This is a genomic window from Flavobacterium sp. W21_SRS_FM6, assembly GCF_052119645.1.
Taxonomy (GTDB): Bacteria; Pseudomonadota; Gammaproteobacteria; order Enterobacterales; family Alteromonadaceae; genus Paraglaciecola.
The window spans coordinates 1-57,153 of the sequence record NZ_JBGQOM010000012.1; the positions used below are offsets into that span (position 1 = coordinate 1).

Consider the following 57,153-nt stretch of genomic DNA (forward strand, 5'->3'; position numbering starts at 1 on the left):
TCCTCAAATAGGTAAAGTAGTTAGGTTTAGGTTTGAAACAAGTTAGTGTGTTGGCCTGTCTCGATGGACCTATTAAAGCCCATTAAGGCTGTTTAAAAAATCTACAATGCGATACTTAGGTATAGGGTTTTATAACTGTTGTTTAAGCGCATTGTCATAGTTGAGTGATTCGCGTGGAGTGACTTTATTTGAAGAGTACTTGATAGTGGTGAGTGGCAAATAACGAGCTTTGAGTAGCCCTTATAAGTGAGCGTTACACAGTAAATTACACCACAAAGATTTTTAGCTTAACTACATCTTATGAGTAAAAGACACGCAATAAAAAAGACACTCATAGTCATTTGCTATGAGTGCCCTTGTATGTGTTAGCGCGAAACAGCTATTAAAACCCTAAGGTAATTTGACCGCGTAGTTCACCACTGGGATTTGCCGTAGTATGAAAGTTGGTGTACAAGCCGCCCGCTTGCATCAGGCCCATTGAGGCTGAATCTAAGGTGGTGTTAACCGTCCAAACACCATCACCGGCATCAACAAAGCCTACAGCGACAGCGCCATTTTCGCCTGCCTCTCCAATGTGGATATGGCCCATTGTAGGCGTGATATCAAAGAGGTTCATGGTGCCGTTAATTTCCATCGTTGTGGTATTCAAGGTAATGGCACCCACGGCGGTAGCGCTTGTTGTTACCGCAGGTACTTCTTGTGCTCCTGTGGCCACGACGCCGTAAACCTCAATATTGGCTGGCGTAATTTGCCCTCTTAATTCTCCGCTAGGATTTGCTGGGGTGTGAACGTTAACGTAATGTCCGCCTGACAGCAGTAGTTCAGCGGTCGTGTCATCTAGCTCAATTTCACCACCTGTGCTCCAAACATAGGCATCTGCTGCTAAGGCTGTTGCATCTAAACTGAGGGCTGCTAATACGGGGCCGTTAACGCCAGCAAAACCAGTATGAATGTGTGCCATAGTGGCATCGTTTACGCCGTTGGTTACTACGTTTAGGGTTACACCATTATTCAGGGTGTTGAACAGAGCATAGCCGTAGCCTATTGCTTCGCTAGTGACTTGCGGGATTTCTTGTAACCCACTTAGACCAAAGGTCACTACAGCAGTGGTATCAGGCACTATTTGACCGCGCACCTCACCACCTGGATTAGCCGGAGTGTGCACATTCAAATACCACTGACCACTTAATAGGGCATTAAGAGAGCCTGCAGTCAGCTGGCTTGTGTCTAGGGTAAACAAGCCATCATTATTACTAGTCAAGCCGAAGGCGACTGCACCATTCATGCCTATGCTGCCAGCATGGACGTGTGCTGCTGTTGCGCCCTCTACCATGCTTGCGTCTAGGGTTACTCTAAAGGCGGGTAGGCTTTCGTCTATTTCAATGGTGGCAGTTGCGCTTGAATCCGTCATAACCATTGGTACTTCTTGACTACCGCTTAATTGTACGGTGTAGGTTTTACTGGCAGTAAACGCGGGGGCTAGATTATCTGCCGTTAGTAACGTAGGCCCATTGTCAGAATCAATTGCGATCGCGGTATATACCTTGTTTACCTCAAGGCCAAGGATGCCTGTTTCAATTGCTACCGTTTTGGTTCCTGCGGCTGTTACCGTGACAATATAATCGCCTGCGGCTAGCTCAACATAGCCTGTTTCACTTAGCATGGGGGTGGTGAATGCAACCCCCGCAAAGGCTGGCTCAACATTAGCAATATCGCCGTCTGGCGTAACATAAATATCTACATTTCCTGCTGATGGAGCGGCGTGAAAGATACGTACTTTTGCGGCAGTAGCGATAGGGCGTGGCATGTCGGTGACTAAATCTAAGCCGATTGTAGCAAGCTCGCTATTAGCAAAAGCCGTGTAGAACATCCCCTTTTCTAAAGTGATCTGTGCATCATCAATTGCCACAATCGAATTGTCACTGTCGACTGCCACATCAATTAAGTAGGTGTTTGCATCAACTGAGATGTAAGCAGTCACATCAGGAAATGCAACGCCATCAAATAGGGTCAGTGCGTTATTAGCTATGACATCAACGGCAGGCGCGTCAGGCACCGCGTGCACCACGCGAATATCGGCTTTAGAATTAACGTCCCACAAGATAAACGAATCTGTGCCGTCGCTTGCTAATAAGCTAACTGGAGAAGAGCCTGTTCCAGTGTTTGTGGTGGCTATGACTAATAAATCGGCACCAGCGGCAAGCTCAACTTCACCGGAGTCATAGACGACGGTTTTGCTGCCAGCGGGCGTCAACCGGATTTGATAACTACCTGCCGGTACTTCAACTTGACCTGTGGCGTCTTTATACGCAGCGGTCGCGAGTGGCTGTTCAACTTCGATATCGGCCATTGGTGCAGTCACATACACATCTACGGTAGGCGCGGTCGATGCTGCATGCACCACTTGAACGCGGACATTGCCAGCAGTGACATCGGAAAGGGTGTTAGATACCACTAGAGGCTCAATGCTCGTGTCTGCTACCGAGCCTACTGCAAGCACGCTATAGGTCATGTCTTCATTTAACAATAGGGTTTCACTGATGACGTCTGCGTTGTCACCGGGTAAGTTCGCTTCGACGCTGACTGGGTATGATCCACTGTCTACTTCAATCCAAGCCGATGCTCCTTGATAATCAATATTGTCGAGAGTTTGATTGCCATAGGTGATGTTTACACGTGGTGCATCATAAGCCGCGTGAATAAATCTGAGGTGAGATTTTGCAACGGGCGTAATGGCATCATCTGAATCGCTATTACAAGCCGTTAAGCCAACCGCTAACGAAGCGACAATTAACCCTTTTGTAAGTATTGCTCTGAATCTGTTCATATTAATACCTTGTTAAAGAAATGATTGTTTTTTGTGCGGTTTTGTTACGGCCTGAAATTTTAGGAGGATCACAGAAATTTGCGCAAAGGCGTAAATGACTTAATTCATGCTTTGAAAATAAGGCGAAAATATTGTGAAAACAGTCGTTTAGCCTTAGTTGTACTCGCTGGTATAAATAGAAGCTAATTTTGTTGAGAAAATTGTCTATGTAAGCTTGTTGTAGTCGCTGACGTTAATTTTTTCTGCTTGTTGATCGTTTGCAGTTATTCTGCGGCATGTGATGGAGGCACGGTTTTATCAACATCGCCCTTATTCCTCACTATGTGGGCAAAGGGCGCTTGTAAGCCTGTTTAAATTAAACGCGATGTGCTCTTAAAGCGGTTAAATTCAGCCACTACTGCTCAGCAGCAGGCGGGGTAACATAAATAGCTACAGCGTGGCTGAGCTGGTTGGTGACTGGGAAACTGAGTCCGATACCTATGCCCACATTTCGGCCTGACATTCCGGTTCCAGAGCCTACTGAGCCAGTCACTTGTTCTTCAGTTTGTTGCAGCAGTACGCCATTGGCACCTAATGCCGCCGCTTCGGTTTTTAGGCGCGCAATAATCACTCGTTGCATAGCGTCATCACTAAAGGCTAACGCATTTTTGCTACTTGCTTGGATAAAAGCAATTTGCTCATACTGGGCTGGTGCCGTGTAATAAATCTCAACTTGCTCGGCGTTAATTGCGGGGCGTTTTTCACCTACTATTTGCCGAGAACTGGTCGAGCAGGCACTTATAAATAGGCTAGTGAGTACTAGCATGACTAATTTTATGTTCATACAAACCCTTGATAATGGTGGACGTAGATGCAGCAAATCATAACTCGCATTGCGAACGAGCAATAGCCCCCTTGAGGTAATACAAAAAAATAACAGTGCTTAGCGTGCTGATTAAGTTCACTTAATTTTCTTCACAAATTTTGTGGTATTTCACTATGTCGTTACCTTTTTTTTCGAATCGGCTGATATCGAGATTAAACCCGTTTCTTTACTTTATTTTTCGGTTTAGATATCACATTCTGCCAATGTAGAATTAACGTTTTGTTAACCCACTAGCAATATGGCGCTTAACAATGGTAAACGAGGTGAGTAATGAATAGACGGCAAATATTAAAGTATACTGCCATGCTAACGGGTGCTGCAATTTGTGCACCTTTAACAGGAGTGATGTTATCGGGGTGCACTGAACAGGTAAAAAACACCCCACCCGTGATTGCAAATTTACACTTTTTTTCATCAGAAGATTTTCACTTATTGAGCCAGTTGGTCGATGTCATTTTACCAAAAACTGACAGCCCATCAGCTTCTGAAGTGAAGGTGGACTACATCATCGACAATATGTTTGGGCAAGCCTATCCCGCTGATTATCAGCAAAAATTCATGACAAATTTTGCTGAGTTAAAAGCATTTTTTACTGAAAAAGGGTTTGCTTCACTCAATGCGAAAGAGCAAGAAGCTCTGCTGTTAGCGCTTGAAGGGCTGCCTGAAGCTGAGCGTACTAATGCCTATTGGGCCTATATCGATTTGAAGCAGCAAACAGTCGCCTTTTATTTATCTACTGAAGCAATCGCAGAACATTATCTTAACTATTTACCTATCCCTGGCGAGTTCAAACCTTGTGTACCGCTAGCAGAATTGGGTGGTAAAGCGTGGGCAATTTAAACATGAGTGAAAATAATACATTTGATGCCATTGTTATTGGTTCGGGCATTAGTGGTGGTTTTGCTGCCATGGAACTGTGCACTAAAGGTTATCGTACCTTAGTGTTAGAACGTGGACCGATGATTGAGCACGGTGATTACCCCACCGCCATGTTGGATAAGTGGGATATGCCCAATCAAGGCAAAGTATCACAACAAGAGATCAGTAAACATTACCCTAAACAAAATCGTTTAGCGTGGTGGGTGAATGAAGATAACAAACACTACATCAACAAAGACGATGAGTACCCCTATCACGAAGATGAACGGTTTGATTGGATAAGAGGCCATCACGTGGGCGGACGTTCTTTAATGTGGGGGCGTCAATGTTATCGCTGGAGTGATATTGATTTTGAAGCAAACCTGAAAGAGGGCGTTGCGGTTGATTGGCCGATTCGCTACGCAGACATCGCCCCTTGGTACGATTATGTCGAGACGTTTGTAGGAGTTAGCGGGCAAGCTGAAGGCCTCAAACAAGTGCCTGATGGAGTATTTTTAAAACCCTTTCCACTTAATTGCGTTGAGCAAAAATTTCGTGAAGTCGTGGCAGAAACTTACCCCGAGCGGGTGGTTACACCAGGGCGAATTGCGAATTTAACTGAGTATAAACCCGAGGTGCATAAGGGCCTTCGCGGGCAGTGTCAAAGTCGCGATCGTTGCTGGCGTGGTTGTCCTTTTGGCGCTTATTTTAGCAGTCAGGCAGCGACCTTACCTGTCGCCAAGGAAACCGGTAATTTAACCATTCGTCCCGACAGCATAGTTATGGAAATTTTGTATGATGCACAAGCAGGTAAAGCGTCAGGCGTTAGGGTAAAAGACGCGGTAACAGGTGATGTGACTGATTATCATGCGCGTATTATCTTTTGTAACGCCAGTACGGTAGGTACAACAGCTATTTTGCTAAACAGTCGTTCAGAAACCTTTCCAAATGGCTTGGGGAACAGCAGTGGTGAGTTGGGACACAATATTATGGACCACCATTATGGTATGGGCGCTTCTGGATTGTGGTCGGGTAACGAAGATGATTATTATCAAGGGCGCAAACCCACTGGGTTTTACATCCCACGTTTTACTAACATAGACGAACAAACTGAGCAAAAAGAGTATAAACGTGGCTTTGGTTATCAAGGCGGGGCAAGGCGCATTGAGAATATACCTGAGGGCAAAGTGGGCCTTGCACTTAAGGACGAGATATTTAAACCAGGGGCGTATCATATTGGCATGACATGTTTTGGCGAAATGCTGCCACATCATGACAATCGTATGTACCTTAATTTTGATGAGCGTGATCAGCATGGGATGCCGATTATTACCTTTGATGCGAAGTTGCGTGAAAACGAATTAGCCCTACGTGAACACGGGGTTAAATGTGCAGTTGAGATGCTTGAAGCAGCAGGTTGTACTAACATAACCAGTTACAACAGCGTGACGGCTCCCGGTGCGTGTATCCACGAAATGGGTACTGCAAGAATGGGCCGCGACCCCAAAACCAGCGTGTTAAATCAGTGGAACCAAATGCATGATGTACCAAATGTATTTGTTACTGATGGGGCCTGTATGACTAGCTCTGGCACACAAAACCCCAGTATCACCTATATGGCGTTAACGGCACGAGCTGTGGATTATGCGCATAAACAAATCGAGGCGGGTAAACTTTAGTTTGACTGCTGATTAGCGGCAAAACGAGCTTTCCATTGTAGACGAGCGGCGGCTAAGGTTTGCTCCTTAGTGTGTTGCTCAGAGGAAAGTTCTGCCGCAATTTGCTCAATTATTTCATCTCGTTGGGCAATCAGTTGGTCAGCTTTAGCAAACAAATCTTGCGCTTCTGGATATTGAATTTTCAGAGGCTCAATGTCGTACAATGCATAATAAGCTTGCTCGACGGCATCATTAAATAAACTGCGTTTTGCATGAAATTCAAGGTAGTTAATCGCCATATCTGACTGCAAATAATGAATGTCATCTTCTGGTAAGCCCGCTTCTTTTGCAAGATCCGTGGCTTTAACCAACCACGATTTTACCGTGGCTTTATCATTTTGTTTAACCGCTTGTTTTACTCCGGCCACAAGATCGCTGGCTTGAAGGATCTGTTGGCGAGTGATCACCGGCAGTACTTGATTAACATCATCCGCTGTCGTGTCTTCACTAGATTGGGAGTACCAAAATCCTAAACCCGCTAACACAATAATCATCGCAGCCAACAATACTTTCATATACTTACCTCTACTCAAAAACGGGCGCAAAGCCTAGCACACTCTCCTTGGACTCAACAAAACTAAAATGCTTTAATATCTGACCATAAAGTGAGATTAACCACAGGATAGCTGCCATTTGTTAGCGTTTGAAAAGATCAGCCAATATTACCAACATCGTTGCGTATTTCATGATTTTTCGCTGGAAATTTCTGAACCAAGAGTGCTTATCAGCGGCCCTAACGGCAGCGGTAAAACAACCTTGCTGATGTTAGCTGCGGGCCTAATTACCCCTGACAGCGGTAGGGTCACGATGACGCAACAATCGGTTTTAAGGCCTGACAGTAAACAGTATATTGGTATTAGTGCCGCAAAAGTGGCCTTACCCAGTTTTTTAACGGTGGCAGAACTGCTGGATTTTCATGCGAAGCAATTTGTCTGTGACATCAGTGAGTATTGGCTAACGCAATTCGGCTTAACGCCTTACTGGCATACTAAGGTGGCTAATTTGTCGCTGGGTAACTACAAAAAACTCAGTTTACTCACGGCAGTCATGCATCAACCTCGCCTCCTGTTACTAGATGAGCCCGCCAACGGTTTAGATGAAAAAGCCCGTTTGGCACTGAATTTATTGATCAGCGAGTATGAGGGGCAGGTGATTATTGCCAGTCACGAGGCCATGGCGGCGGAACATCAGCATGTCAGGCACATTCAGTTGCAGCGCAATGAGCCTGAATCAGTATGAGTTATTGGCAATTTAGACTCAGGTTGTATAACGAGTCACTTAAGCAGTGGTTGGAGAGTGTAAAACAGATCAGTTATGGCTTAGTGGCCTTGTTTCCTTTGGCAGTGCCCGCACTGATATTTTTGCCTTTTGTTGCGTGGGGGATCCTAGCTGACCCTGGTTCTGAACAAACTCGCTATGTGAATACCCTATGGGGATATTTACTCTTTGTCTACGCGTGGATGCATCTCCAGCATCACGGTATTGTCGCGACTCAGCATCAGTACTATGTTGCCAGTTTGCCCACAACGGACAGTAAAAAACAGTGGGTCGAACTCGGTTTGATTGTATACGGCGCCAATATATTACTGCTTGGTCCGCTGTATTTACTGCTATCGATGTTATACCAACAAGCTAATACCTTATGGCAGTTGCCACTGGCTTTTGTTATTGAACAACTCACGCCTATTTTGGGTTTGATTGCTTTGGTCAGTTATTACTGTGTTGCAGCGGTGCGAGTGAGCACACTACCTTGGCTAAGTTTGTTGCTTATGCCTTTATTCGTCTTGCCATGGGTAACTGAATTGGCAAAAGGACAGTGCTTAGTGCTCTGGTGTGCTGCCATTTTAGTCGAACGGCAACTGTCCCTTCCTCGCTTCAAATTGGGTAGTTGGCCAACAGGGTTTTACCGATTGCAGCTTCAAGCAGACATTTATAGCCCGCGCTCTGAGAGTTTGCGATTTGTCGGGGTACTGCTGGTGAGCATTTTACTCGGTCTTATGTTTCACGGAGTAAAACCAGAGGCGCAAAGCTATGTAGCGGGCTTTTTAAGTTTCTGCGCTGCCTTGATCATGGCGAGCAGTTTATTTGATGCGCTCTCTTTGATAGAGCGCTATCAGGGCTACTTCAACAGCTTGCCAGTATCGACGGTAAAACGGCTGTCTCAGTGCGTTTGTTATGTTTTGTGTAAAGCCATTCCTGGCTTGTTACTGCTGGCTTATATTGGAGTGTTCACGGCTATACATTGGGGATTGTGGTTGGTCTTTTACGTCACGAGCTTGATGGGGATTATGCATCGACCTAAGTGGTTTTTTATCTGGCCTGTTATCAGTGCGATTGTGTTGTATTTGCTGGTGGCTTAGGCAAGCTAAACGAGCGGTGGAGCCGCTCGTTAACCGTTATCGTCTATTTTTTATGGCGCTGGCGTAGTACTTGTACTACGTCACTTAAACTTAATTCGCTGGCTTGCAGTAAAACAATTAAATGGTAAAGCAAGTCTGCAGATTCGTTTTTGAGTTCTTCTAAGTCTTTCACCGTAGCCGCCAGTGCTGTTTCAACGCCTTCTTCACCGACTTTTTGCGCAATTCGCTTAATGCCTTTGCTGTATAAGTGTGCGGTGTAACTAGACTCGGGATCTGCACCTTTACGTGAGGCAATTAACTGCTCGAGCTCACCGATAAAACTCAAATCCGCCGATTCACTATCAAACCAGCACGTTTCAGTGCCTGTGTGACAGGTAGGGCCGTTTGGATGGGCTAGCACCAATATCGAGTCTTGATCACAATCAGCACTGATTTCGACTAAATCAAGGGTGTTGTTTGAGGTTTCGCCTTTGGTCCACAAACGCTGCTTTGAGCGGCTAAAAAAAGTTACTTTGCCGCTTTCTAAGGTATGGGCTAGGGCATCTTGGTTCATATAACCCTGCATTAGCACCTTACCACTTACGGCATTTTGCACGATGCATGGCAACAGGTTATCCATTTTTTGCCAAGCCAGCTCTGCAATGTTTTGTTTATTAATTTTCATGTCAATCTCGAATTTGGATGTTTTGCGCTCTTAAGTAAGCCTTTAAGTCTTGAATAGGGATAATGCCTTTGTGAAAAACCGATGCCGCTAATGCGCCATCTACATCGGCTTGCTCAAATACATGACTAAAATGCACCAACTCGCCAGCACCGCCAGAGGCGATTAAGGGCACTTTACAGCTTTGACGAATTGCGGCTAATTGTGCAATGTCATAGCCTTGGCGCACGCCGTCTTGATTCATACAATTCAGTACGATTTCGCCCGCGCCGCGTTGTTGTACTTCTTTGACCCAATCAGCGGTTTGCCACGTCGTTACTTGTGTGCGGCTCTCGTCGCCTGTGTATTGGTGCACTTGATACACACCGGTATCTTCGTTGTAGTAACTGTCGATACCAACCACCACACATTGCTGGCCATAGGTATCATGTAATCGTGTAATCAGTTCAGGATCGGCCAAAGCAGGGGAGTTAACTGATATTTTATCGGCTCCCATTTCAAGAATATGGCCTGCTTGCTCAACGGTTTTAATTCCGCCGGCCACACAAAAAGGGATGTCTATTACTTGGGCAATGCGAGTTACCCAGCTTTTGTCGACTACTCGTTGGTCACTTGAGGCCGTGATGTCATAAAACACCAATTCGTCAGCACCTTCTTGGGCATAACGCTGGGCGAGGGGCACAATATCACCAATTATTTCGTGGTTGCGGAATTTTACCCCCTTTACCACTTTGCCATCTTTTACATCCAAACAGGGGATAATGCGTCTTGCGAGCATAATATTTCCTTCAGGGCAGTTTCGAGTTACTAGCAACGAGTTTCGAGCTGCAAAATTTAAATCAACATCAAGTCGTGAGCAACGAGCGACAAAAATACTAACAAGCGGCTTACCGATATAAACCCCAAACAACCGCTATAACTAAGCTCGCTTAGCCGGTTCTTTTGCTGGTAACTCGCTGCTCCTCGTCGATATTTGTTAAACGACTTGGCTCAACCAACCATGGGTATCAGGTGCTTTGCCCCATTGAATATCATTCAATGCTTGTCGTAATTTTTGCGTGGTTGGGCCTGCTTCACCGGTGCCAACCTTGTGTTCTTTGCCGTTATGGATAAAGGTACCAATTGGCGTTAATACTGCTGCCGTACCAGATAAGGCGGCTTCTACTAAGGGTTTCGCGGCACGTTCGAGCAATTCATCTACGGTGATATTGCGCTCACTTACCGTCATACCTAAATCAGCGGCAAGCGTTAAAATAGTAGAGCGTGTGACACCGTGTAAAAAGCTGCTGTCTAAGCCTTTGGTGATGATTTCGTTACCATCGATCAGTAAAAAGTTTGCGGCACCGGTTTCTTGCACGTCACCGCCTGGACAAAACAATATTTGGTCGGCTTGTACTTCTGCTTTGGCTCTTAAAATAGGACCTAAGGCGCTGGCGTAGTTACCGCCGCTTTTAATCATCCCCATGTGCGGTGCGCAGCGCATGCCTGTCTCATCTAACAAAATACGCAGAGCTTTAGCGCCAGCAGTAAAATAATCACCAACAGGTGATAACAATACATATAACATGGACGTTGCTGTTGGGGCGGCGGCCTTACCAATCGCACCTTCAGTACCAATATGGGTAGGGCGAATGTACATTGAACCGGGAGGCTCCGGTACATCAGCCGCATATTGTGCCACGATATCTAAAATCATCTGTGATACTTGGCTTTCATCAATCGCCGGCAATGATAAGAAACGACTACTTTGAGCAAAGCGTTTCACGTTTTGGTCCATTCGAAAAACGTGCACACTGCCATCAGAATGGCGAAAGGCTTTCAAGCCCTCAAAGCATGTACTGGAGTAATGCAATACGTGGGCACCTGGATGCAATTGAATGCTGTCTGCTGCAACTGTTGCTGCAGGGCTCCACTGATTGTTTTCGAAGGTGGTTAATGCCATCTTGGGCATAAACACGGTACCAAACGCCGCCATTGTCGATTCCTATTAAGTTGTTTGTTTTCTAAGCACAGATCTTTTGCTCTATGCTGCTTTAATACTGATGCGCTGAATTATTCAGTAAGCCTCTTTGCATGGCAATTAACAAGCGCCGCTATGGCTGATTAATTGTTAACTGTGGTGTTTGCTAAAGTTGCCAGTCTTTATCAAGCCCTTTTCTATGCTTGCCAGCAGGCAATCGCTTGCTCAACCGTAAATTTACCTTCCAGTAACGCTCTGCCTAGTATCACGCCACTGACACCGCTGGGCTTTAAGATTTCAATATCGGCTAATTTGCCTATACCACCAGAGGCTTGCCATCCTACAGTGGGAAAGCGTGCGGCAAGCTCAGTATATAACGGATGATTTGCGCCTTGCAGTGTGCCATCACGGCTAATATCTGTGCAAAGAACATGTTGTGCGCCCACCGACAAAAAGTCTTCTAACAAGGCTTCAATAGGCACTCCTGAGTTTTCTTGCCAGCCGTGGGTGGCGATAAACTTATTCCCACTTTCGTCGATATTAATATCAAGAGCTAAGACGATGGCTTCGCTACCGTATTTTTGCATCCATGATTTAACCAAAGCAGGCTCTTTCACCGCTAATGAGCCGATAACCACACGTTTTACACCAATAGCAAGCAACTGTGCCACATCGTGCTCGGTACGAATTCCACCACCGGCTTGAAAGTCCATACGTTGAGTGGCTACCATGTCACCAATTAATTTAAGCTGACGTTTACTGGTGTCTTTGGCGCCGGTTAAATCAACAATGTGTAACCATGTGGCCCCTTGGTCAGCGTAATCATTAACCACATCAATAGGGTTCAATTTGTATTCAGTTTTTTGTGCGTAGTCGCCTTGGTAGAGACGAACCACATTTCCATCAATTAAATCTATGGCTGGGATAATCATATTTATAACTCAATAAAATTCTTTAAAAGCTCAGCGCCAGCATCGCTGGAACGTTCGGGGTGAAATTGCACACCAAAAAAATTGTCTTTGTGTAATGCCGCAGAAAAGTCCATCCCATATTGGCAACTGGCCATAGTATATTCACCCACCGCCACGGCAAAACTGTGCACAAAATAAAAATAGGTGCCAGCTGGTATGCCCTTGAACAAAGGCGCGTCGCCTTGAGGACTTACGGTATTCCACCCCATATGTGGTAAGCGTAAATCACCCACTTGCATGCGTTTTACTTCGCCCGGTATCACGTTCAAACAGGCAGTAGAACCACTTAAGCTTTCCGCTGACTTTTCTACCATCAGTTGCATACCTAAACAAATGCCTAGCACAGGTTGTTGTAAGCCTTGAATGCAGCTAATCAGGTTTTTTTGCTCGATGCTGGCCATCGCTGCATTAGCACTGCCAACACCAGGCAGAAACACTTTGTCAGCGCCACTAATAACGCCTAGATCATCACTGACATGTACGCTCACACCGAGTCGTTCAACCGCAAACTTAACCGAGGAGATATTCGCGCAACCCGTATTTACGATAACAATTTGCTGGCTCATGCTTACAGCGCTCCTTTGCTGCTTGGTAAGGCTTCGCCTTGTTTGTGAATGGCTTGACGCAGTGCACGGCCAAAGACTTTGAACAAGCTTTCTACTTGGTGATGAGCATTGCCCTCAGTGGTCGACAGGTGCAACGACAAACCCATTGCTTGGGCAATTGAGTAGAAGAAATGCGGCACCATTTCTGTGGCCATGTCACCCACTTGATCACGGCTAAATTGCGCTTCAAATTTAAGGTGGGGACGGTTTGAAATATCCATAATACATTCTGCGCGGCACTCGTCCATTGGCAAGGCAAAACCAAAACGGCCAATACCGCGTTTGTCACCCAAGGCTTTTTTCAAGGCTTCGCCTAATGCTAGGGCGGTGTCTTCAACGCTGTGGTGATCATCGATATGTAAATCACCATCAGTTTTAAGCGTTAATTCAAAACCACCGTGGGTAGCAATTTGATCAAGCATATGATCAAAAAAGCCAAGGCCGGTGTGAATACTGGATTTGGCAGTAGAGTCTAAATCGACGGTGACTTCAATATTGGTTTCAGAAGTCTTACGCACAACCGTAGCCACCCGACTTGAAGACAATAGTTGTTTTTCAATGGCTGGCCAGTTGATGGTGTCGCGATCGTATTTTATGCCAACAATGCCCATATTCTCAGCCAATTGGATATCAGTAGGTCGATCACCAATGACATATGAACGGGTGAAGTCAACATGGCCTTGCTGTAAATAGTCTTTCACCATACCTAACTTGGGCTTGCGGCAACTGCAATTTTCATGGTCAAAATGCGGGCAAATTAATACGTCGTCAAACTTCACACCTTGACTGGCGAAGATGGCCATCATCATGTTGTGCGGCGCATCAAAGTCAGCTTGTGGAAAGCTGTCAGTGCCTAAACCATCTTGGTTAGTGACCATCACTAGGCGGAAGCCTGCTTGTTGTAACTTCAATAAAACCGGGATCACCTGAGGTTCAAACACTAGCTTTTCTAGGCTATCTAATTGTTTATCGATAGCGGGCTCTTCGACTAGTGTGCCATCACGGTCGATAAATAGAATGGCTTGTTGGCTCATGCTGGTGTTCCTAAGGTTTGGTAAAATTGATTAATTAACGCCAGTAATTGTGCATTTTGTTGCACGCTGCCCACAGTAATACGCAAGCAGTTGGCCAAATTACGTTGTTTACTCTGGTCACGAATAAACATTTTGTTGCTGACTAAAAAGTCCATCAGCGCTTGTTTCTGCCCGCAGCGAAACAGAATAAAGTTAGCTTTATCATCACCGATTAGCTCAATACCGGGTAATATTTGCAAGGACTGCTTGAGTTTACTTTTTTCATCAGCTATCGCTTTTACTTGCTCGTTCATCAAACGAAGGCCATTGGCACTCAGGGCTTGTGCGGCAATTTGTGCCACTGGCTCTGGCATCGGGTAAGGCGCAATGACTTTAAGTAAAGTATGAATAATGGCTTCGTTTGCTAAGGTAAATCCACAGCGAATACCTGCCAGTGCAAAGGCCTTAGACAAGGTTCGTAAAATAACCAAGTTTGGGTAGTCTGTTAAGCGCGGAGCAAAGGTGCTTTGTAAGTCAAACTCAATATAAGCCTCATCCACTACCACTAGGGCAGAGTCAGAAAAATGCTCAAGTACTTGCTCGATTTGCTCGGCGGCAACACGGGTGCCTGTAGGATTATTAGGCGAGCAAATAAATACTATGTTGACAGCATCCTTAAAACTTTTTATGGCATCGATATCCAAGGAAAAGTCGTTATTAAGAGGGGCTATTTCAACGCCTACATTGCAGGTTTCTGCGCTAATCGCATACATGCCATAAGTAGGCGGGCAAATTAAAATACGGTCTTGGCCTGGCGTACAAAAAGCGCGAATGAGTAATTCAATGCCTTCGTCTGCGCCGCGGCTTACCAAAAGCTGCTTATTGTTCACGCCGGCATAGGCGGCATAAAACTTAATCACCGAGCTTGGCTGGCAATCGGGGTAGCGATTCAATCGATCGCAATCCAGTTCATAGTCATTGGCAAAAGGCGACTCGTTGGCATTTAACCATACGGGCACTTGAGCATCTTGGCTATTGTCGCTGGCTGCAAATAAGCGTCTGGCTGATTCATACGGCACTAAGACTTTTAAATTTTCGCAGACAAGTCTGTCAACTAAGCCTTCAACCATGGCCTTGTTATTACTTTGGCTCATCGTTTTTCTCCAATATTCAAGCGCAGTGCAACCGCTTGTCTGTGAGCATCTAAGCCTTCAGCGTCAGCCAAATCCATAATCGCATTACCAATGTAGCGTAAGCCTTGGTAACTGAGTTCTTGCACCGTATATCGGCGCATAAAGTCTGCTAAACCCAAGCTAGAGTAATTGCGTGCATAGCCATAGGTGGGCAATACATGATTAGTACCACTGGCATAATCACCGGCTGATTCAGGTGACCATTGACCAACAAAAATAGACCCGGCATTTTTTAAGCTTGCTAAGGCTTCACGGGCTTGCTCGACCTGAACAATTAGGTGTTCTGGTGCGTAGGCATTACTGACCTCATACGCTTCTTCAATGGAGTCGGTCAATATATAACGACTGTGCTCAACGGCTTGCGTCGCTATGGTTTGACGACTCAATGTAGTGAGTTGTTCTGCAACTTGTGCTTTTACAGCTTCAATTAAGACTGCGCTGTCTGAAACCAGCACCGCTTGTGAGTCAGCGCCGTGCTCGGCTTGCGATAATAAATCAGCAGCGACAAATACAGGGTTGGCTTTGGCATCTGCAATGACCAGCACTTCTGAAGGGCCTGCGGGCATATCAATCGCTGGACCTGCTGGAATACGGCTCACTTGTTGTTTGGCTTCTGTCACAAAACTATTACCAGGGCCAAAAATTTTATCAACTTTAGCAATGGATTCTGTGCCTAAGGCAAGCGCGGCAATTGCTTGTGCACCGCCCACTAAATAAATTTCATCAATGCCACACAACTGAGCGGCATAGCGAATTTCGAGGGCAATTTCACCCTGCTTATTGGGTGGCGTACATAAAACTTTGCGTTCACAGCCTGCAACTTGGGCTGTTACGCCTAACATTAAAACGGTAGAAGGTAAGGGCGCACTGCCCCCTGGAATATACAAGCCAACAGAGCTAAGTGGAGCGTGTTTTAACTCGCATAATACCCCAGGTGAAGTTTCTACTTTCACATCAGTGGGGTATTGTGCCTGATGAAAGCGTTTGATATTGGCATAGGCTTGTTCAATCGCGCGTTTTACTTTAGGCGAAAGTTGGGCTTCAAGATCTTGCATGGCAGAGTCAGCAATAGGTAACTGACTGAGCTTCGCACCGTCAAAACGTTCCGTAAGAGCAAATAACGCTTGGTCACCTTGCTCTTTAACTTGTTGAATAATATCAGCAACAATTTGGCTTAACTTGGCATTGTCGGCCATCGCCGGACGACTCAGTAAAGCGAGCTGTTGCTCAGTATTTAGCGCTGACCACTTTTGCATGACTGTTGCCTGCTCCTAGTTCATCATCTTTTCAATAGGCATAACAAGTATTGAGCTACAACCCAACGCTTTTAGCTTTTCCATGGTTTCCCAAAATAAGTTTTCAGGGCTAACGACATGGATGGCCACAGTATTATCGTTGCCTGCTAAGGGGAGAACCGTTGGGTTTTCAGAGCCTGGTAGTAAGGTTTTAACCTGCTCTAAATACGCCTTAGGCGCGTGTAACATAATGTATTTACTTTCTTTAGCTTGAATTACCCCGTCAATACGTGGCAATAGTTTGTTAATCAGAGCTTGTTTGGCTTCGGGTAATTCACCAGAGCGTTGAATGAAAATTGCTTTTGAGCGGAAAATCACGTCTTCTTCGTGTAAACCATTCGCCTCTAAGGTGGCACCAGTTGAAACCAAGTCACAAATTGCTTCGGCAACACCTGCACGAGGTGCAACTTCAACTGAGCCTGTTAACATAACCGCTTGTGCATCAACGTTATTTTCTTTGAAAAAACGCTCTAATAAAAACGGGTAGGTGGTAGCGACTTTTTTGCCTGTTAAAGACTGCACACCTTGGTAATCAAACTCATTAGGTACCGCAATAGACAAACGACAACCACCGTAATCTAAACGACGTAATTCTTTATAGTCATGGCGTTTGCCTGCTGCTTGGCGCTCAAGCATTTTTTCTTCTAATTCGTTTTCACCGATAAAACCAAGGTCAACGACACCGTCCATCACTAAACCGGGGATATCATCATCGCGCACCAACAAGAGGTCGATGGGTTGGTTAGTAGAATGAGCAATCAACAAACGATCGCGTATTTGTAGTTTGATGCCAATGGCTTTTAACAACGCAATGCTGTCGTCACTAAGGCGACCTGATTTTTGCACTGCGATACGAAGTCTGTTGTTATCACTCATGTTTTATCCCGTTTAATTTTCTAAATTCAAACTGTTATTGGCAACATTGCCTGATATTCATTGCGAGGGGCCTTTAAATGAAAAACCCCCGAAAGTTGCCTTCCGGGGGTTGAGAAAAAATTCTGCGCCACTGGAAGGGTAATTAAACCTTCCAGCCTAGACCTGAAAGGTTAAGCTTTATGGTGGTGATGGACGCCTTGCAATGAATTTTTCAAAATTTTTTTCCTGTGCTTAGGAGCGTTACAACATTATGAATCATCATATAATGTTGTGCCCTCAATCTTGGCGCATACATTATTCAATTGGCTTTATTAATGCAAGCCTAAATCAAGCTTAAATGAAGGTTTTTGCCTCTTACTTAAAACAAAATCGACTAAATAGGGTCAAACGAGTAAGGTGTTTTTTTAAAGACCTATATCAAGGAGACGATATAGTGAATAGCCGATTAAAAAGTGAGCGATAAATTATGTCCAGCGATTTACTTTTTTCAGTGTTACCTAGAGAAGGCAAAGTGCCGATTGCTCATGATGAGTTAAAGGTGCAAAAAGTGGAAAAAGAAGCGCCCTTACGTGAATTAAGCGATGAAGAGCAAGAGTTGCACTTAGAAGAACGGGACGCTCGCCAACAACAGCAATCTCAGAATAAGAAAAAAAAATCAGCGCTTGCTACTGACAATAGTGAGAAAAGCGCCGAGCAGGACACTGAATTAAAAAAAACTGATGAAGATGACAAGGGTTTTAAACATCTCGATATCTATGTATGAACAAAACCCCGTGTCGATTAATTTTTGGCGAAAAACTCTGCTCTAGTAACAGGGTCGCTTTTAAACTTACCGCCTAATGCACTGGTTTTAGTGTAAGACGTGTTGTCACGGATGCCGCGGGCTTTTACGCAGTAATGGGTAGCATTAATGGTTACTGCCACGTCATCTGTGCCTACAATGGTTTGGATCGCCACAAGAACTTGCTGAGTTAAACGCTCTTGTACTTGTGGGCGCTGGGCAAAGAAATCCACTATCCGGTTTATTTTTGACAAGCCTAATACTCGCTCTTTCGGGATATAAGCCACAGTCGCCATGCCATCAATTGTGACAAAGTGATGTTCACAGGTGCTGGTCAAGCTCACGTCACTGACTTTAACCATTTCACTGGTTTGCATTTTATTGTCAATGGCGGTTACTTTTGGGAAATGGCGGTAATCTAATCCCGAAAAGATCTCGTCGACGTACATTTTTGCAATGCGAAGTGGCGTATCGGACAAGCTATCGTCGTTTAAATCTAAACCCAAAGTCTGCATAACTTGTTGCATAGCACTTTGAATGCGCGAACGTTTTTCCGCGTCAGTTAAGCCATTATCAACCATGGGGGTTTCAAGCCCTTGGTCAATCAAGGCCTTTCGCACCGCTATTGCTTGTTCAGAAAGTGAATCTCGTACTGACACCACTTTGGTTTTTAACATTTATAGTTCCTTCGGAATACGCCTGAGGCACAATGAGTGTTAGGCAAATTTAATTTTTGTGATTTATTTCTGATCACCATAGGACCCAAAACGTAAGTAAGCTGATTTCGGATTACTTAAAAATTAAAAAGAGGACAATCAATTGCCTAATTCTATCATCATTACTGGGGGAACTCAGCGTCTTGGTTTAGCGATTGCTGAAAATTTATGCAAAAAAGGCTATGAAGTTTTAGTAAGCTATCGAAAAAACCACGATTCACATCAACAATTGCGTGAAAAAGGCTTGAAGTTGGTGCAAGCAGATTTTTCGACGCAAGGCGGAATAGATGACTTTATTGGCTATGTTAAACAGCATTACTGTGCACTTAGGGGCATTATTCACAATGCTTCTGATTGGGCAGCGGAGAGTGATGATGGCGAACCAGCAGCGCTTTTTAATCGCATGATGCAGGTGCATGCGAGCGCACCTTATCAGATGAATTTAGCGTTTCAATCATTGCTTACCCAAAGTGATGGGGTCACTGACATTATTCATATGACTGATTACGTGCATGAAAAGGGCAGTAAAAAACACATCGCTTATGCCGCGAGTAAAGCTGCTTTGCACAATTTAACCTTGTCGTTTGCGGCGTCCTTGGCACCCAAAGTGAAAGTGAACTCCATTGCGCCTGCTTTGTTGATGTTTAATGAGCATGATGACGACGTTTACAAACAAAAAGCCTTAAAAAAATCATTGTTAGAAATATGCCCGGGAGCACAAGAAGCGGTCAAAGCGGTAAACTTTTTATTAGACAGTGATTATGTCACTGGTCGCACAATGTCCTTAGATGGTGGTCGACACTTAAAGTGATTTACAGTTTTAGGGCGCCCAACAATTGAAAATATTGCGTTTATTTAGGGCTCTTGCTACTTTCACGTCGAGAATAAATACCACCCATAAATAAAGGGAACTTAGATGTATAAATTATCTGTTGTAGCGGGCGTCAGCTTATTATTAATTGGTTGTGGTGGTGGTGCTGGATCAATTGGTGGTAACGGTGGAAGTACACAAAACACACTATCGCTCACCCTGAAATACGAAAACATTTGTGGGCAGGTAACGCCTGCTACTGATGCTGCCATCATCATTCACAAAAATGATATGTCAAATGAGAAAATCATCATGGCCAATGCGAACGGCCAAGTAGAATACAAAAGCAGCGCTAGTACAGTCACATTTTCAACCATTATGCGCGACACTAATTTAGTCGCCAATACGCACCCTGTCTATATGCGCACTTTTATCGATCATCCAATGATAAACGCAGATGAAGTTGTACTGTACAATCAGGATGAGAGCTCGTGCACATGTCAAACTTCGGATCTGAAAGTCAATTTACCAGTCAACGCTTTTGTTGAAACGGCCAGACTTTCTGGAGTACGGTCTACTGGAAACATGCAGATGGAGGTAGGCTCTGTGTTTTTCTCGAATGTAGAATATTGTCAGAATTCCGCAGGGCAATGGCCTTTGGTTACTGCGTTTGTGAAAACGATCCAAAATGAAGCGTTCGGGGCAATAGTAAATGATATTGCAAGCGTGTCAGAGGTCGAAGCAAACCTACCAGGCGTACCTTTGTCAATTAGTGCAGATGACCCTAATGTTCAAGTCTATTCTTGGATTGAGGGAAACAGTTATTTTAGAAACTACGATCACAATTATTCAAATGACGTCTACGGTTTTGAAGCTGATGAAGTTGATTTCTACTCCATTGATGCTTACGACTTTACGGATATTTACGATGTCGAGGGCGTCGATTTGGCCCTAATATTGACCTCCTCAGCGGTCTATACTGATAATCTTTATCAAAACTTTTATTTGCAAAAGCCTGAGCTCGACTACTTAGCGCTTGTGGAGATTATTGATGGCCCAGGTAATTATGCCGTTGAAGATAATTATGGTTATGATTATGTGGTTGTATCGTTAGATGCAAATTATGCGAATGAACCCTTGTTATCATGGAACATTATTGCCCCTTTGTCCGGCAATGCTATAAATGTAGATAATATAGAAATAAGTCAGTTTATAAGTGATTCGGTACTAGAAAATTACGTGGATGGCACATTGATTAGCATTGGTGCTCGTGGGTATGCAGGGATTAACGGTTATCAGGACTATTTGACAAAGATGATTGGCAGAGAGCCGGCAGATTCGCTTAATTCTTTGTGGTCAAAACGGGTGTATTCTTCAATGACGATCAGTATGTCAGGGATGAATTTTGCTGATTTTAGCAGTGCTATGTCACTTAAAAATGTCGTTAACGCCAAACGGGTCTCCCGTTCACAGCCTAAGTCCACTATTCAATAATTTTACCAGCCCATTTAGCGAAAGCGCCTCAGGGCGTTTTCGTTTTTACGGTTACTTGCGCAATGAGCCAACTTTAAGACTGCTAGTTCCCTTGGTCATAGTATCGCTTTTTTTTTCAATCAGATAAATCCATTGGTTCCTATCAGGCCGCCGCCATTCAAATAATGTCGGGCGAATCAGCCAAGCTGGACTTTCATCTTAACATCGCATTCAATCAGGCTTGATAATGGTAAAATATTTCGGAGCAACAAAATGTTCAAAACTAGGTTTATAAAAATGGTAGTCGGTACTTGTCTGGTTTTAGTTGGCACACAATTTTATGCAGGGGCCAGCGAAACCACAGCAGATGATTCAAAAATCAATAGAGTGTTAGACGACTTACACGACGCGGCCAGCAAAGCACAAAAGGATCGTTACCTGGCATTGTTTACTGAGGATGGGGTATTTATGGGCACCGATGACTGGGAGCGATGGACCCGCCCAGATGAGTTTGATGCCTATGTTGAAACAGGGTTTAACAAAGGTGGATGGACTTATTTTCCAGTTGAGCGTCATATCCAGTACTCCCCAGACGGCAACACAGCTTGGTTTGATGAAATAACCGAGTCCCCGAAGTGGGGACGATTTCGAGGCACAGGTGTGTTGATACGCCACGCAGATAATTGGAAAGTGGCTCACTACGCTTTATCTTTTTTGGTACCAAACGAGGCTTGGGAGCAAGTGTCAAAGATGAGTACAAAAGCATTTGAAACTCGTAAAAATAAGTAACCTGCACTTCTGAACGGGGATGCGCGGTTACTTTTTTAGTTGTGCAACAAGCGTCTTTTTTGAATGAGTTTAGTGTGCCAAAACCAAACTCATTTAACAATTCAATTTTTATCTATTAGGTCCATGCCACGTCAGTATGGTACACCTGATGGACTTGAGCTAATGGCAGTGTGTTTAAAATTTAAACTGAGCACTTGACTTGTCTACGCCAATAACTAAGGTTAGTGAACCAATACGTTAGGCAGTCCATAATGTTCAATAAACTACTTAAACAGCAACTCGCTGACGCAGAAGCGAAACTCAGTCCTTTATTACAAATTATTGATAGTCTTCATTCAGAAATGTTGCATCTTACTTTGGATGTGAGTGGCACTATCACTTCAGTAAACACCTTATTTGTGCAAGAAACTGGGCTGACAGAGCAACGTTTGATCACCGAGTCGCTAACGAATTTAGTACCTAGTCACGCGCGGGTCACTAATCACTACAAAGAGTTAAATAATGCAATTAGCCAAAAGGAACATTGGGCTGGGGCGGTTGAACTTCAAAGTAATAATCAAGTGGTATGGCTTAGAGTCGTTTTACAACCCATTCTAAATCAAGCGGGAGTGTGTCAGAGTTTTGATGTTTTTGGCTCTAATTTAACCAGGACGATTGAACATTCTAGGCAAAACGAAAATTTGGTTGAAGCCCTGAGGCGCTCAATGGCGGTTATTGAGTTTTTGCCCAGTGGCGAAATTATCACCGCAAATGAACTATTTCTTAAAACGATTGGTTACTCTTTAAAGGAAATCCAGCACAAACATCACAGAATGTTTTGTACTGAAGAAGAGCGCAGCAGTCAGCAGTACATTGATTTTTGGCAACGCCTTAATAGAGGAGACTTTATCGCTTCGCGGTTCAAGCGTATTGATAAGCAAGGTCAAGAGCTTTGGTTAGAAGCGTCCTACAATCCGATATTCGATAGCTACGGTAAACTTTATAAAATTATGAAGTTTGCGACCAATATCACACCGCAAGTGATGAGAGAGCGGCAAGTCAATAGTGCGGCAATTTTAGCAAATGATACCTCAGAACAAACAGGGGTGTACGCCTCCAAAGCGGCTGAACTAATGAGAGAAACCGCTGGTGTGATGGAAAAATTGTCTGAGCAAATGAAAATAGCTTCTGAGAATATTGATGCCTTAGAAGAACAGTCGAATGCCATCAGTGCGATGGTTAATTCAATCAGTAGTATTGCTGATCAAACCAATCTTTTGGCGTTAAATGCGGCTATTGAGGCAGCTCGAGCCGGCGAACAAGGCAGAGGCTTTGCTGTGGTGGCTGATGAAGTCAGAGAGTTGGCGTCGCGAACGTCTAAATCCACAGAAGAAATTATCCGGGTTGTCGCGAAAAACGAGGCGCTAACCAAGACATCGGTTGATACGATCAATGCCGGTAGGGGAACAGCTTCTGACGTTGTAGAAAGACTCAAAGCCACCAACCAAGTGATTCATGATATTCAAGAAGGTGCGAATAAAATTTTGGACTCAGTGTCGCATCTGCGCAATAAATAGTCCCCATTGGAGATATGGAGCGTTTCACGCAGGCAGCAATGATAGCCTCAAGGATCGCCGTTTTTTGTGCGTAAGAAGCAGGCCATTACGCACAAAAAAAACTTATGTCGACAACATTTAGCGCTGAGCAACCCTCAACAGGGGAGGCAAGCGTTTTGTCTTCAACGCACTCATCAAGCATGGATCGTCGTTGCTCACCTTTAAAGCAAATTAGCCTTACCATAATTACCGCACAATTGACCTTTGTTCGAGATTTTTTGCGCATTTCACCATCAAAAATCAACAATAACATGGCAGTCAGTCCCTATATCGTCGGTCAAGGGGCGTTGCGCCCAAGTCGCTGCATATTTGTTTACAAATTAGTCACATCTAATTGCTGGTTTTTACGTATTATTTTGTAAACGTAAGAGGATCATAAGATGAAAAATTTCGACAGTATTATCAAAGGTTTAACGCAAAGTGGTTTATTGACAGGTTTTACTGGCGGTGTTGCGGGCGGAGCATTGTCAGGGGCGTTGATGAGTAAAAAAGGACGAAGTGTTGGTAAAAGTGCGCTGAAACTTGGTGCGTTGGCGGCCATTGGCACAGTGGCTTACAAAGCATATCAGTCTTATTCGCAAAAAAATGCTCAACAATCTACGCCCGACCCGAGTGCGCCATCTCGGGCGAGTCGCCAGGAGGCTGTTTCTCGTTATACTCCTTCTGAGCCAAAAGCCAATTTAACCTATTCGCCAGCCAGTATTTCGAAACAACAATTTGAAAAAGTGATTCATGACGAAGCGTCTGGTCAAGGTCAAATGTTACTGCTCAGAGCGATGATCGCAGCAGCTAATGCTGATGGACATATTGATGAAAACGAAAGGCAGCGTATCTATCAACAAGTTGATAACTTAACGCTTAGCATCAGTGACAAAGCCAGTTTGTTTGACGAATTGCGCAAGCCCCTCTCCCTTGATGCTTTAGTCAATTCAGTACCTAATGCTGAAACCGCGGTGGAAGTATATGCCGCCTCTGTTTTAGCCATCGATTTACGCCAATCAGCGTCAGGCGTCTACCTTGATAGATTAGCCAGTTCGCTCATGATCCCCAAAGAATTGGTAAGCGCTATACATCAGCAAGCCAGTGAAACGGCCTAAAGGCCTGAGCTGTCATCCCTTGGTTTTGTTTCGATGCCACTTGCAAGGTGCTGAAGTCAGCACCCCACAGCATTAATTAAATCGGTTTATTTTTGCCTATTCAAAAGGATGATGCCGCAAGGGGCCGAAAGCACTTACTATGGGTTCAAGACTTTTCAGTTAGAGTAAAAATAATGACCGCCAATTCAATAACTACCCAACAGATATGGGTAGACAAAAGCCATCTATCGCAAACAAAAATTGTGGAGCAAACGCTTGATCTCGGCGCTATTCCTGCAGGTGAAGTATTGCTTAAAGTGGACACCTTTGGCTTTTCAGCTAACAACATTACTTATGCCCTGTTAGGCGACAAAATGGGGTATTGGGGCTTTTTTCAAGCTGGCGAAGGTTATGGCATTGTGCCCATGTGGGGATTTGCCACTGTTGTGTACTCTAACTGCCAAGGTATTGAGCTTGGTGAACGATTATTTGGTTACTTACCTATGGCGTCTCACTGGCTAGTAAAACCCAGTAAAGTATCGCCTCACGGTTTTTTTGATGCCCACCCAGCTCGTAAGAGTATTTCTCCGGTCTATGATAATTATCTACGTTGTGCGCAAGACCCAGGTTACGATCCAGCAAAAGAAGCGATACAAATGAATATTCGTCCGTTATTTATGACTTCGTTTGTCCTGGATGATTTTGTCGCAGAGCAAATTGCTAGTGACGTACAGCAACTGATTTTAACCAGTGCTTCAAGTAAAACGGCTTACGGTACTGCCCATTTGCTGCATAAACATAAGGCCAACAGAGCGGCCCAATACGATGTTATTGGTCTTACGTCAGCATCGAACAAACGCTTTACCGAGCAATTAGGCTGTTACGATCGTGTTTTAAGTTATGAGCAACTTGCTGAATTAAGAACGGATAAATCAACCTGGCTGCTAGATTTTGCCGGAAATAAGCCCTTGATACTGAGTTTACAACAACAATTTTCAGCGCAACTTGCCAGAACCATTTTTATCGGTGTCACCGACGTTGATGCTCAGCAAGACAAGCCTAAAGATAACGTTGAGGGCGAGATGTTTTTTGCACCAGCTCAAGTTAAAAAACGCACGCAAGAATGGGGGCAACAAGGGTTTGCTCAGCACTACGCACAAGCGTGGCAAAGCTTTTTAGCGTTGATTGAACAGCGTCTTGAGGTGAAAGAACATGCCGGAGCAGAAGCCTTGCAAGCGGTGTATACGCAAGGTCTCAAGGGGGGCCTGAGTAACGATTTTATAAATGTACTGCGCTTTTGAACTGTTATTTGCGCTGTAGCCACCACCGTTCATTTTGAATATAAACCCCTGCCTGTTGCAAATAACTGATGGCCAATAGGCGGTCGTCTTGATTAAGAAATTGGCCCAAGGAAACGCTGTGATTTTTATCTCTAATGTACAACTCACAGAAATCAAAAGGCAAGGTTGCCTCAGTGACATGTAAGCTACTATCTTCAAGTGCAAATAGATAAAAACAGGCGGGGTAGGTGATCCCCGCTTCAAATTTTATCGTTCGATGGTCAATGGTAATGACCTGTTTACGGTACGTCGAGCGAGAACCACGATAGAGTAAAAAAGCCAGCAAACTTACTTCTAAACCTGCAAAAGGCAGAATAATCCATATGCCCAGTGCTGCCCATATTAGGGCTATAAACGACACAAACACTGCAATAATGCCTATCAAATACTTTGTTTGTTGCCAATTAGCCGAACGATTTGGTCGTAAGGTTAACACTGAGATGTCATTGTAGATCGTTCTTTCAACCATCATCTTTCCAAGAATCAAAGGGCTTTTCAACTAAAGCGGAGTGGATAAGTTTAAAGAGTTGAACTTTCGTTCACCCTACTGCGTACAGGTGCGCATATTTTAAAGAGTAAAAATAGTTTATTGACGGCAAATAGCGAGTAGTAGTTGCGACACCAATACTGCAAATTACTTTGCCTAGACAGGGTAAATCTGGCAAAGTCCGCGCGCTGCTTTGGTTGGCTAAGAGGAAAGTAATCGGAATGTTCCGTTCAATATCTGCACTGCAAATACGGTTGTTATTAGTTGTGGTTTGGCTGGTGGTATTTCTTACTACGGCAGAACCGATGGCACTATTTTTTGACTACGTTGGTTTTAGCCTTTTGGGTGTTGTTGGTGCTATTTTCGCTAATTCAACCGGAGCGGGCGGTGGAGTGGTCTTTATGCCCTTTTTTAGTCAATTAAATTTCTCTGCGATAACCGCGGTATCAACTAGTTTTGCCATTCAATGTTGTGGGATGACTGCCGGCGCTCTAACTTGGTGGGCCTTTTATCAAAAACTTCACCAGGTCAAGGGCGAGCTTGCTCATCAATGGCAAGGCTTGTATCCGGTATTGTATCTGACCATTCCGACTTCAATTTTGGGTGTGTTGTTGGTGCAATATTTTCAAGATACCTTAGGAATTGTGACTGAGCATGAAAGTTTAGATTTACTCTTTGGGATTTTTTCGATCATCTTGGCTGTGGCTATATTTGTCACAGTGCCACTCATGAAAGCAATCCAATTCAATCAAGATTTAGTCGCAAGAGACCTTATATTTTTGCCACTAATCGCGCTGATTGGCGGGGCAATTACGGCCGTTTTGTCTATTGGCGTAGGTGAATTAATAGCGGTTTACTTAATTTTGCGTCGCTTTAATGTCACATTTTCCATTGCTTGTGCGGTCATCCTCAGCGCATTCACCGTGTGGTCAGGTATTATTTATCATGTATTCATTAGCCAAGCTGTCTACTGGCCGATCGTATTATTTGCTGGACCTGGCGCGATTGTTGGCGGTATTTTGGCCAAAAGACTGGTCTTATATTTTTCAGCAAGAAACCTAAAACTATTTTTTGCCGGCTGGATCTTAATTATGGGGTTAAGCACTTTACCCTATTAAGTAGCTGGGTTAGCTTAGGCCTATTATTTGAGGTTACCTTGTGAGTTATGTCGACAACTACTGTTCGTTTTCCAATTGAAAAATACAGCCAAATAGAAGGCGCTAGGTGGACTTCATGTAAAGTTGACGACGCGCTTATTTCTGAAGAGCCCTTACAGATTTGGCTCAAACAATTTTCAACACCCGACCCGTCCCCGCAACTTCTTGCGACCTTAATGCGCACCCCTGGCGATGACATTAATCTGGTCAGAGGCTGGTTATACACTAGTGGTCTTATTACTTCCCTAGCGTTTATTCACACCATCCACTATATGGGGCAAGGCCGTTTAAAAAATACTGGGTCTAATCAGATACTCGTCAGTGTGGTCAAGGAGGCGACGGTTAAGCTCGCTCAGCATCAACGCCAAGAATATGTTAATTCTGCCTGCGGCGTATGTGGTCAGCAAAGTATTGAAGAGCTATTGGCCCTACTGGAGAACAAAACCACCGAGGTCATCAACGAACAAAAGTTATTGCAGCATGCTGATATTTGCGCGGTAGCAGAAAAGTTAATGGCACGACAGCTTTTGTTTCAGCAAACCGGTGGTAATCATGGAGTGGCCTTATTTGACGAACAACTGCGCATTCTTGATGTCAGAGAAGATGTGGGCCGTCACAATGCGCTAGATAAGATCATTGGCGCGAATGCTGGCTTATTGTTAGCCGAAAATACCCTGGCCGTGTCTCCACCGATCGGACTTATTTTAAGTGGGCGTGTGGGTTTTGAAATGATCCAAAAAGCGGCGATGGCAAATATTCGTTATGTACTGGCCTTTGGCGCGCCTTCCAGTCTTGCTGTGCAATTGGCCAGTGAAACAGAAATTGCTTTGGTAGGTTTTATAAAAAAACACGGTTACAACGTATACAGTAACCCGCATTTATTAAAGGTTTAGGTCAAAGGCTATGAGTAATAAAATTGATATTAAGCACCTTGAGGTAGGTAAGCCCAAAGAGTGGGCAGCTGGAGTTCCCGCTGTTTTATCTGCCTTTGGCAATATCGTTAATAAAGCGGGGGTGGTCGAAGGGGGCAAACTGCTCAGTCAATTAAATCAAATCAAAGGCTTTGATTGTCCTGGATGTGCTTGGCCTGATCCTCTGGCTAAACGTGCCACCTTTGAGTTTTGTGAAAACGGCGCGAAAGCCGTGGCCGATGAAGCTACAACTGAGCGTGTAACAGCAGATTTTTTTGCGCGAAACAGTATTGCCCAGTTAAAACAACAAAGCGACCGCTGGCTTAACGAGCAAGGCCGTTTGGTTGAGCCGATGATATTAAACCCGGGGGCAAGCCACTACGTAGCAATTTCATGGGACAAGGCCCTCGACCTAATAGCCAAGCAATTGCAAGAACTAGATTCGGCCAATCAAGCGGCTTTTTATACTTCTGGCCGAACCAGCAATGAAGCTGCGTTTTTATACCAATTGTTTGTGCGGCAATTTGGCACTAATAATTTGCCTGATTGCTCAAACATGTGTCACGAATCAAGTGGTGTTGGCTTGGGTGAGACTATCGGAGTGGGTAAAGGCACCGTTTCTTTAGAAGACTTAGAACAGGCCGAGGCGATTTTTATTTTTGGGCAAAACCCAGGCTCTAACCATCCCCGCATGCTCAGCTCTTTGCAGGCTGCTAAGCGACAGGGGGCCAAAATTGTTGCCATTAACCCTTTAGATGAAACCGGCTTAAAGCGCTTTAAAAATCCACAAGAAGTCAGCGGGGTGATTGGCCAAGGTACCGCACTTCGCGATCTGTACTTGCCCATTAAAATAAACGGTGATGTGGCATTTTTAAAGGGTTTGTGTAAAGAGTTGATTGAGCGAGATGAACAAGGTCAAGGTGTATTAGATAAGCATTTTATTGAACAATATTGCTATGGCTATGAGGCATTTAAGCACGATATTCTCAGCACGTCTTGGCTTGATATCGAACAGCATAGTGGTTTGAGTCGCAGGCAAATACACCAAGCTGCTGACATCGCGTGCCAATCACATAAAACCATTTGTTGTTGGGCTATGGGCATGACACAGCATAAAAATGCTGTAGCCAATATTCAGCTCATGACCAATTTTTTGATGTTGCAGGGCAATTTAGGGAAAGCAGGAGCGGGGGTGTGCCCGGTTAGAGGACACAGTAACGTGCAAGGAGATCGCACGATGGGGATTTGGGAGAAACCCAGCGCATCTTTATTAGATGCCTTGGAGGCGCATTATCAGTTTACGGTGCCACGGGAGCATGGCTTTGATGCGGTTGAGACAGTTCGTGCGATGCAAGAAGGCAAGGTTAAGGTGTTTTTTGCCATGGGAGGTAATTTTTATCGGGCAATGCCGGATCATTCTGCGACTGAACCCGCCTTAGCGCAATGTAAACTCTCTGTGCAAGTATCCACTAAACTGAATCGCTCTCATTTATACACGGGAAAAATGGCCTTAATCTTACCTGCTCTAGGACGAACTGAAATTGATCGCCAGCACAGTGGTATTCAAACCGTTACAGTAGAAAACTCTATGGGAGTGGTGCAAACCTCTCATGGTAAAATACCACCGGCGAGCAGCAAACTAAAAAGCGAAATAACTATTGTTGCTGAATTAGCCAGGCGGGTTTTGCCTCACAGTAAGGTCGATTGGTTGGCAATGCGCGATGATTATCGCTTAATTCGTGACGGGATCGCCAAGGTCATTAGCGGTTTTGAAAACTTTAATCAACGCATAGAACAGTTGGGCGAGTTTGTATTACCCAATGCGGTACGCGATAAACGTCAGTTTAATACCAGTACTCAGAAAGCGAATTTTGTGGTGCACGCGATCAATGACACCCAGTTACCTGCGGGGCAATTATTGATGATGACCATTCGAAGTCATGACCAATTTAACACGACTGTTTATACCGATAATGACCGATATCGTGGCATTCACGGCAGCCGCAAGGTACTGTTTGCCAATGAAGAGGATATCGCTGAATTGGGTTTTAAAGTCGGCGAAGAAGTGAATATTCAAAGTCACTGGCCAAATGATGTGCTCACTGTTAGGCAAGTCAGGGGCTTTACCTTGGTGCCTTATAATATTCCAAGAGGCAACACGGCGGCCTATTATCCTGAAACGAACGACCTTATTCCGCTGGGTAGCGTGGCCGATAAAAGCAATACGCCTGCCTATAAGTCGGTGGTGATCAGTTTACAATCATCTCAAAAAGTAAAATGATCAAGGCCTGATGTTAACTACTTCGCATCAGGGCCTGCAGTAAAGTATCAATTTTCGGCTTTTACTTGGTTTATGCTCGCTTCTTTGACAGGATAGATACAGTTACCATGTCAAAAAAGGAGTAAATAATGCCCCTCAATAAATCGGAAACTAGCCCTCATACCCCGCAGAATCCCGTCACCCTTAAACACCCATCTTGGTGTAAAAATGCGGTGATGTATCAAATTAATACTCGCCAGTTTACTCATGAGGGCACCTTTACCGCGGTGATTGCTCAGCTGCCTCGATTAAAAGAATTGGGCGTTGATATTATATATTTGATGCCCATTAACCCCATAGGCCTTAAAAATCGGAAAGGTACTTTAGGTAGCCCCTATGCCGTGCGAGACTATTTAGCGATCAATCCTGAGTTTGGCTCATTGGCGGACTTCAAAGCCTTGGTTGAGGCGATTCATGAGCATGGTATGTACGTGATAGTCGACTGGGTCGCTAATCATAGCGCATGGGATAATGTCTTAGTTGAGCAGCACCCTGATTGGTATAGCACTGATTATCAGGGAGAGTTTCATCCTACTCCTTGGTGGGATTGGGATGACATTATCGATTTTGATTACACGAAAGTAGCATTACGAGAGTATATGGCGCAAGCCATGCAATACTGGGTTGAAGAGGCCGATATTGACGGCTATCGCTGCGATGTGGCTGGCATGGTGCCAAGTGATTTTTGGGTGACAGTGAGGCAATCGCTGGAACAAATTAAACCGGTGTTAATGCTCGCCGAGTGGGAAACTCGTGATATGCATTATGCTGGATTTGACATGACCTATGCCTGGACTTGGAATGAAGTCATGCACGCAATTTGTATGGGCAAAGGTAAAATAGAAAAGTTGTTTAAGTACTATTCTTGGCACGAAAAATCTTATCCTCGTGAAGCAATTAAAATGACCTTCGTCAGTAATCACGACAAAAATGCCTGGGACGGCACTGAGTTTGAGCAGTTTGGAGATGGCTTAAAAGCGGCCATAATATTGTCTTTCGTAGGTGATGGAATGCCGTTAATTTATAACGGTCAAGAAGCGGGTAACGCAAAGCGTTTAGCTTTTTTTGAGCGAGATCCTATCCGGTGGCAAGCCCATGAATTAGGCGATTTTTATCACAAGCTTATCCATCTTAAAAAATCGACCACCGCCTTAGCGAACGGTCAATGGGGCGCGACTATGCGGCACATTGCGAATACTTGCCCGCGTGATGTGCTGAGTTTTATCCGTGCAGATGAAAATGGTGGCGTTTTAGTGGTGTTAAATTTATCGGCACATGAGCGCGAAATACAATTTACCAGGCCTTTGCAACACAGCACTTACACTGACTTTTTTAGTCAGGAAGTTTTTTGCTACGAAGATAAGGAAATACTTCATTTGTCGCCGTGGGATTATCGAGTTTGGGTATTTTAATTTGTCGCATTAAAAAGCCGACATCAGTCGGCTTAGTCTGTTTGTCAATCCCAGAGCTTAGTCAGCGCGGCTGATGAACTTACTTTCTTCAGTGTTAACTCTGACTTTTTCACCACTTGAAATATATTCAGGCACTTGAATGGTTAAACCGGTTGTTAATCTTGCTGGTTTAGTCCGCGCACTGGCGGAAGCACCTTTGATAGAAGGGTCAGTTTCTTCAATAACTAAATCAACAGCTGCAGGTAATTCAATACCGACTGGACCTCCTTCAACTAATAAGACTTGTAAACCTTTGGTTTCTTCGGTGATGAATAAAATTTCATCAGCAATGGTGTCTTTGCCTAAGGGATAAGAGGTGTAATCTTCGTTATCCATAAAGAAGTATTCATCACCATCGATGTATGACAAGGTCACTTTGCGGCGGCTAAAATCAACGGTTGTGAGCATTTCATCGGCTTTAAAACTTTCATCAGCTTTGGCACCTGTTGCCACTTCGTATAAACGCATGCGGTACAAACTAGCACCAGCTCGGCCACTTGGGGTTAATTTATTAATATCTTTGACGAGATAGATTTTGCCGTTGTGTTCAACTGCGGCGTTCTTTTTAATTTCACTGGCTTTAGGCATGAGCGTTCTCCAAAAAAAGTTGCGCCAGAAAATAGCACGAAAAAAGAAATTGGCAACATACAAAGCGACTTTTGTCGCTTTCTTTATCTAAGTTAAATTGCAATTTGAGGGGGAGTTAAAATTAGCACATTGTTGGCAGAATGAAGATGAGGGATTAATTGCGTTGTATGTGCTGCCTAATTTTTAAGTTGTTGAATTTCACCATGTCTGTTACTTCTGCGTTAAATCGCTTCCTGCTAATTTGCTTACCTTGATAAAATGCAAAGTGCTGTTGTTGAGCGAAGCTGAGCAAAAGAATTGTAAAAAATGTAATTTGTGCAGCAGCACATTTTTAAATAGTGGACTAATTTGGTTTGTCTCATCTCGATTTGCAAGATTGACAAAATTTGGCCTAAAGCAGCAGAAAAAATAAATAAGTCATAATCAGACCAACGTAAGATCCTGCTACATGATTGAGTTTATTCGCTTTTTTACTCGTTTGTTGAGCACGTTTTTGGCATACTTAGCGCCGAATTATCATCTTAATCCTCTTAATCAGGTCTTATGTCACAATCCTCTGTTTTATTTTCTGCTGATGGTCGTCTTTCACATGCCATTGCTGGCTTTGTGCCGCGCCAAGCGCAAACTGATATGGCGGTGGCAATTGAAAAATGCATTGAAGACAAGGTGCCGTTGATCGTAGAAGCGGGCACGGGTACCGGTAAAACCTTCGCTTATCTGGTGCCGGCGATTGAGTCTGATAAAAAAACCATTATTTCGACCGGAACAAAAAACCTACAAGAACAACTATTTCATCGTGATTTACCTCTAATTAAAAAGGCCTTAGGCAGCAAAGCCAAAGTCGCTTTGTTAAAGGGCCGCTCAAATTACTTGTGTTTGCATCGACTGCGTCAACATGGCGGTAATAGTACCTTGCTAGACGTTAATGTGATGGGGGAGCTTAGTGAAGTAAAACGGTGGTCGTCGAGCACGAAAACCGGTGATATGGGTGAAATGAAGGGCCTTGCTGAGGATGCTAAAGTCTTACCTTTTGTTACTTCTACGGCAGATAATTGTCTAGGTAAAGACTGCCCAGATTATGAAGACTGCTATATGGTTAAAGCACGGCGAAAAGCCCTTGATGCTGACTTAGTGGTGGTTAATCATCATTTGTTTTTTGCCGACATGGCCCTCAAGGATACGGGGTTTGGCGAACTGATCCCAGAAGCGGATCTAGTTGTGTTTGATGAAGCTCATCAGATACCCGATATCGCCAGTGAATATTTTGGAGAAACGTTTTCAAGTCGTCAGTTGCACGATATTTGTCGTGATATTGAAGTGGTATATCGCACGGTGCTAAAAGATGCCAAACAGCTCAGCACAGCGGCAGATAAATGTAAGATGATAGTGGCAGACTTACGTTTGTTTTTTCCTGAAACTCCGCAAAAAGGCAATTGGCGCCAGATGTTGCTCAGTGAAGAGATACAGTTGCACATTAGCAAGCTAACGGATAGCTTGGCGGTGTTAGCTGAAGTGACTAAATTACATATTGGCCGAGACAAAGATCTTGATAATCTTTACGAGCGTGTGCACGAGTCCAAAGGTAAGTTAGACCGTTTAACTAACACTGAACAGCTGGGTGTGAGTTTGTGGTACGAAACCACTCAGCGTCACATCGTGTTGCATCTTACGCCTTTGAGTATTGCGGCTAAATTTGCCCATTTTATTGCTGAGCCGAAGCGTGCTTGGGTATTTACTTCTGCTACCTTAATGGTAGATAACGCCTTTACTCACTTTCAACGTCAAATGGGCTTAAAAGACGCGCAAACGCTGTCTTTAGAGAGTCCCTTTGATTACCCCAATCAAGCAATGTTATGTGTTCCGCGTTTTTTGCCTGAACCTAATGCGCGAGAAATGCGTGAAACCTTGTTGGACATTTCTATCCAATTGATCAAAGCCAGCCGGGGGCGCTGCTTTTTACTATTTACCAGTCATGCAACCTTAAAAGCGATCGCAGCCCAACTTGAAGATAAAGTAGATAATCCCTTATTGGTGCAGGGGTCTACCACCAAACGTGCCTTGTTAGACGAGTATTTGAGTAATAAAAAAGCAGTATTACTCGGCACCGGGGCTTTTTGGGAGGGGGTCGACGTACGTGGAGATGATCTGACTTGCGTATTAATTGATAAACTGCCTTTTGCATCGCCGGATGATCCTCTGTTACAAGCACGTATAGAAGATTGTCGTAAATCAGGTGGGAACCCCTTTGGTCAGATTCAAATTCCACAAGCCGCTATCGCGTTAAAACAAGGGGCGGGTCGATTAATTAGAGATGAAACCGACCGAGGTGTCTTGGTCATTTGTGATAATCGTTTAGTCACTAAAGATTACGGAAAAATTTTTGTTGGCAGTTTACCCAATATGCAACGTACCCGTGATTTGTCTAAAGCCGTGGCTTTTTTAAACCAGTTAAATAGTGAAGAGGAAAATTCATGAATTGTTTGTTGCTTGATACGGCCACAGAAGCCTGCTCGGTCGCCCTGCAGATTCAGGGGCAAGCGTTGACCCGGTTTGAAATATGCCCTCAACAACACAGTCAGCGCATATTACCTATGGTCGACGAGGTGTTAAAGGAAGGGCGCGCAGTATTAAATCAACTCGATTTTTTAGGATTTGGGCAAGGACCAGGTAGTTTCACTGGGGTACGTATTGCAACAGGGATATTACAAGGTTTGGCACTTGGTTCTGAATTGCCGGTAGTAGGGGTTTCTACTTTAGCGGCAATGGCGCAGCAGGCGATTGTGACACAAGATGCTCAAGAGGTCTATTGCGCGATTGATGCTCGGATGGGTGAGGTATATTTTGCTCATTATATTGCTCAAGATGGACTTGCCATCTTGCAAGGCGCAGAACAAGTGTTGCCACCCGAGTCTGCTATTGAGTTGATGACTACAAACAATCCAGTAGTTGGTGTTGGTACAGGATGGGCGGCTTATCCGCACATGCAACCTCAGCACAACTTTAGCATGGCAACGGCTATTCTTTATCCCAATGCAGAGTTTATGCTGCCTCTTGCCCATGCGCTTTTTGCGCAAGGAAAAGTCAGCAATGCCGAACTCGTTCAACCTGTTTATTTACGTGATACCGTCACGTGGAAAAAGCTGCCGGGCCGAGAATAGCAAATCACCACATTGGAACAATTTTTTGCGATAGCTTTTTAGTTAGTGGCGATTGTTTGCCGCATTTTAGTTCTTGGAGTTTTACCTTGGGCAAGGAACTACCACAAGTGAACCAACCTATTAAGTGAGGAAAAGGTGGCTCTAGAGTCTTCTGGATTATCGTTAATTAGTTCGATAGGCGTGCCTGCCACCAGGAAGGATGTTGCTCGCGTACCTCCGCCCACCCCAGATAAACCAAGCTCTCAAGCCACAGCAGAACTTGTGGTTCTTCGTCAAGGCAGTGAGCCTGTATTTAAGCAAGCAGAAGCGTTTCGAGAAACCACCGACAAGATCAGTGCGGGTGGTCTGAAGGAGCGGGTTGCAATTGAGGCTTATCAATCCATCGCGAAGGAACAACAACGCCAAGATATTCAACAATTGCTTGGCGTTGATACTTTTGTGTGAACTAAAATTGCCTTTATTCGTTCAAATACAATAAGACTGGCATTTTTTAAGCAAAAAAGTATGTTAGTTTGTGTCCCATATATTCGAGTCGAGGTTTGCAATGTATAAACGTATTTGTTTAGTGGTCTTAGCTTTATTGGTTTCGGCCTGTTCAACAATTCCTGAACGTATCCAAGTGCCAGAGGGCACGAATTTAGTCAGTTACCAAGATGCCGCATCAAAATCCACACAGTTAGCGGGGCAAAAAGCCCGTTGGGGCGGGGTTGTGGCTAAAATTGAAAACAAGGCCGAAAACACCGTGCTAGAAGTGGTTTATTATCCCCTTAAAAGCTATGGGCGTCCTATCGCAGGCGATGAAAGTATTGGCCGTTTTAAAGTATATGTAGACGGATTCATGGATCCAATGGTGTACAAAGTAGGTCGTAGTATGACGTTTACGGGTGAATTCTCTGGTTTGGAAGAGGGGCTAGTGGGAGAACATAAATACGTATTTCCTACCCTGCAAAACGCAAATTACTACTTATGGCAAGACATTCAACAAGTTGATGTGACATCAGTACATGTATGGCCCTATGATTATTGGAGTGGCTGGTATCCCAGACCTTACACTCGCGGCGTATACATTCGCTCGACCGGGCGGGCGACTATGCCAGCTGGCGCAGCAACGAAACCCTTACCGGTAAAGACAGAAAGAGCTAAACAATAGTTGGTCCTTTTTTGCCGTAAAGCGGCAAGTGTTACGATGAAAGCGGCAATTGAATGCCGCTTTTTTATTGCTTACTGTTTACCAATTCAAAGCAGACTTGTGAGTCAAGTTGCACAAAGGAGAACATATGCGAGAGTTAAGTTTCACCTTAAGCCATCTCACGTTGAGAGGATTGGGCTTAGGCGATCCGCAAAAACCGATGATCCTTGCATTACATGGATGGTTAGATAATGCTGCGAGTTTTATTCCTTTATCTCAGTACTTAACTGACTATTACATTGTGGCAATCGATATTACCGGGCATGGTTTGTCTGATCATCGCGCTAAAGGTAGCCATTATCATCAGATAGACTTTGTGCACGATATTCACGAATTAGTTGAAAGCCAAGACTGGCCTCCCTTTATCTTAATGGGACATTCAATGGGAGGCATCATAGCCTCTTACTATGCCAGTTGTTTCCCTGAAAAAGTAAGTCAGTTGATATCAATTGAGTCGTTTGGACCGATGAGTAAAGAGCCCTCATCGAGTCCTGCGCAACTCAGAGAATCTATTGAAAGTCGAATAAAAGCGAATTCGTCTGCCGCCAAACATCCAACTAGTCTAGAATCAACCATAGAGGCGCGGTCAAAAGCGGGTGATATGAGTGAAGCGTCTGCAACGTTGTTGGTGAATAGAAACATTGAAGCCCGAGATGGACAGTATTTTTTTAAGACCGACCGTCGATTACGAACTATATCTTCTACTCGTATAACGGAGAGCCAAGCGGAAGCTTTTATGCGCTCTATTGCCTGTCCAATGCTAGTAATATTGGGTGATAAGGGTTATGAATCCATGAAAAAAGCGCTATCAAACCGAAAAAGCTGGGTTGCAAATAGCCACATAATTGAATGTGAGGGGCATCATCACCTGCATATGGACGACCCCATTTCGGTATCAAACTACATTAATGGCTTTTTATTGGGCAAAATTGCGTAAATGTTAATCGATTGTTTATTAGTTGATTTATCTTTGCGGCTGCTTTGGTTAGAATCAACTGGTCGTACCCCTTAATAAATTATTTGTAGTTTGGTAATGATGATAGCTACAAAGATAAATGAGTTGTGCCTGGAGGCAAAGTGGAAAAAATCTGGTTAAAAAGTTACGCCCCTACTATGCCAGCAGAAATAGATCCTGATCGTTATTCTTCTGTCGTTGATATTTTTGAGCAGTCAATAAAGAAATATGCAACTAATACCAGCTACATCAATATGGGTAAAAGTATGACTTTTGCTGAATTAGATGAGCAATCACAACACTTCGCTGCGTACTTACAAAACTCGGGACTCAAAAAAGGTGATGCCGTTGCCATTATGATGCCCAATTTGCTGCAATATCCGGTGGCCTTATTTGGTGTATTGCGTGCCGGTATGGTTGTGGTTAACGTCAATCCGTTATACACAGCTCGTGAGCTGCAACACCAATTAAAAGACGCTGATGCCAAAGCGATTGTTATAGTAGAGAATTTTGCGCATACCCTAAGTGAGGTCATTAAAAATACCAATGTTAAGTCGGTTTTACTGACTTCTCTGGGCGACATGTTGCCACCAATCAAAAAATGGCTAACAAATTTTGTCGTTAAGTATGTCAAAAAGCTGGTGCCAAAATACCACCTGCCACAAGCTGAGTCGTTTATTGATGCCGTTAAATCTGGGCGAAATCATGCCTACACTAGACCGCAATTGAGCGGCGATGATATTGCGTTTTTGCAATATACCGGCGGCACCACTGGTGTATCTAAAGGCGCAATGTTAACTCATCGGAATATTGTTGCTAACTTAGAGCAAATATCTACGGTGCTTGAAACTGCCATCACCCCAGGTAAAGAACAAGTGGTCACCGCGCTACCGCTTTACCATATCTTTGCGTTGCAGGCCAATTGCCTGACTTTCGTTAAGTATGGTTGTACAAATTTGCTGATCACTAACCCCAGAGATATGCCGGGCTTTGTGAAAGAGTTAGCTAATTTCCCCTTTACCGTTTTGACTGGTGTTAACACGCTATTTAATGGTCTGTTGAATACCCCTGGTTTTGATCAACTCGATTTCAGTCGCTTAAACTTTGCTTTAGGGGGCGGAATGGCAGTACAAAAAGCCGTTGCTGAGCGTTGGCAGAAGGTAACAGGCCATGTTTTACTTGAGGGATATGGGCTCACAGAGTGTTGTCCAGTGGTGACGGTAAACCCCCCTAGTATTAAAGAATACAAAGGCTCCATTGGTCTACCTGTTGCGTCGACCAATATAAAATTGGTTGACGAGGCGGGTAAAGAAGTTGCGCTCGGTGAACCGGGGGAAATGTTAGTTAAAGGGCCGCAAGTGATGTTGGGCTATTTAAATCGTCCTGAAGCGACCCAAGAGATGATTGTCGACGGGTGGTTGGCAACAGGCGATATCGCTCGTTGTGATGAAGAGGGTTACTTTTATATCGTCGATCGCAAAAAAGACATGATTTTAGTCTCGGGTTTTAACGTGTTTCCTAACGAAATAGAAGAGGTGGCGGCTATGCACCCGAATGTGGTCGAAGTGGCTGCTGTAGGTGTTCCAAACGAGGCTACGGGTGAATTAGTTAAGCTTTTTGTGGTAAGACGGAATGAGTCTTTAACGGAAAAAGAGTTGATTGATCACTGCCGTATTCATCTAACCGCTTACAAAGTTCCGAAAAAAGTTGAGTTTAGAGACGAGCTTCCTAAAACTAATGTTGGTAAGATACTGCGCAGAGAGCTTCGTGATAAGTAACTTTTAACTTAACACCACGTGTTACCATAAAAAGCCGGCTTCTGCCGGTTTTTTACTATTTTGGAATGCTATGCAATATACCTTTATTACTGAAACCAGCGCACTCGAAAATTTCTGTGCGAGCGCGAGCCAATGTGATGTGTTGGCGGTCGACACTGAGTTTGTAAGAACCCGAACACTTTATCCGCAATTAGGTCTTATCCAGTTGTATGATGGAAAAGAACTCGTCCTAGTCGACCCCTTAAAAGTGGGTGATTGTTCAAGCTTGATCAGCCTATTAACAAATCCCGACGTGGTAAAAGTGCTGCATTCTTGTTCAGAGGATTTAGAAACCTTTTGGCATGCGTTTAAAATTATGCCAAGCCCTATATTTGATAGTCAATTTGCTGCAAGTATCGTGGGGATGGGAACCTCTTTAGGTTATGCAAAATTAGTCGAAACTATGCTCAATGTCACGGTTGATAAAGGCGAGTCACGTACTGATTGGTTGGCCCGGCCATTGAGTGCCGAGCAATGCGCATATGCCGCAAACGACGTCCTTTACTTACATCAACTTTATCCTGAATTAAAAGCAAAAGTACTTGAGCAAGATAAGCTGGCGTGGGTTTTTAGTGAAATGACCAGTTTGGCTATGAAGAAACAAACTTTGATGCCACTGGACGCTATTTATTTGGGTATTACCCATAACTGGCAATTAAGTGGCAAAGCCTTACTGGTATTGCAGCGTTTAGCAGCGTGGCGTATGGAAACAGCAAGAATACGAGATCTTGCCCTTAACTTTGTTGTCAAAGAGCAAAATTTAGTTGAAATCGCGAAAAAGAATCCATTAAGCAAAGCGGCTCTGGCGGCTGTGCCTGGCATTAATCATCATGAAATCCGTATCCACGGTGAGGCGATGCTCAATATAATCCAAAGTTGTCAAGATATTGAGCCTGAGCAATACCCTGCCAAGATAGAAAGATTAACCGAGTTTACTCAATTTAAAAAAGTCAGCGCGGCGATACGTGAAGTGTGTCAACAAGTGTCAGCAGAGCTAGCGGTGCCCAATGAAATTGTGGGTTCTAAAAAACAAGTTAATCAACTTATTTCTTGGTGCTGGTGTAAGTACGATGAATTACGAGCGATGAAACTAGAGCCTGATTTGATTAGTGGATGGCGCAGAGAATACTTCTTACCTAGACTGTTGTCTGTAGATGGTTTGTGTTTGCGTGAAGCGCTAGTAAAGAATAATTAGGAGTTATTTGCATGTTATGTGCAGTGTATAAAAGTAGCAAAAAAGCCGAAACCTACCTCTATGTGCCGGGGAGAGATGATTTTTCCCAAGTACCACCAGCCTTAATGAATACTTTTGGTTCCCCTATCTTTTTGATGATTATGCCCTTAAAAAACGATCGTAAGTTAGCAAGTATGGATATAGAAAAGTTACGAAGTGAATTAACAACCAAAGGATTTTATTTGCAGCTTCCTCCTCCTGTAGAGAATATGTTGAAAAGCCATTTAGCAGCGCAAAGGACCGAGTAATGTGTTTTAGATATCGATTAAGCCTACTCATTTTATGTATTTTTTCTTGCCTTAGTATTGCCAATGATAAGGTAAGTTTTGATGACTATGTTGCCCAACTGAAACGAGATGCCATTGCTGAGGGCTTTTCTGAAACATTTGTGGAACAACAGTTTTCAGATGTGCAGTTTCATCAAAAAGCCGTTGTAGCCGATAAAAACCAACCTGAAACTAAAATTACGCTCGACCGTTATTTAAGCAGCAGAGTGCCTGACTGGAAAGTAAAACAAGCCTTAGAGTTAATGGAACAGCACAAGGCTTTGCTTGCTCAAATTGAATGGCAATATGGCGTTCAGGCTCGGTTTATTGTGGCTTTATGGGGTAATGAAAGTAACTTTGGTCGCTATATGGGGAATTATCCTGTCATATCCTCACTGGCTACGATGGCTTATGAGGGACGTCGTGAAGCCTTTTTTAAGAAGCAGTTATTTGCTGCCTTGAGCATATTGGAACAAGGGCACATTAGCCGAGATAAATTTTTAGGTTCTTGGGCTGGGGCGATGGGGCAAAGTCAATTTATGCCAACCACATTTTTAGCCTATGCAGTGGATTTTGATGCAGACGGTAAAAAAGATATATGGGGTTCAACGGCAGATGTATTTGCGTCAATTGCAAATTTTTTAAAATCTGAAGGGTGGAATGAACAACAAACCTGGGGGCGTCAAGTTGACGTACCAGAGGGGTTTGACATGGCTTTAGTTGGCCTGGGAAAAGAAAAACGTAAAAGTTTAGCCGATTGGCAATCTTTGGGCGTTCGCAGATATAACGGACAAGATCTGCCTACTATAGATTTATTTGCATCTTTAGTGGCACCTGATGGTGATGATGGTCGAATTTATTTGGTTTACGACAACTTCCATACCTTAATGAAGTGGAACCGTTCAAGTTACTTTGGCGTATCAATTGGGTACTTGTCTGAAAGAATCAAAAAGGGCAGTTAACTTGAGCTTATCAATAAATAATGACTATCAACATCAGGCGTTATCAGGAAAGAAGATTGATTTGCCGGTTGGGAAAGTGGTGTGCGTCGGGCGTAACTACTTAATGCATGTTCAAGAACTAAATAATGCAGTGCCCCAAAAGCCTATATTATTTATGAAGCCATCCACTAGTTTAATATACCTACGTCAAAATATTGATATCCCCAAAGGATTAGGTCAATGCCATAATGAGCTTGAAATTGCCGTATTACTGGCAAAGCCACTTAAATGTGCCAGCCCTGATGAAGTAGAGCAGGCCATTTGGGGTTACGGCTTGGGGCTGGATTTGACGTTGCGCGATGTGCAATCCGAACTTAAACGTGACGGGCATCCTTGGGAGCGCGCCAAAGCCTTTGATGGCAGTTGCCCTATGTCACCTTTTGTTGAAAAGTCAGCAGTGAATAATCACAACGAATTACGCTTTGCGTTAACGGTAAATGGACAACAACGTCAAGAAGGGAATAGTCAGGACATGCTTTTTAGTATTAATACATTGCTGAGTGAAATATCAAAAAGCTTTAGCTTGCTAGCGGGGGATATCGTTTTAACCGGTACGCCAAAAGGGGTGGCTCAGCTGTGTCCGAATGATGTGCTTGAACTGAGTTTTCATGATTTTTTTACCCTATCAACCAAGGTCAACTAGCCAGTGAGTTTATCTTTTACTTATGAAGTTGATTCGGCCAATAAGCTTCTCATTTGTGAAGCTACGGGCACGGTATCTAGAGTGCTTGAAATAGAGCATATGCTGAAGAGTATTGTAAAATTAGCAGGTAAAAACCAAGTTAAGAATGTAGTGCTGGATGATACGCAACTTATTATAAGCTGTTCAAAAATGAGTATGACAACTTTGCTACTCGCTATAAAAGAAGAGGGGTGGTTAACTGAAATGAAAATCGCTCGATTGATTAACCCACAAGACAACACACACAATTTAGTAGGCGAAATGTCAGAACGTTATAATCTACCCATTAAAAATTTTGATAGTCGCAGCGATGCCATGATGTGGTTGCTATTTAATATATGAACAAGCCTTACTGGGAAGTTAAAACCTTAGAAGAAATGACTAAGGATGAATGGGAAGGCGTCTGTGACGGTTGCGCCAAATGTTGTTTGCACAAGTTTATTGATGACGAAAACGTGGAAGAGGCAATAAGTACAGACGAGTTAAAAGATAACGAGCAAGTACATTACACCAACATTGCTTGTGGATTATTAAATACCAAAACTTGTGCGTGTACGCAGTACAGTCAAAGAACCACGTTAGTGCCAGAATGTGTGAAATTAACAAAAGATAATCTGCAAGATATCTTTTTTATGCCTGCTAGTTGCAGTTATCGTAGGCTGCATGAGGGACGAGGATTACCCTCCTGGCATCCTTTACGACATAAAGGTAAAAAGACGGCGATGCACTTAGCTGGAATGTCGGTGAGAGGTAAAACTGTTGCCGATCACGATGTTAATTTGGATGACTTCGAGGATTATATTGCGCTGTGGCCTTTGCAGGACTTAGACTGATCTGTTGGTGTGTAGCCATGACAAATAAAAAAAGCGCTAACGCGCTTTTTTATTGATTAGTTTACTCAGTAGCACCAGGACTAAAAGGGCACTATAAATCGCGAAAACAACGATCATCCACTGTGGCATCGACATACCTAAAAACGACCAATTTATATCACCGCAATCTCCCGTTGCCGCAAAAATATTAGGTAACCATTCGTGCAACGGTGCCCAGCTAGGAAAATTTGGAACAATCTCACAAATGGAAAAAATGGACTTAGATGTTTGTAAATCAACATGCTCTATTGCTATCAACAGTCCCCAAATAGCAGAAACACCAACGCCGATATAACCAGCAAGACGTGTAAGGATGTTGTTGTGTAAAAGCGGGATTAGGGCCGAAAATAGTATACCAAACACCGCGGTGCGTTGATAAATACACATGATGCAAGGCTGCAAATTCATAGCGTACTGGAAATACAGGGCAGTTAACTCCAACAATAATGCTGATGAAAACAACAGCACCCATGCAAGCGGTTGACGACCCAGATTAGCCAAAAAATTAATCATACGTACTGCTTCCTTAACCTTAGTGTGAAGCCGGTGTCACTAAACCACCTGCGGCAGCGGCTGAGTGGTGTTCAATTAAATGCACGCCATACATCCAAGAGGTTATGTCTTCTAATCCGAAGTAAACACCGGCTAAGCCAACAAGTGTTAATACGATGGTGTAGGGTAAAGCCATATACACCATGGTGCCGTAAGATAAACGCAAGAGCGGCGCAATGGCAGAGGTAAGTAAGAATAAAAATGCAGCTTGGCCATTTGGTGTGGCGACACTGGGTAGATTAGTACCCGTGTTGATAGCTACCGCAAGCATATCAAATTGGTCGCGCGTAATCGCCCCGCTTTTTAGTGCAGCAGTCACTTCGGTGATATACACCGAGCCAACAAATACGTTATCGCTGACCATCGAGAGTAAACCGTTGGCCAAATAAAATAGTACCAATTGAGTTTTGCCCTCATAACTAAGTACCCAATCGATAACTGGCGTAAAAAGACCTTGGTCAATAATGACTGCCACTACCCCAAAAAATACACATAACAGGGCCGTAAAAGGTAAAGACTCTTCAAAGGCCTTGCCTATAGAGTGCTCATCAATAATACCGCTCATGGATGTCGCCAAAACAATAATTGATAAACCGATCAAACCCACGGCTGCAAAGTGTCCAGCTAGACCGATCACTAACCACACAGCAATCAAACCTTGAACGCCTAATTTTGCTTTGTCTTGGCTAGTGAGGTTTTCGTCTACATTTTTGCTGTAATTCGTCAATATTTCACGTACCACGGGAGATAATTGCGCACCGTAAGTGAATAACTTAAATTTCTCAACGGTATAGGTCGTCAGGAGGCCAGCGATAAAAACTGGGATAGTGACGGGTGACATACGAATGAAAAACTCAATAAAATTCCAACCTGCTTTATCTGCAATAATCAGGTTTTGCGGCTCTCCTACCATAGTCATAACACCACCAAGGGCGGTACCAATGGCTGCATGCATCATCAAATTGCGTAAAAAAGCCCTAAAATCCTCTAAATCTTGGCGACTGGGATGAGGTAATTGTTCGTCATGTGAATGGTCGTGATCTGAATGAAAGTCTTTACCTGATGCCACTTTGTGGTAAATCGAATAAAAGCCCATAGCCACTGTCATAATCACGGCAACCACGGTTAGGGCGTCTAAAAAAGCAGACAAAAATGCCGATGCTGCGGCAAAGGCGATAGAAAGAGTAATTTTGTTTTCAAGTTTAAGTAGCAACTTGGTGAATAAATACAGCAGTAGACCTTTCATAAAGTAGATACCAGCCACCATAAACACCAGCAGTAAGATAACTTCTACGTTTACGACCATTTCATGTTTCATGTGTTCTGGTGTTGTCATGCCAATAAACAGAGCTTGCATTAATAAGATGCCCCCTGGTTGCAAGGGATAACATTTTAAAGCCATGGCTAAGGTAAATATAAATTCAGCAACAAGCGCCCAGCCTGCAATAAAGGGGTCAAACATGAATAAAAGGGGGTTAATGACTAAAAAGGCGATGATAGCTTGTTTGTACCAAGTGGGCGCTTTACCTAAAAAATTGGCGGCAATGGCCTGAGGTATCGACATTTGCATAAATGAGTATCCTTGTAGAACTTGGAATTATTATATAGCTGTTTTAAATAGTGTAACGTAAAAAAGCAAGGTAAATCTAAAGCTTACATATTATTATGCGATTAAAATTAAGGTAATGTTACCGCATTCGAGCCTCAGTAAAATTATAGCGGTAAAACATCCAACAAAGTTTAATTGTTCCGATTAAAATTCCTCTGGTACAATCAGTTAACAAATAATAACAACATAATCATCCAAGCGAGTAATAAATGATTTATAAGGCACAAAGTCCTGCAGGGTTTGCTGAAGAATACATAGTGGAATCTATATGGAGCGGACGCTTTCCCCCCGGTACGATTTTACCAGCGGAGCGCGAATTGTCTGAACTTATTGGTGTCACTCGTACGACCCTACGTGAGGTGTTACAAAGACTTGCTCGCGATGGATGGTTAACGATCCAACACGGTAAACCGACCAAGGTCAATAATTTTTGGGAAACCTCCGGCCTGAATATACTCGAGACACTTGCCCGCCTCGATGAAGAAGGGATCCCAGAACTTGTTGATAACCTACTGGCCGCGAGAACGAATTTAAGTGCGGTGTTTATACGTGGTGCTATTCGGAATAACCAGCAAAGAGCCATCGAAATAATGCAAAAGTATTGTGACGCACCAGATAATGGTATCGAATTTGCGAGCAATGACTATCAATTGACCCATGATTTAGCCAATGCCTCAGGTAATCCGGTGTATGTGTTAATGATGAATGGATTTAAAGGCTTGTATTCAAGGATTGGGGGCTATTTTTTCTCAAACCCTAAATCCCGTGAATTAACTACAGCGTATTACCATCAATTGCTTGAACTAGCTCAGTCAGGTGATTACAAACAGGTTCCATTAGTGATCAGAACCTATGGCATTAAAAGTGGCAAAATTTGGCAAGAAATGCGTGATGATATGCCCAAAGGCCTAGTTGATTAATGGTAGCGATTTATTTTCAGAATTGAGGTCTGCCCTGACCTCAAATTCGGTTTCAAGTTTTAATTACCCCTCTTTATGACTCTATTTTCTCGTCGTTATTTGATTTTATATTGCGCCAAGTAATTTTGAATACTCGTTACTGTTGCTAACAACTCTTTACAGTTTTGGCTCACTTGGTTGGCGTAATCTACATTATTGACGCCCATGTCATTAATGATTTTTACCTCTTGGCTGATGTGTTCTGAAATCTTTATTTGCTGAGCGACATAATCTGATGTTTGAGCATTAAGTGCATAAATTTGCGAAACAGATTCCAAAGCACTTCGCAGTGTTTGGCCGGCTTCCTCCGTTGAACTGACTGTCTCGAAGGCTATGCCTTTATTCGTTGTCATTATGCTTGTCGCTTGTTTACTACCTGACTGAAGGCGCTCTATCATAGCTTGAATTTCTGTGGTCGAGGTTTGTGTGCGGCTCGCTAACGATCTCACCTCATCTGCTACCACGGCAAAGCCACGACCTTGTTCACCTGCTCGAGCCGCTTCAATGGCTGCATTCAAAGCTAATAAGTTAGTTTGTTCAGCAATCGTGCGGATAACTTCTAACACCCCACTTATCTCATCACTGGATTTGGCTAGACTTTGAATGACATCCACTGATTTATTAATTTCATCTGCTTGGGTTTGTATTTTTTGGATCGTGACATCCAAGGCTTTCACACTGCGATTGGTTTCATCATCAGACACTTGCGCTGCTTGATTTGCCAATTTGGTATTGTTCGCTACATCTTGAGAGTTAGTTTGTAAAATAGAAATTGAGCCTGAAATACTTAAACTCTTGTCGGTTACTTGTTTGGCGAGATGTTTTGACTGCTCTGCAATACCCATTAACTCAGCACCGCTGGTGGCAAGCTCTTGCGTAGATTGATTAATTTCTCGGATAGTGATTTGGAGTTTACTGAGCAGTAAGTTAAACCCCTTGGCCATGGCGCCAAACTCGTCATTACTTTTTTCATTAAATCTAACCGTTAAATCTCCGTCTTTGTTAGCAATACTATTGATGACAGTAATAAAATTAGTCAGAGGTTTGCCTACAAAGTATTTCACCAAAAAGAAAATACTAAATAGAACACCGGCACCACCCACTAAAATTTTGATTAAAAGCCATGTTAGTTCTTTGATTAAAATGCCTTGCTCTTCTTCTAAGGAATAGGCCAGTACAATGTCATAACCCCATTTTTGAAAAGGGATAACATTGACACTCCATTTGTCTGAACTGCCATCAAGGGCTTGATTTATCGTGTTTAAGTCAACATGTTTGGAATGCAGTCTTACATTGCCTTTACTGTCTCTTAATAAAGCAAACCCTTGTTCTAGTATTTTACTTTCATTCAAGGCTTTCTCTAGCGCCAACAGATCAGCGGAATACCCGACATAAGCGATGCCAACCACCTTGTTATTGGTGTCAAACAGTGGCTCATAGCCTGTGAGGTAAGGATTACCTAGTATATCCACTTGTCCATAATAGGCTTTTTTAGCTTTTATCTGAGCGATAGCCTTTCCATTAGGCGATAATTTGGTGCCGATCGCTCTTTTTCCCTCTTTCATTACATTGGTAGAGATGCGAATAAAGTCGCCGTTGTATTCGCTGAATAGGGTGGCAGTGCCATCCATGACTTGAGTTAAGCCATCCACTAAGTCAAAATTATTTGCGATATTCTGACTGCCTAATGTCAATTGAGAAGCATCAGCACCGTTTACTTGTGTTAACTCCCCTAAACTTGCAGCTCCCAGCTTGTTCACCCGCTCCAGTAACAACTTCATGCTGCTTTTAACCCGCTCAGACATGAGGCTGTCGGTTATATCTAAGATTGTTAGTAATTGGTCTGTAGTTTGTTGTTTTTCAGTTTCAACACGCTTTTGAATATTCGATGAGACCGATAACGCGTTGATAATGCCTAGCACTAAGGTAAAAAAGACAATGACAGCGCTTAAGAATAGTATGAATTTTCGTAGGATAGACATTGTGGACTCCAAAAGTCAGATCATTAACGTAGTTGTTATCGGTCAAATTTTAATTACAGCCACTCGGAGTATGGAATATTCGGGAATAAAATCAATTTACGGCAGTAAATCAAATTGTTAGTTGGATTGCGTGGCAAGGGTTAATAGACAGTTGACTAACCAAAGGCTTTAATAAACAGAGGATGGAGGTGGCTAACGGGCTACAGCAAGCCACCTTTCTTTTGATAGTACTATTTTTAAAAAATCCGCTAATTTTTTAATCGAATTAGTGATTGTGGCCACAGCCTTCTTCAGAGTGAGGATGACCATGGGCAATTTCCTCATCCGTCGCAGCTCTGACCGCCAGCACTTCAACATCAAAATTCAAGGTTAAACCCGAAAGAGGATGGTTTCCGTCAACGACGACTTCATCGTCAGTGACATCTATGACCATTACTGATTGTTCGCCATCATCCGTGGTTGCACGAAACGTCATACCAGGATTCACTTCTAAGTCTGCAAACATTGATTTTGGCACAACTTGTACAAGGGCATCGTGACGTTCGCCGTAGGCAAGTTCTGGGGTAACATCAATTGCAAACTTGTCACCGGCTTGTTTGCCCTCTAATTCATTTTCTAATCCTTGTATGAGGTAGTGGCTGCCCTGCAGGTAGTCCATTGGTTTACCTTCCCGTGACGAGTCTATTTGAGTTCCATCTTCTGTACAGACAGTGAAGTGAATGGTGGCTACAGTATCTTGAGTAATTTTCATCATGGTCCAAATATTAATTGTGCTGATACTTGGCTAAGCATCAAAAGCATGAGTTGGCTTAACCTAAATTTAGGTTAATTCGTATGGTTGTGGCATAACAGTAAAAAGAGCTTCAGGCACATCTTTTAAGCGCACAATGGTACCAATTTCTGTGTCGGAGGCCAATGTGGCGAGCAACCAAGTTTGTTCATTGGCAACACCGCAACGCAACACGGTTCCTGCTGGGCGCCAATTTTCGCCCATCTGTACTTCTAACTTTTCGCCAATGCCTACTGCTCTGGACGTTTCAGAATGTAGCCTAAAAGCAGCCCGTTTATTTTTACCTAGGTATTTTGTTCGAGCGACAACTTCTTGCCCCATATAACACCCTTTTGTGAAACTGATGGCATTAAGTTGTTGTAGGTTCATCATTTGTGGCACAAATTCATTGCATGTTTGCGCTCGAACATCGGCAATGCCTGCTTTAATATCCTCAATCTCCCAACTACTTTCATGAAGAGGCGACGGCTTTATCGTAATGAGATCATTAGCTGTTTTAGGTTGCAGAATAAGATAGCGCTTGATGTTACCTTCAAGGAGTAGAGCAATACCCTGGTCATTTTTGCAATAGTCTTGATGTTTTTCAGGTAAGTGACCAAAAACCCGAATGATTTCAGCTTCAGTTTCTTTGCCCACACCGCCTGTAACTATCCAATCGTTACTGGCATCGATTATATCAACTTTGGCGAATACACCGTATTTCTTAAGCTCAGCCAGTGATTTTTCAATCACCGAACAGTGAGTTATCAGCAGTAAAGATTCTTTCCAACTGAGTAAGTAACTTACACTCCACGTTTTGCCCTTAAAGTCACAGTGACAGGCTAACAGTGCATTGTCTCCTTTTAGCGAAGCGACATCCGCGGTGACTTGGCCTTGCAGATACTTCTCTCTTTCTGCGCCTGAGAGTTGGATCACGCCTTTTTCAGTTAAGCTTGTATAGAAATCGCTAGGAACCATATTTATCTCTAATTTGTTGGAGTTAATTTGTTTCGTTTGCAAGTGTTGGGTTCTTAATGCTTCAATGCATCCAAAAATGCGCTACGTCGTATTAATGGTATCATGTTGTGATTTTTCAATGAGTAAATAACGGGGACACGTGAAAATGAGGAAAAAACATGTTTGATAAACAACGATTAGGTCGATTGAAATGGGCCTGTCGGCGTGGAATGTTAGAACTAGATGTGTTGTTTATGCCTTTTGTTGAAAATGGTTTTGAACAGCTTGATGATGAGCATCAACTTATATTTGAACGTTTGCTCACGTTTGATGATCCTGATTTATATGCTTGGTTTATGGGTCACTTAGAATGCAAAGACCCAGAAATTAAAGCCATGATTAGCCATATACTAAGTCGTGTCAAAGTATAGGATTGAATTAGCTCCATCACAGTATAAGTTTTTCGTACTATTACTGTTTTGGGGCCTTGTTTTAGCATCGATTTGTCACTGGCAATCTAACATTATGCCTTATCAACCTGTCATTCAATTTCTTTTTGCAGGCATCATTCTTTGGTTCGCGTTTACGAGCTTACTGGCCTGCAAGAAAACATTGCCTCGCTTGATCGCGTTGAGTGTGCAAGGGGAGTGGGACGATTTAGAGCAGGATAATCCATCTCAATGGCGCATGAGTGGAAAATCGAGAGTGACACCTTGGTTGCTGTGGGTCCATCTTATTTCGCCAATTGACGCTAAAACTGCACAATGGGTTTTTGTGTATAAAGATCAGGTAAGCGAAGCAGACTATCGTCGCCTTTGTCGGGTTATTTTGTTACTGCAACAGAAAAAATCACAATAGAATATGCCAAAAATTATCGAACAGACGCTTACTCGCGTTCCCCCGTTTTTGCACCTCGTTCCTAGTATTCTTATGAAAAAAACGGTCACCTTTGACTGTGAAAATTCATTGCCTTCATTGCGATTTCGGGTTCAAAACATCACATTAGACGCCGTGCGAATCCAGCGATTTAATCAAGCCGTGCATTGGCGACACAATGAGGCTGTTCACCCTGGCTATTTGCATACCTTGGCTTTTCCTTTACAAATCAAACTCATGTTACATCAGCAGTTTCCGTTTTCCGTGATTGGTTTAGTGCACTTATACAATCATATCGAGCAATACAAGGTGGTGCTTGCTTCTGATCGCATTGATATAACTTGCGAATTTGGTGAAATTACAAAATCAGATATTGGCTGGAAATTTCTTATTGCGAGCCACTTTTATGTGAATGGGGTTCGTGTGCTCAGCGCACAACATCAATATCTGAAACGTGATATGTCGGCCATTCGAACAAAATTGATTGAGTACACTGAAAGTACATCCCTGCTAAGTGATCAACAGCAGTGGGCATTAAACAGTAATTTGGGAAGGCTGTATGCAAATTGTTCGGGTGACTATAATCCCATTCATTTGTATCCCTTGACTGCAAAGTTATTTGGTTTTAAGGGCCATATTGTTCATGGGATGTGGTTAAAGTCTCGAGTGATTTCAGCGTTATTTGAAAACAACAAGAACATAGTCGGAAAGCCATTTAAGTGTGAAGTTACCTTTAAAAAACCGCTTTATTTACCTAGTAATGTTGGCTTTTACCAACAAGCGCAACAGGGCTATGCGGAAGAATTAAACTTTGCGGTTAAAAGTGCGAAGCACAATCTGCCTGTTGAACATATGACAGGCAGATTGACGCATACGTAGATCTGAAACTAGCTAGTTTTACCTGCTATGATAGTAGGGCCTGATTTTTCTAATAGCTCGGGATAATCGAGATTATAATGTAGGCCACGGCTTTCTTTGCGATCTTGCGCGCACCTAACGATCAAATCTGCTACGGTCAATAAGTTACGTAACTCCAACAAGTTATTGCTCACTTTAAAATGCGAGTAATATTCATCCACTTCTTGTTTTAATAGAGCGATTCGGTGTTGTGCTCGCTCTAGACGTTTGTTGGTACGGACTATTCCCACATAGTCCCACATGAATAATCTCAGCTCATGCCAATTGTGCTGTATGATGACTTCTTCATCTGAATTGCTTACCTGACTCTCATCCCAAGATTTAATGGGCTCCGCTTCCCTGGTTTCCTCCAGACGATTGACTATATGATCGGCAGCTGCATGGGCATAAACAATGCACTCTAATAAAGAGTTGCTCGCCATACGATTTGCACCATGCAAACCGGTATAGGCTACCTCGCCAATCGCGTAGAGATTGTCCAAATCAGTTTTTGCATCAAAGTCTGTCATTACACCGCCACAGCTATAGTGAGCAGCGGGTACCACAGGGATGGCTTGCTGAGTGATATCAATACCTAAGGAACGGCACTTACGATAAATATTAGGGAAATGCTGGACGATAAAGTCGCTAGGTTTATGACTGATGTCTAAATACATGCAATCAGCACCTAAGCGTTTCATTTCAAAATCGATTGCACGGGCTACAATATCTCGCGGAGCTAAATCGCCTCTTTCGTCAAAGCGATGCATGAAAGGGGTGCCATCGGCATGGCATAACTTTGCTCCTTCGCCCCTTAAGGCTTCGGTAATAAGAAAGTTGCGAGCTTCAGGGTGATACAGGCAAGTAGGGTGAAATTGGTTAAATTCCATATTGGCGACACGGCAACCAGAGCGCCACGCCATGGCTATCCCATCTCCGCTGGAGACATCTGGATTTGAGGTGTATTGATACACTTTACTGGCACCGCCTGTTGCGAGTGCGACGAATCTTGAGCGGATAACTTCTACACTTTCTCGTTTTCTATTCCACACGTAAGCGCCGATAATAACGTCTTTATCCGAGCTGCTTTTTATGAGGTCAATAGCATTGTAACGTTGAAATAGATGAATATTAGGATGGTGTTTTACTGCTTCTACTAAGGTCAGTTGGACCGCTGCTCCAGTGGCATCTGCAGAGTGTAAAATGCGGCGGTGGCTGTGTCCGCCTTCTCTGGTAAGATGAAAGCGTGTTTCTGGATTGGCCGCAGTTTTTTCGATACCAGCTATTTGATCAAATGGCATACCAAATTCTATTAACCACTGCATGCACTGTTTGGCGCGAGAAGCAGTAAAATAAACGGCGTCTTTATTACATAAGCCTGCCCCAGCGTTTAGCGTATCTTCCACATGGCTGTCTATGGAATCGCCTTCATCAAATACCGCGGCAATGCCGCCTTGAGCATACTTTGTTGACCCTTCAGATATATCACTTTTGCTAAGCACGATTACTTGACAATGCTCTGCAAGTTTCAGTGCTAAACTTAAACCCGCCGCACCACTGCCAATAATAAGGACATCACATTGATGTTCGACGCTTGAGTGCATACACTACTCGCAATTAAACTTAATAAGTCCTGTCATACTAATTAACAGCCTAAAAATTACAATCATTCCAAAGGGTTTAGACGATAAATCCTGTAAAACTGCTCACTTAATAGACAGGTTTTCTCAAAGTGCAAATTTTTTGATAAAAAACTGATGTAAAATCGAACTTTCATAGCAAGCCGCAGTCAATACTTGTGCTTGCATGAGTCGCAGTATTAATTCGTAAAGGAGTAAAGGCTCGAATGAGCGAGCAATTCACAGATCAACAAATAGTTGAAAGAGTGCAGCGCGGAGACAAAAATGCTTTTGGTTTGCTGGTGGTGAAGTACCAGCATAAAGTGGCTTATCTGGTTTCGCGTTATGTGAAAAATACGGGTGATGTAGCCGATGTATCGCAAGAAGCGTTTATAAAAGCATACCGAGCTTTACCGAGTTTCAGAGGTGATAGTGCATTTTACACGTGGCTTTATAGGATAGCGGTAAACAGCGCTAAAAATTACCTGGTATCGCAAGGCAGAAAACCACCAGCGAATGATGTTGACGCTGAAGAAGCCGATTTTTACGATGGTAGCGATGCGCTAAAAGAAAATAATTCACCAGAAAAAAGTTTGATGTCTGATCAGATGGAAAAGGTGTTATTTGATACGCTAGAACAGTTACCTGAAGATTTGCGTATGGCCATTAGCCTACGAGAGCTAGACGGAATGAGCTATGAAGATATAGCCAATGTCATGGATTGTCCTGTTGGTACGGTAAGATCAAGGATTTTCCGGGCCAGAGAAGCATTAGATAAAGTGATTCAACCAATGCTTATGAATGATTAAGCCTCGGTTAAATGGTTTTAGATACTTAATTTATATTTAGCGGGAAACAATTTGTATGTCGCAAAAGTTTGAAAATTTGTCAGCTCTAATTGATGGTGAAAACACTCAATTTGATATGCAGGGTAATGATACGATTGCCGCGATTAAAGATGATAAAGAGTTACAAGCAAAATGGCACTCTTATCATTTAGTGCGTTACGGTCTTCGGAAAGAGTTACCAAATCAATTGCAATTCGACATCGCTGCAAATGTTGCCTTAGCACTGGAGTCAGAGCCAGCTATATTGGCTCCTAAAAAGACATGGCGTGATGCCCCTGTGATAAGCGCTGTTATTCCTTTTGTTAAGCAAGGTGGTCAAATGGCCATTGCAGCATCAGTTGCCGTTGCAATGATTATTGGAGTTCAACAATATAATCAATCAGATGTGGAACAACCATTTAACTCGGCAGCCCCGATATTAGGTATTCCAGGGGGCTTATCTCCTGTGAGTTTCGAGCAAACCTCGACGGTACCTCAAAATGACATGGTTGAGCAAAAACGCAGAATTAATGCTTATATTGCTGATCATCAGCAACAAATGCAGTTAAAATCTGTAGAATTAAATCCAATTTCTGATGTGGAACAACAAGTTGAAAAGAGTGATTCGCAGTCTAACGTCGTTGAGCAAAATCCTTAAGCGCTTCGCAGCCCAATTTCAGGTTGGGCTGCTTAGTTTGTGTTTAGTGTCATTTGTGGGTATCGCCCAAGAAGAACAAAGCCTTTCTCCTGTTCCAGAAAATTCAAATCCATCTTATCCCATTGATAACGCCGAAGGATGGTTGAAGAAGCTCTCTGAAGCGGTACAAACTCTCAACTACAGTATTTCTTTGGTTGTGTTAAAGCCCGGTGTGGATTCGCAGCCGTATTTATGGCGACACGGCATTGACACAAGGGGCGTTGAGATGGAGCAACTTAATCTACTTAATGGCCCAGGCAGAGAAATTGTGCGTGTGGGCAACAAAGTGAGTTATTTTGAACCAAACGTGCCGCCCTACAGTTTGCGGTCTCAGACTATCAATGGGCCATTTCCCAGTGAACTGTTGTATAATCCAGAGCAATTATTTGATGGTTATGAATTTGTTTTAGTTGGTAGAAGCCGAATTTCGGGGCGCTCAGCTCAACAACTCAGAGTCATCAGTAAAGACAAAAGTCGATTTGGCCTTAATTTATGGTTAGATCAAGAAACTGGCTTAATCCTTAAAATGAACATGGTCAATCTTGAGGGACAATTAATCGAGCAAATTCAAGTGACCGGTATCCATGTCAGTGACAGCCCTGACCCATTTTTTGCAAAAATTGAACAAGATATGCTGCCGGACATTCTCGAACTCCCCAATTCAGCAAGCAATCCGCCGAGATGGGATATTACGAATTTGCCAATGGGTATGCATATTGTAAAACAAGATATTCATCGTTTACCCATGACAGGAGATGTGGTTGATTACATCTTATTGTCAGATGGTTTAGTCGATGTTTCTATTTATTTGCAACCTTTACCCAGTCTTAACGCACCTCAAGATATAATTGGTCGACATGAATCCAATACCATATTGACTCGCCAAGTAGGTGAAGTCAGCGTTACGGTGGTTGGCAAAGTACCTGCTGCGACAGCTGATGCAATATTGAAATCAATTCAAGTACTTAGAAAACGATGATCGAAGAAGTGGGAACTATTGTTTCTGTAACTCAAGAACATGGCGTACAGAACATTTGGGTTGAAACTGCCATTAAGACAACCTGCAGTTCTTGCCAAGCACAAACTAATTGTGGAACCAGTGTGGTAGCCAAAGCTTTCTCACCTAAAAAACAAAGTATAAAATTACCTTATGAACACGCTGTAGTTATCGGCCAAAAAGTCAAGTTGGGAGTGCCCGAAGAGTCATTGCTAAGCGCCTCATTGCAAGTCTATTTACTTCCTCTTCTTGGGCTCATTTTAGGCTCATCATTGGCAAGTTATGTTATGCCGTTTTTAGCCTTAGAATCGGAATTATGGGTGGTATTGACAGGCTTTATTATGGCGGGTGTTGTTTTTCTGCTGATCAGAAATAAGTTGGCTGATGCCAATAATTTACAGTACTGTCCTACGTTGATAGAAGTGTATCCGAACCCCGTAGAGACTATTTCAGTCAAAAATTTGTGACAAATTGAAAATCTTAGGTGATTAGCTCAAGTATTCCTGAGATCATTGTCGCAAAGTTAACTATAAAAATGTAA

57 protein-coding genes and 1 other annotated feature are annotated in these 57,153 nt (G+C 43.4%); of the genes, 36 read left to right on the forward strand and 21 right to left on the reverse strand.

The annotated features are described in order from the left end of the window. Positions 1-382: 382 nt before the first annotated feature. Both ACEN2L_RS17315 and ACEN2L_RS17320 read right to left on the reverse strand, forming a co-directional pair. Positions 383-2,827, reverse strand: coding sequence for a CHRD domain-containing protein (locus tag ACEN2L_RS17315; RefSeq protein ID WP_441745369.1), 2,445 nt, complete (start codon positions 2,825-2,827; stop codon positions 383-385). A 394-nt stretch (positions 2,828-3,221) separates the two neighbouring features. Further along, complete coding sequence (locus tag ACEN2L_RS17320; RefSeq protein WP_441745370.1) at positions 3,222-3,650, reverse strand: hypothetical protein; 429 nt, start codon at positions 3,648-3,650, stop codon at positions 3,222-3,224. Between the two features lie 312 nt (positions 3,651-3,962). On the opposite strand from ACEN2L_RS17320, the gene ACEN2L_RS17325 reads away from it, so the two are divergent. Together ACEN2L_RS17325 and ACEN2L_RS17330 are read left to right on the forward strand one after the other, a co-directional pair. Then, positions 3,963-4,532: a gluconate 2-dehydrogenase subunit 3 family protein gene (locus tag ACEN2L_RS17325; protein WP_441745371.1), complete on the forward strand. Its 570-nt coding sequence runs from the start codon at positions 3,963-3,965 to the stop codon at positions 4,530-4,532. A gap of 2 nt (positions 4,533-4,534) precedes the next feature. Next, complete coding sequence (locus ACEN2L_RS17330; RefSeq protein WP_441745372.1) at positions 4,535-6,229, forward strand: GMC oxidoreductase; 1,695 nt, start codon at positions 4,535-4,537, stop codon at positions 6,227-6,229. Here ACEN2L_RS17330 and ACEN2L_RS17335 read toward each other — a convergent pair. Further along, positions 6,226-6,783, reverse strand: a complete 558-nt coding sequence (locus tag ACEN2L_RS17335) for a hypothetical protein (protein ID WP_441745373.1) — start codon at positions 6,781-6,783, stop codon at positions 6,226-6,228. The two genes, ACEN2L_RS17330 and ACEN2L_RS17335, sit on opposite strands and share 4 nt — an antisense overlap. Positions 6,784-6,901: 118 nt before the next feature. Here ACEN2L_RS17335 and ACEN2L_RS17340 point away from each other — a divergent pair, with 118 nt between their 5' ends. Further along, a complete protein-coding gene (locus ACEN2L_RS17340; RefSeq protein ID WP_441745374.1) occupies positions 6,902-7,507 on the forward strand; it encodes an ABC transporter ATP-binding protein in 606 nt (201 codons plus the stop codon). Beyond that, positions 7,504-8,628, forward strand: coding sequence for a DUF6136 family protein (locus ACEN2L_RS17345; protein WP_441745375.1), 1,125 nt, complete (start codon positions 7,504-7,506; stop codon positions 8,626-8,628). The genes ACEN2L_RS17340 and ACEN2L_RS17345 overlap by 4 nt, the downstream gene beginning before the upstream one ends. Positions 8,629-8,671: 43 nt before the next feature. Here ACEN2L_RS17345 and hisIE read toward each other — a convergent pair whose 3' ends face one another. The 9 genes from hisIE to hisG all read right to left on the reverse strand — a co-directional run bounded on the left by hisIE (position 8,672) and on the right by hisG (position 17,202). Further along, positions 8,672-9,292 (reverse strand): bifunctional phosphoribosyl-AMP cyclohydrolase/phosphoribosyl-ATP diphosphatase HisIE, encoded by a 621-nt coding sequence (gene hisIE, locus ACEN2L_RS17350; protein WP_306021646.1) that lies wholly within the window; start codon positions 9,290-9,292, stop codon positions 8,672-8,674. A gap of 1 nt (position 9,293) precedes the next feature. Continuing rightward, positions 9,294-10,067, reverse strand: a complete 774-nt coding sequence (gene hisF, locus ACEN2L_RS17355; RefSeq protein WP_441745376.1) for an imidazole glycerol phosphate synthase subunit HisF — start codon at positions 10,065-10,067, stop codon at positions 9,294-9,296. A 198-nt stretch (positions 10,068-10,265) separates the two neighbouring features. Further along, positions 10,266-11,264, reverse strand: a complete 999-nt coding sequence (locus ACEN2L_RS17360; protein WP_441745377.1) for a branched-chain amino acid aminotransferase — start codon at positions 11,262-11,264, stop codon at positions 10,266-10,268. A gap of 182 nt (positions 11,265-11,446) precedes the next feature. After that, positions 11,447-12,181: a 1-(5-phosphoribosyl)-5-[(5-phosphoribosylamino)methylideneamino]imidazole-4-carboxamide isomerase gene (hisA, locus tag ACEN2L_RS17365; protein ID WP_441745378.1), complete on the reverse strand. Its 735-nt coding sequence runs from the start codon at positions 12,179-12,181 to the stop codon at positions 11,447-11,449. A 2-nt stretch (positions 12,182-12,183) separates the two neighbouring features. Further along, positions 12,184-12,786 (reverse strand): imidazole glycerol phosphate synthase subunit HisH, encoded by a 603-nt coding sequence (gene hisH, locus ACEN2L_RS17370; RefSeq protein ID WP_441745379.1) that lies wholly within the window; start codon positions 12,784-12,786, stop codon positions 12,184-12,186. 2 nt (positions 12,787-12,788) lie between these two features. Then, positions 12,789-13,859, reverse strand: a complete 1,071-nt coding sequence (hisB, locus tag ACEN2L_RS17375; RefSeq protein WP_441745380.1) for a bifunctional histidinol-phosphatase/imidazoleglycerol-phosphate dehydratase HisB — start codon at positions 13,857-13,859, stop codon at positions 12,789-12,791. Next, on the reverse strand, positions 13,856-14,992 hold the full coding sequence (gene hisC, locus ACEN2L_RS17380; RefSeq protein ID WP_441745381.1) for a histidinol-phosphate transaminase: 1,137 nt from the start codon (positions 14,990-14,992) through the stop codon (positions 13,856-13,858). The genes hisB and hisC overlap by 4 nt, the downstream gene beginning before the upstream one ends. Then, positions 14,989-16,287, reverse strand: a complete 1,299-nt coding sequence (gene hisD / locus ACEN2L_RS17385) for a histidinol dehydrogenase (protein WP_306021653.1) — start codon at positions 16,285-16,287, stop codon at positions 14,989-14,991. Before hisD ends, hisC begins: the two co-directional genes overlap by 4 nt. 15 nt (positions 16,288-16,302) lie before the next feature. Beyond that, entirely contained in the window at positions 16,303-17,202 is a 900-nt protein-coding gene (hisG, locus tag ACEN2L_RS17390) for an ATP phosphoribosyltransferase (RefSeq protein ID WP_306021654.1), read from the reverse strand. Positions 17,203-17,282: 80 nt separating this feature from the next. Then, positions 17,283-17,394, reverse strand: a sequence feature (His leader region). A gap of 274 nt (positions 17,395-17,668) precedes the next feature. On the opposite strand from hisG, the gene ACEN2L_RS17395 reads away from it, so the two are divergent. Next, a complete protein-coding gene (locus ACEN2L_RS17395) occupies positions 17,669-17,965 on the forward strand; it encodes a hypothetical protein (protein WP_441745382.1) in 297 nt (98 codons plus the stop codon). Positions 17,966-17,982: 17 nt separating this feature from the next. Here ACEN2L_RS17395 and folE read toward each other — a convergent pair whose 3' ends face one another. Then, the gene (folE, locus tag ACEN2L_RS17400; protein ID WP_441745383.1) at positions 17,983-18,660 is read right to left on the reverse strand and encodes a GTP cyclohydrolase I FolE; all 678 of its coding nucleotides are present in this window, start codon (positions 18,658-18,660) and stop codon (positions 17,983-17,985) included. Between the two features lie 142 nt (positions 18,661-18,802). Between folE and folM the strand changes: the two genes are divergently transcribed. The 7 genes from folM (at position 18,803) to ACEN2L_RS17435 (ending at position 25,744) form a co-directional block, all read left to right on the forward strand. Continuing rightward, on the forward strand, positions 18,803-19,510 hold the full coding sequence (gene folM / locus ACEN2L_RS17405; RefSeq protein ID WP_441745384.1) for a dihydromonapterin reductase: 708 nt from the start codon (positions 18,803-18,805) through the stop codon (positions 19,508-19,510). Positions 19,511-19,615: 105 nt separating this feature from the next. Continuing rightward, positions 19,616-21,004 carry a hypothetical protein gene (locus ACEN2L_RS17410; RefSeq protein ID WP_441745385.1) on the forward strand — a complete coding sequence of 463 codons (1,389 nt, stop codon included), beginning with the start codon at positions 19,616-19,618 and terminating at the stop codon, positions 21,002-21,004. Between the two features lie 252 nt (positions 21,005-21,256). After that, positions 21,257-21,772 carry a nuclear transport factor 2 family protein gene (locus ACEN2L_RS17415; RefSeq protein ID WP_441745386.1) on the forward strand — a complete coding sequence of 172 codons (516 nt, stop codon included), beginning with the start codon at positions 21,257-21,259 and terminating at the stop codon, positions 21,770-21,772. A 251-nt stretch (positions 21,773-22,023) separates the two neighbouring features. Next, a complete protein-coding gene (locus tag ACEN2L_RS17420; protein WP_306023303.1) occupies positions 22,024-23,328 on the forward strand; it encodes a methyl-accepting chemotaxis protein in 1,305 nt (434 codons plus the stop codon). Positions 23,329-23,483: 155 nt separating this feature from the next. Then, positions 23,484-23,729, forward strand: a complete 246-nt coding sequence (locus ACEN2L_RS17425; protein ID WP_441745387.1) for a hypothetical protein — start codon at positions 23,484-23,486, stop codon at positions 23,727-23,729. Positions 23,730-23,747: 18 nt separating this feature from the next. Beyond that, complete coding sequence (locus ACEN2L_RS17430) at positions 23,748-24,464, forward strand: tellurite resistance TerB family protein (RefSeq protein WP_441745388.1); 717 nt, start codon at positions 23,748-23,750, stop codon at positions 24,462-24,464. A 173-nt stretch (positions 24,465-24,637) separates the two neighbouring features. Continuing rightward, positions 24,638-25,744, forward strand: a complete 1,107-nt coding sequence (locus ACEN2L_RS17435) for a DUF2855 family protein (protein WP_441745389.1) — start codon at positions 24,638-24,640, stop codon at positions 25,742-25,744. A gap of 4 nt (positions 25,745-25,748) precedes the next feature. Here ACEN2L_RS17435 and ACEN2L_RS17440 read toward each other — a convergent pair whose 3' ends face one another. Then, positions 25,749-26,252, reverse strand: a complete 504-nt coding sequence (locus tag ACEN2L_RS17440) for a DUF2244 domain-containing protein (RefSeq protein ID WP_306023307.1) — start codon at positions 26,250-26,252, stop codon at positions 25,749-25,751. Between the two features lie 239 nt (positions 26,253-26,491). Between ACEN2L_RS17440 and ACEN2L_RS17445 the strand changes: the two genes are divergently transcribed. The 4 genes from ACEN2L_RS17445 (at position 26,492) to ACEN2L_RS17460 (ending at position 32,070) form a co-directional block, all read left to right on the forward strand. Beyond that, positions 26,492-27,388, forward strand: a complete 897-nt coding sequence (locus tag ACEN2L_RS17445) for a sulfite exporter TauE/SafE family protein (protein ID WP_441745390.1) — start codon at positions 26,492-26,494, stop codon at positions 27,386-27,388. Between the two features lie 47 nt (positions 27,389-27,435). Beyond that, entirely contained in the window at positions 27,436-28,320 is an 885-nt protein-coding gene (locus ACEN2L_RS17450; protein ID WP_441745391.1) for a formate dehydrogenase accessory sulfurtransferase FdhD, read from the forward strand. A 10-nt stretch (positions 28,321-28,330) separates the two neighbouring features. Beyond that, complete coding sequence (locus ACEN2L_RS17455; protein WP_441745392.1) at positions 28,331-30,619, forward strand: FdhF/YdeP family oxidoreductase; 2,289 nt, start codon at positions 28,331-28,333, stop codon at positions 30,617-30,619. A 128-nt stretch (positions 30,620-30,747) separates the two neighbouring features. Continuing rightward, positions 30,748-32,070 (forward strand): alpha-amylase family glycosyl hydrolase, encoded by a 1,323-nt coding sequence (locus ACEN2L_RS17460; protein ID WP_441745393.1) that lies wholly within the window; start codon positions 30,748-30,750, stop codon positions 32,068-32,070. A gap of 57 nt (positions 32,071-32,127) precedes the next feature. Here ACEN2L_RS17460 and efpL read toward each other — a convergent pair whose 3' ends face one another. Next, entirely contained in the window at positions 32,128-32,697 is a 570-nt protein-coding gene (gene efpL, locus ACEN2L_RS17465; protein ID WP_306019913.1) for an elongation factor P-like protein EfpL, read from the reverse strand. 543 nt (positions 32,698-33,240) lie between these two features. Here efpL and ACEN2L_RS17470 point away from each other — a divergent pair. The 12 genes from ACEN2L_RS17470 (at position 33,241) to ACEN2L_RS17525 (ending at position 43,832) form a co-directional block, all read left to right on the forward strand. Then, positions 33,241-35,172, forward strand: coding sequence for an ATP-dependent DNA helicase (locus ACEN2L_RS17470; RefSeq protein WP_441745394.1), 1,932 nt, complete (start codon positions 33,241-33,243; stop codon positions 35,170-35,172). After that, a complete protein-coding gene (gene tsaB, locus ACEN2L_RS17475; protein ID WP_441745395.1) occupies positions 35,169-35,855 on the forward strand; it encodes a tRNA (adenosine(37)-N6)-threonylcarbamoyltransferase complex dimerization subunit type 1 TsaB in 687 nt (228 codons plus the stop codon). The genes ACEN2L_RS17470 and tsaB overlap by 4 nt, the downstream gene beginning before the upstream one ends. A gap of 135 nt (positions 35,856-35,990) precedes the next feature. Beyond that, positions 35,991-36,299: a hypothetical protein gene (locus ACEN2L_RS17480; protein WP_306019916.1), complete on the forward strand. Its 309-nt coding sequence runs from the start codon at positions 35,991-35,993 to the stop codon at positions 36,297-36,299. A 100-nt stretch (positions 36,300-36,399) separates the two neighbouring features. Further along, positions 36,400-37,005, forward strand: a complete 606-nt coding sequence (locus ACEN2L_RS17485) for a Slp family lipoprotein (RefSeq protein WP_306019917.1) — start codon at positions 36,400-36,402, stop codon at positions 37,003-37,005. 127 nt (positions 37,006-37,132) lie between these two features. After that, positions 37,133-37,981, forward strand: a complete 849-nt coding sequence (locus ACEN2L_RS17490) for an alpha/beta fold hydrolase (RefSeq protein WP_441745396.1) — start codon at positions 37,133-37,135, stop codon at positions 37,979-37,981. A 140-nt stretch (positions 37,982-38,121) separates the two neighbouring features. Continuing rightward, the gene (gene fadD / locus ACEN2L_RS17495; protein ID WP_306019921.1) at positions 38,122-39,777 is read left to right on the forward strand and encodes a long-chain-fatty-acid--CoA ligase FadD; all 1,656 of its coding nucleotides are present in this window, start codon (positions 38,122-38,124) and stop codon (positions 39,775-39,777) included. Between the two features lie 70 nt (positions 39,778-39,847). Continuing rightward, positions 39,848-41,011, forward strand: coding sequence for a ribonuclease D (gene rnd, locus ACEN2L_RS17500; RefSeq protein ID WP_306019922.1), 1,164 nt, complete (start codon positions 39,848-39,850; stop codon positions 41,009-41,011). 11 nt (positions 41,012-41,022) lie between these two features. Then, positions 41,023-41,298: a YcgL domain-containing protein gene (locus ACEN2L_RS17505; protein WP_441745397.1), complete on the forward strand. Its 276-nt coding sequence runs from the start codon at positions 41,023-41,025 to the stop codon at positions 41,296-41,298. Then, positions 41,298-42,278 (forward strand): lytic murein transglycosylase, encoded by a 981-nt coding sequence (locus ACEN2L_RS17510; protein WP_441745398.1) that lies wholly within the window; start codon positions 41,298-41,300, stop codon positions 42,276-42,278. Before ACEN2L_RS17505 ends, ACEN2L_RS17510 begins: the two co-directional genes overlap by 1 nt. Position 42,279: 1 nt before the next feature. Then, the gene (locus ACEN2L_RS17515; RefSeq protein WP_306019927.1) at positions 42,280-42,960 is read left to right on the forward strand and encodes a fumarylacetoacetate hydrolase family protein; all 681 of its coding nucleotides are present in this window, start codon (positions 42,280-42,282) and stop codon (positions 42,958-42,960) included. Between the two features lie 3 nt (positions 42,961-42,963). After that, positions 42,964-43,341, forward strand: coding sequence for a hypothetical protein (locus tag ACEN2L_RS17520; RefSeq protein WP_306019929.1), 378 nt, complete (start codon positions 42,964-42,966; stop codon positions 43,339-43,341). Next, a complete protein-coding gene (locus tag ACEN2L_RS17525; protein ID WP_306019931.1) occupies positions 43,338-43,832 on the forward strand; it encodes a YcgN family cysteine cluster protein in 495 nt (164 codons plus the stop codon). The genes ACEN2L_RS17520 and ACEN2L_RS17525 overlap by 4 nt, the downstream gene beginning before the upstream one ends. A 36-nt stretch (positions 43,833-43,868) precedes the next feature. Here ACEN2L_RS17525 and dsbB read toward each other — a convergent pair whose 3' ends face one another. Continuing rightward, positions 43,869-44,384, reverse strand: coding sequence for a disulfide bond formation protein DsbB (gene dsbB / locus ACEN2L_RS17530; protein WP_441745399.1), 516 nt, complete (start codon positions 44,382-44,384; stop codon positions 43,869-43,871). A gap of 19 nt (positions 44,385-44,403) precedes the next feature. Then, positions 44,404-45,993, reverse strand: coding sequence for a sodium/proton antiporter NhaB (nhaB, locus tag ACEN2L_RS17535; protein WP_306019933.1), 1,590 nt, complete (start codon positions 45,991-45,993; stop codon positions 44,404-44,406). A gap of 248 nt (positions 45,994-46,241) precedes the next feature. Here nhaB and fadR point away from each other — a divergent pair, with 248 nt between their 5' ends. Further along, positions 46,242-46,952, forward strand: a complete 711-nt coding sequence (gene fadR, locus ACEN2L_RS17540) for a fatty acid metabolism transcriptional regulator FadR (RefSeq protein ID WP_306019934.1) — start codon at positions 46,242-46,244, stop codon at positions 46,950-46,952. 95 nt (positions 46,953-47,047) lie between these two features. Here fadR and ACEN2L_RS17545 read toward each other — a convergent pair whose 3' ends face one another. The 3 genes from ACEN2L_RS17545 to ygfZ all read right to left on the reverse strand — a co-directional run bounded on the left by ACEN2L_RS17545 (position 47,048) and on the right by ygfZ (position 50,720). Beyond that, complete coding sequence (locus ACEN2L_RS17545) at positions 47,048-48,973, reverse strand: Cache 3/Cache 2 fusion domain-containing protein (protein WP_441745400.1); 1,926 nt, start codon at positions 48,971-48,973, stop codon at positions 47,048-47,050. Positions 48,974-49,238: 265 nt separating this feature from the next. Then, entirely contained in the window at positions 49,239-49,727 is a 489-nt protein-coding gene (locus ACEN2L_RS17550; RefSeq protein ID WP_441745401.1) for an FKBP-type peptidyl-prolyl cis-trans isomerase, read from the reverse strand. 66 nt (positions 49,728-49,793) lie between these two features. Beyond that, positions 49,794-50,720, reverse strand: coding sequence for a tRNA-modifying protein YgfZ (gene ygfZ, locus ACEN2L_RS17555; RefSeq protein WP_306019937.1), 927 nt, complete (start codon positions 50,718-50,720; stop codon positions 49,794-49,796). A 158-nt stretch (positions 50,721-50,878) separates the two neighbouring features. Between ygfZ and ACEN2L_RS17560 the strand changes: the two genes are divergently transcribed. The 3 genes from ACEN2L_RS17560 to ACEN2L_RS17570 all read left to right on the forward strand — a co-directional run bounded on the left by ACEN2L_RS17560 (position 50,879) and on the right by ACEN2L_RS17570 (position 52,454). After that, the gene (locus tag ACEN2L_RS17560) at positions 50,879-51,130 is read left to right on the forward strand and encodes an FAD assembly factor SdhE (protein ID WP_306019939.1); all 252 of its coding nucleotides are present in this window, start codon (positions 50,879-50,881) and stop codon (positions 51,128-51,130) included. Further along, a complete protein-coding gene (locus ACEN2L_RS17565) occupies positions 51,117-51,557 on the forward strand; it encodes a protein YgfX (protein WP_441745402.1) in 441 nt (146 codons plus the stop codon). The genes ACEN2L_RS17560 and ACEN2L_RS17565 overlap by 14 nt, the downstream gene beginning before the upstream one ends. Positions 51,558-51,629: 72 nt before the next feature. Further along, on the forward strand, positions 51,630-52,454 hold the full coding sequence (locus tag ACEN2L_RS17570; RefSeq protein ID WP_441745403.1) for a MaoC family dehydratase: 825 nt from the start codon (positions 51,630-51,632) through the stop codon (positions 52,452-52,454). A gap of 8 nt (positions 52,455-52,462) precedes the next feature. Here the strand turns inward: ACEN2L_RS17570 and nadB are convergent, their stop codons facing one another. Then, positions 52,463-54,076: an L-aspartate oxidase gene (gene nadB / locus ACEN2L_RS17575; protein ID WP_441745404.1), complete on the reverse strand. Its 1,614-nt coding sequence runs from the start codon at positions 54,074-54,076 to the stop codon at positions 52,463-52,465. Positions 54,077-54,318: 242 nt separating this feature from the next. On the opposite strand from nadB, the gene rpoE reads away from it, so the two are divergent. Genes rpoE through ACEN2L_RS17595 form a run of 4 tightly spaced genes read left to right on the forward strand, consistent with a single transcriptional unit; the run spans position 54,319 to position 57,079 of the window. Continuing rightward, a complete protein-coding gene (rpoE, locus tag ACEN2L_RS17580; protein ID WP_441745405.1) occupies positions 54,319-54,900 on the forward strand; it encodes an RNA polymerase sigma factor RpoE in 582 nt (193 codons plus the stop codon). Between the two features lie 55 nt (positions 54,901-54,955). Beyond that, complete coding sequence (locus tag ACEN2L_RS17585) at positions 54,956-55,576, forward strand: sigma-E factor negative regulatory protein (RefSeq protein ID WP_441745406.1); 621 nt, start codon at positions 54,956-54,958, stop codon at positions 55,574-55,576. Then, positions 55,539-56,594, forward strand: a complete 1,056-nt coding sequence (locus tag ACEN2L_RS17590) for a MucB/RseB C-terminal domain-containing protein (protein ID WP_306019997.1) — start codon at positions 55,539-55,541, stop codon at positions 56,592-56,594. The genes ACEN2L_RS17585 and ACEN2L_RS17590 overlap by 38 nt, the downstream gene beginning before the upstream one ends. Continuing rightward, positions 56,591-57,079: a SoxR reducing system RseC family protein gene (locus tag ACEN2L_RS17595; protein WP_441745407.1), complete on the forward strand. Its 489-nt coding sequence runs from the start codon at positions 56,591-56,593 to the stop codon at positions 57,077-57,079. Before ACEN2L_RS17590 ends, ACEN2L_RS17595 begins: the two co-directional genes overlap by 4 nt. Positions 57,080-57,153 lie beyond the last annotated feature (74 nt).

Excerpts from the sequence above, each read along its gene's own strand:
- nhaB (WP_306019933.1), bottom strand. The coding sequence starts at position 45,993 with ATGCAAATGTCGATACCTCAGGCCATTGCCGCCAATTTTTTAGGTAAA.
- ACEN2L_RS17360 (WP_441745377.1), bottom strand. The coding sequence starts at position 11,264 with ATGGCGGCGTTTGGTACCGTGTTTATGCCCAAGATGGCATTAACCACC.
- nadB (WP_441745404.1), bottom strand. The coding sequence starts at position 54,076 with ATGCACTCAAGCGTCGAACATCAATGTGATGTCCTTATTATTGGCAGT.
- dsbB (WP_441745399.1), bottom strand. The coding sequence starts at position 44,384 with ATGATTAATTTTTTGGCTAATCTGGGTCGTCAACCGCTTGCATGGGTG.
- ACEN2L_RS17460 (WP_441745393.1), top strand. The coding sequence starts at position 30,748 with ATGCCCCTCAATAAATCGGAAACTAGCCCTCATACCCCGCAGAATCCC.
- ACEN2L_RS17325 (WP_441745371.1), top strand. The coding sequence starts at position 3,963 with ATGAATAGACGGCAAATATTAAAGTATACTGCCATGCTAACGGGTGCT.
- ACEN2L_RS17545 (WP_441745400.1), bottom strand. The coding sequence starts at position 48,973 with ATGTCTATCCTACGAAAATTCATACTATTCTTAAGCGCTGTCATTGTC.
- folE (WP_441745383.1), bottom strand. The coding sequence starts at position 18,660 with ATGTTAAAAACCAAAGTGGTGTCAGTACGAGATTCACTTTCTGAACAA.
- ACEN2L_RS17470 (WP_441745394.1), top strand. The coding sequence starts at position 33,241 with ATGTCACAATCCTCTGTTTTATTTTCTGCTGATGGTCGTCTTTCACAT.
- ACEN2L_RS17440 (WP_306023307.1), bottom strand. The coding sequence starts at position 26,252 with ATGGTTGAAAGAACGATCTACAATGACATCTCAGTGTTAACCTTACGA.
- ACEN2L_RS17335 (WP_441745373.1), bottom strand. The coding sequence starts at position 6,783 with ATGAAAGTATTGTTGGCTGCGATGATTATTGTGTTAGCGGGTTTAGGA.
- ACEN2L_RS17570 (WP_441745403.1), top strand. The coding sequence starts at position 51,630 with ATGAAAAAAACGGTCACCTTTGACTGTGAAAATTCATTGCCTTCATTG.
- ACEN2L_RS17315 (WP_441745369.1), bottom strand. The coding sequence starts at position 2,827 with ATGAACAGATTCAGAGCAATACTTACAAAAGGGTTAATTGTCGCTTCG.
- hisIE (WP_306021646.1), bottom strand. The coding sequence starts at position 9,292 with ATGAAAATTAATAAACAAAACATTGCAGAGCTGGCTTGGCAAAAAATG.
- ACEN2L_RS17585 (WP_441745406.1), top strand. The coding sequence starts at position 54,956 with ATGTCGCAAAAGTTTGAAAATTTGTCAGCTCTAATTGATGGTGAAAAC.
- hisC (WP_441745381.1), bottom strand. The coding sequence starts at position 14,992 with ATGAGCCAAAGTAATAACAAGGCCATGGTTGAAGGCTTAGTTGACAGA.
- ygfZ (WP_306019937.1), bottom strand. The coding sequence starts at position 50,720 with ATGGTTCCTAGCGATTTCTATACAAGCTTAACTGAAAAAGGCGTGATC.
- ACEN2L_RS17455 (WP_441745392.1), top strand. The coding sequence starts at position 28,331 with ATGAGTAATAAAATTGATATTAAGCACCTTGAGGTAGGTAAGCCCAAA.
- hisA (WP_441745378.1), bottom strand. The coding sequence starts at position 12,181 with ATGATTATCCCAGCCATAGATTTAATTGATGGAAATGTGGTTCGTCTC.
- efpL (WP_306019913.1), bottom strand. The coding sequence starts at position 32,697 with ATGCCTAAAGCCAGTGAAATTAAAAAGAACGCCGCAGTTGAACACAAC.
- ACEN2L_RS17450 (WP_441745391.1), top strand. The coding sequence starts at position 27,436 with ATGTCGACAACTACTGTTCGTTTTCCAATTGAAAAATACAGCCAAATA.
- hisF (WP_441745376.1), bottom strand. The coding sequence starts at position 10,067 with ATGCTCGCAAGACGCATTATCCCCTGTTTGGATGTAAAAGATGGCAAA.
- ACEN2L_RS17410 (WP_441745385.1), top strand. The coding sequence starts at position 19,616 with ATGTATAAATTATCTGTTGTAGCGGGCGTCAGCTTATTATTAATTGGT.
- ACEN2L_RS17430 (WP_441745388.1), top strand. The coding sequence starts at position 23,748 with ATGAAAAATTTCGACAGTATTATCAAAGGTTTAACGCAAAGTGGTTTA.
- ACEN2L_RS17525 (WP_306019931.1), top strand. The coding sequence starts at position 43,338 with ATGAACAAGCCTTACTGGGAAGTTAAAACCTTAGAAGAAATGACTAAG.
- ACEN2L_RS17485 (WP_306019917.1), top strand. The coding sequence starts at position 36,400 with ATGTATAAACGTATTTGTTTAGTGGTCTTAGCTTTATTGGTTTCGGCC.
- ACEN2L_RS17560 (WP_306019939.1), top strand. The coding sequence starts at position 50,879 with ATGTTTGATAAACAACGATTAGGTCGATTGAAATGGGCCTGTCGGCGT.
- ACEN2L_RS17345 (WP_441745375.1), top strand. The coding sequence starts at position 7,504 with ATGAGTTATTGGCAATTTAGACTCAGGTTGTATAACGAGTCACTTAAG.
- rpoE (WP_441745405.1), top strand. The coding sequence starts at position 54,319 with ATGAGCGAGCAATTCACAGATCAACAAATAGTTGAAAGAGTGCAGCGC.
- ACEN2L_RS17420 (WP_306023303.1), top strand. The coding sequence starts at position 22,024 with ATGTTCAATAAACTACTTAAACAGCAACTCGCTGACGCAGAAGCGAAA.
- ACEN2L_RS17550 (WP_441745401.1), bottom strand. The coding sequence starts at position 49,727 with ATGATGAAAATTACTCAAGATACTGTAGCCACCATTCACTTCACTGTC.
- rnd (WP_306019922.1), top strand. The coding sequence starts at position 39,848 with ATGCAATATACCTTTATTACTGAAACCAGCGCACTCGAAAATTTCTGT.
- hisG (WP_306021654.1), bottom strand. The coding sequence starts at position 17,202 with ATGAGTGATAACAACAGACTTCGTATCGCAGTGCAAAAATCAGGTCGC.
- ACEN2L_RS17395 (WP_441745382.1), top strand. The coding sequence starts at position 17,669 with ATGTCCAGCGATTTACTTTTTTCAGTGTTACCTAGAGAAGGCAAAGTG.
- hisB (WP_441745380.1), bottom strand. The coding sequence starts at position 13,859 with ATGAGCCAACAAGCCATTCTATTTATCGACCGTGATGGCACACTAGTC.
- ACEN2L_RS17510 (WP_441745398.1), top strand. The coding sequence starts at position 41,298 with ATGTGTTTTAGATATCGATTAAGCCTACTCATTTTATGTATTTTTTCT.
- ACEN2L_RS17445 (WP_441745390.1), top strand. The coding sequence starts at position 26,492 with ATGTTCCGTTCAATATCTGCACTGCAAATACGGTTGTTATTAGTTGTG.
- ACEN2L_RS17505 (WP_441745397.1), top strand. The coding sequence starts at position 41,023 with ATGTTATGTGCAGTGTATAAAAGTAGCAAAAAAGCCGAAACCTACCTC.
- hisD (WP_306021653.1), bottom strand. The coding sequence starts at position 16,287 with ATGCAAAAGTGGTCAGCGCTAAATACTGAGCAACAGCTCGCTTTACTG.
- ACEN2L_RS17320 (WP_441745370.1), bottom strand. The coding sequence starts at position 3,650 with ATGAACATAAAATTAGTCATGCTAGTACTCACTAGCCTATTTATAAGT.
- ACEN2L_RS17330 (WP_441745372.1), top strand. The coding sequence starts at position 4,535 with ATGAGTGAAAATAATACATTTGATGCCATTGTTATTGGTTCGGGCATT.
- fadR (WP_306019934.1), top strand. The coding sequence starts at position 46,242 with ATGATTTATAAGGCACAAAGTCCTGCAGGGTTTGCTGAAGAATACATA.
- ACEN2L_RS17435 (WP_441745389.1), top strand. The coding sequence starts at position 24,638 with ATGACCGCCAATTCAATAACTACCCAACAGATATGGGTAGACAAAAGC.
- hisH (WP_441745379.1), bottom strand. The coding sequence starts at position 12,786 with ATGAGCCAGCAAATTGTTATCGTAAATACGGGTTGCGCGAATATCTCC.
- ACEN2L_RS17595 (WP_441745407.1), top strand. The coding sequence starts at position 56,591 with ATGATCGAAGAAGTGGGAACTATTGTTTCTGTAACTCAAGAACATGGC.
- ACEN2L_RS17490 (WP_441745396.1), top strand. The coding sequence starts at position 37,133 with ATGCGAGAGTTAAGTTTCACCTTAAGCCATCTCACGTTGAGAGGATTG.
- tsaB (WP_441745395.1), top strand. The coding sequence starts at position 35,169 with ATGAATTGTTTGTTGCTTGATACGGCCACAGAAGCCTGCTCGGTCGCC.
- ACEN2L_RS17415 (WP_441745386.1), top strand. The coding sequence starts at position 21,257 with ATGTTCAAAACTAGGTTTATAAAAATGGTAGTCGGTACTTGTCTGGTT.